The 55,718-nt window shown below is 60.1% G+C and carries 57 protein-coding genes, 1 tRNA gene and 1 riboswitch (2 of these 59 cut by a window edge); of the genes, 35 read left to right on the top strand and 23 right to left on the bottom strand.

The features are described from left to right. A protein-coding gene (locus ACR0JW_RS19865; protein ID WP_480714351.1) for an ABC transporter permease crosses the window boundary here: on the bottom strand, window positions 1–81 show its 5' end (the start). The gene continues 726 nt to the left of window position 1, outside the view; 81 of the gene's 807 nt are visible here — the first part of the coding sequence; its start codon is at window positions 79–81; its stop codon lies off the left edge, out of view. Window positions 82–204: 123 nt separating this feature from the next. Between ACR0JW_RS19865 and ACR0JW_RS19870 the strand changes: the two genes are divergently transcribed. Together ACR0JW_RS19870 and ACR0JW_RS19875 are read left to right on the top strand one after the other, a co-directional pair. Next, window positions 205–780, top strand: a complete 576-nt coding sequence (locus ACR0JW_RS19870; protein WP_170610884.1) for a GcrA family cell cycle regulator — start codon at window positions 205–207, stop codon at window positions 778–780. 5 nt (window positions 781–785) lie between these two features. Further along, a complete protein-coding gene (locus tag ACR0JW_RS19875; protein WP_480714352.1) occupies window positions 786–1,430 on the top strand; it encodes an NUDIX hydrolase in 645 nt (214 codons plus the stop codon). 19 nt (window positions 1,431–1,449) lie between these two features. On the opposite strand, the gene ACR0JW_RS19880 is transcribed toward ACR0JW_RS19875, so the two are convergent. From ACR0JW_RS19880 to ACR0JW_RS19910, 7 genes are all read right to left on the bottom strand, one after another. Next, window positions 1,450–2,580, bottom strand: coding sequence for a TonB family protein (locus ACR0JW_RS19880; protein WP_170682092.1), 1,131 nt, complete (start codon window positions 2,578–2,580; stop codon window positions 1,450–1,452). Next, a complete protein-coding gene (locus ACR0JW_RS19885) occupies window positions 2,577–2,954 on the bottom strand; it encodes an ExbD/TolR family protein (protein ID WP_170682093.1) in 378 nt (125 codons plus the stop codon). Before ACR0JW_RS19885 ends, ACR0JW_RS19880 begins: the two co-directional genes overlap by 4 nt. A 4-nt stretch (window positions 2,955–2,958) precedes the next feature. Continuing rightward, on the bottom strand, window positions 2,959–3,285 hold the full coding sequence (locus ACR0JW_RS19890) for a biopolymer transporter ExbD (RefSeq protein WP_170682094.1): 327 nt from the start codon (window positions 3,283–3,285) through the stop codon (window positions 2,959–2,961). 31 nt (window positions 3,286–3,316) lie between these two features. Further along, entirely contained in the window at window positions 3,317–3,982 is a 666-nt protein-coding gene (locus ACR0JW_RS19895) for a MotA/TolQ/ExbB proton channel family protein (protein WP_170682095.1), read from the bottom strand. Next, complete coding sequence (locus ACR0JW_RS19900) at window positions 3,979–4,413, bottom strand: hypothetical protein (RefSeq protein ID WP_170682096.1); 435 nt, start codon at window positions 4,411–4,413, stop codon at window positions 3,979–3,981. Before ACR0JW_RS19900 ends, ACR0JW_RS19895 begins: the two co-directional genes overlap by 4 nt. A gap of 197 nt (window positions 4,414–4,610) precedes the next feature. Next, the gene (locus ACR0JW_RS19905; RefSeq protein WP_170682097.1) at window positions 4,611–5,189 is read right to left on the bottom strand and encodes a PA14 domain-containing protein; all 579 of its coding nucleotides are present in this window, start codon (window positions 5,187–5,189) and stop codon (window positions 4,611–4,613) included. A gap of 116 nt (window positions 5,190–5,305) precedes the next feature. Further along, window positions 5,306–5,758 (bottom strand): Lrp/AsnC family transcriptional regulator, encoded by a 453-nt coding sequence (locus ACR0JW_RS19910; protein ID WP_170682098.1) that lies wholly within the window; start codon window positions 5,756–5,758, stop codon window positions 5,306–5,308. Between the two features lie 73 nt (window positions 5,759–5,831). Between ACR0JW_RS19910 and ACR0JW_RS19915 the strand changes: the two genes are divergently transcribed. Next, entirely contained in the window at window positions 5,832–6,428 is a 597-nt protein-coding gene (locus tag ACR0JW_RS19915) for a LysE family translocator (RefSeq protein WP_170682099.1), read from the top strand. A gap of 1 nt (window position 6,429) precedes the next feature. Here the strand turns inward: ACR0JW_RS19915 and ACR0JW_RS19920 are convergent, their stop codons facing one another. Continuing rightward, on the bottom strand, window positions 6,430–7,263 hold the full coding sequence (locus tag ACR0JW_RS19920; RefSeq protein ID WP_170682100.1) for an AraC family transcriptional regulator: 834 nt from the start codon (window positions 7,261–7,263) through the stop codon (window positions 6,430–6,432). A gap of 610 nt (window positions 7,264–7,873) precedes the next feature. Here ACR0JW_RS19920 and ACR0JW_RS19925 point away from each other — a divergent pair. Then, window positions 7,874–8,836: an acetyl-CoA carboxylase carboxyltransferase subunit alpha gene (locus ACR0JW_RS19925; RefSeq protein WP_480714353.1), complete on the top strand. Its 963-nt coding sequence runs from the start codon at window positions 7,874–7,876 to the stop codon at window positions 8,834–8,836. 4 nt (window positions 8,837–8,840) lie between these two features. On the opposite strand, the gene ACR0JW_RS19930 is transcribed toward ACR0JW_RS19925, so the two are convergent. From ACR0JW_RS19930 to ACR0JW_RS19940, 3 genes are all read right to left on the bottom strand, one after another. Next, on the bottom strand, window positions 8,841–9,971 hold the full coding sequence (locus tag ACR0JW_RS19930; protein ID WP_170824796.1) for a lytic murein transglycosylase: 1,131 nt from the start codon (window positions 9,969–9,971) through the stop codon (window positions 8,841–8,843). A 124-nt stretch (window positions 9,972–10,095) separates the two neighbouring features. Beyond that, a complete protein-coding gene (locus tag ACR0JW_RS19935) occupies window positions 10,096–10,743 on the bottom strand; it encodes a GntR family transcriptional regulator (RefSeq protein ID WP_170682103.1) in 648 nt (215 codons plus the stop codon). Window positions 10,744–10,773: 30 nt separating this feature from the next. Then, a complete protein-coding gene (locus tag ACR0JW_RS19940; RefSeq protein ID WP_170682104.1) occupies window positions 10,774–11,469 on the bottom strand; it encodes a YgjP family zinc-dependent metalloprotease in 696 nt (231 codons plus the stop codon). 100 nt (window positions 11,470–11,569) lie between these two features. On the opposite strand from ACR0JW_RS19940, the gene ACR0JW_RS19945 reads away from it, so the two are divergent. Continuing rightward, on the top strand, window positions 11,570–11,887 hold the full coding sequence (locus tag ACR0JW_RS19945) for a TIGR02300 family protein (protein WP_170609631.1): 318 nt from the start codon (window positions 11,570–11,572) through the stop codon (window positions 11,885–11,887). A gap of 145 nt (window positions 11,888–12,032) precedes the next feature. Then, a tRNA-Ala gene (locus ACR0JW_RS19950) sits at window positions 12,033–12,108 on the top strand. 142 nt (window positions 12,109–12,250) lie between these two features. Here the strand turns inward: ACR0JW_RS19950 and ACR0JW_RS19955 are convergent. The 4 genes from ACR0JW_RS19955 to ACR0JW_RS19970 all read right to left on the bottom strand — a co-directional run bounded on the left by ACR0JW_RS19955 (window position 12,251) and on the right by ACR0JW_RS19970 (window position 15,977). Further along, window positions 12,251–12,871 carry a thermonuclease family protein gene (locus tag ACR0JW_RS19955; RefSeq protein WP_170682405.1) on the bottom strand — a complete coding sequence of 207 codons (621 nt, stop codon included), beginning with the start codon at window positions 12,869–12,871 and terminating at the stop codon, window positions 12,251–12,253. Between the two features lie 485 nt (window positions 12,872–13,356). Beyond that, window positions 13,357–14,583 carry an HlyD family secretion protein gene (locus ACR0JW_RS19960; protein ID WP_170682404.1) on the bottom strand — a complete coding sequence of 409 codons (1,227 nt, stop codon included), beginning with the start codon at window positions 14,581–14,583 and terminating at the stop codon, window positions 13,357–13,359. Further along, entirely contained in the window at window positions 14,576–14,914 is a 339-nt protein-coding gene (locus ACR0JW_RS19965; protein WP_170682403.1) for a hypothetical protein, read from the bottom strand. Before ACR0JW_RS19965 ends, ACR0JW_RS19960 begins: the two co-directional genes overlap by 8 nt. A gap of 163 nt (window positions 14,915–15,077) precedes the next feature. Beyond that, window positions 15,078–15,977: a LysR family transcriptional regulator gene (locus tag ACR0JW_RS19970; protein WP_170682402.1), complete on the bottom strand. Its 900-nt coding sequence runs from the start codon at window positions 15,975–15,977 to the stop codon at window positions 15,078–15,080. Window positions 15,978–16,220: 243 nt separating this feature from the next. Between ACR0JW_RS19970 and ACR0JW_RS19975 the strand changes: the two genes are divergently transcribed. Then, window positions 16,221–16,727 (top strand): nuclear transport factor 2 family protein, encoded by a 507-nt coding sequence (locus tag ACR0JW_RS19975; RefSeq protein ID WP_170825353.1) that lies wholly within the window; start codon window positions 16,221–16,223, stop codon window positions 16,725–16,727. A 171-nt stretch (window positions 16,728–16,898) separates the two neighbouring features. On the opposite strand, the gene ACR0JW_RS19980 is transcribed toward ACR0JW_RS19975, so the two are convergent. Next, entirely contained in the window at window positions 16,899–17,234 is a 336-nt protein-coding gene (locus ACR0JW_RS19980; protein ID WP_170609619.1) for a hypothetical protein, read from the bottom strand. 486 nt (window positions 17,235–17,720) lie between these two features. Beyond that, window positions 17,721–17,928, top strand: a riboswitch (cobalamin riboswitch). Window positions 17,929–18,022: 94 nt separating this feature from the next. Here ACR0JW_RS19980 and ACR0JW_RS19985 point away from each other — a divergent pair. The 7 genes from ACR0JW_RS19985 to cobJ are packed head-to-tail and all read left to right on the top strand — an operon-like array spanning window position 18,023 to window position 26,003. Next, window positions 18,023–18,403 carry a DUF1636 family protein gene (locus ACR0JW_RS19985; protein WP_480714354.1) on the top strand — a complete coding sequence of 127 codons (381 nt, stop codon included), beginning with the start codon at window positions 18,023–18,025 and terminating at the stop codon, window positions 18,401–18,403. Next, window positions 18,400–19,455: a cobalamin biosynthesis protein CobW gene (gene cobW / locus ACR0JW_RS19990; protein ID WP_170682399.1), complete on the top strand. Its 1,056-nt coding sequence runs from the start codon at window positions 18,400–18,402 to the stop codon at window positions 19,453–19,455. The genes ACR0JW_RS19985 and cobW overlap by 4 nt, the downstream gene beginning before the upstream one ends. A 3-nt stretch (window positions 19,456–19,458) precedes the next feature. Beyond that, a complete protein-coding gene (gene cobN / locus ACR0JW_RS19995) occupies window positions 19,459–22,752 on the top strand; it encodes a cobaltochelatase subunit CobN (protein WP_170682398.1) in 3,294 nt (1,097 codons plus the stop codon). Further along, the gene (locus tag ACR0JW_RS20000) at window positions 22,749–23,876 is read left to right on the top strand and encodes a cobalamin biosynthesis protein CobG (protein ID WP_170682397.1); all 1,128 of its coding nucleotides are present in this window, start codon (window positions 22,749–22,751) and stop codon (window positions 23,874–23,876) included. The genes cobN and ACR0JW_RS20000 overlap by 4 nt, the downstream gene beginning before the upstream one ends. Continuing rightward, on the top strand, window positions 23,876–24,505 hold the full coding sequence (locus ACR0JW_RS20005) for a precorrin-8X methylmutase (RefSeq protein ID WP_170682396.1): 630 nt from the start codon (window positions 23,876–23,878) through the stop codon (window positions 24,503–24,505). Before ACR0JW_RS20000 ends, ACR0JW_RS20005 begins: the two co-directional genes overlap by 1 nt. Then, entirely contained in the window at window positions 24,502–25,230 is a 729-nt protein-coding gene (locus ACR0JW_RS20010; RefSeq protein WP_170682395.1) for a precorrin-2 C(20)-methyltransferase, read from the top strand. The genes ACR0JW_RS20005 and ACR0JW_RS20010 overlap by 4 nt, the downstream gene beginning before the upstream one ends. Beyond that, window positions 25,227–26,003, top strand: a complete 777-nt coding sequence (cobJ, locus tag ACR0JW_RS20015; protein ID WP_170682394.1) for a precorrin-3B C(17)-methyltransferase — start codon at window positions 25,227–25,229, stop codon at window positions 26,001–26,003. The genes ACR0JW_RS20010 and cobJ overlap by 4 nt, the downstream gene beginning before the upstream one ends. Here cobJ and ACR0JW_RS20020 read toward each other — a convergent pair. Further along, a complete protein-coding gene (locus ACR0JW_RS20020) occupies window positions 25,994–26,725 on the bottom strand; it encodes a cobalt-precorrin-6A reductase (protein WP_170682393.1) in 732 nt (243 codons plus the stop codon). The two genes, cobJ and ACR0JW_RS20020, sit on opposite strands and share 10 nt — an antisense overlap. Here ACR0JW_RS20020 and cbiE point away from each other — a divergent pair. The 13 genes from cbiE (at window position 26,724) to mdoH (ending at window position 41,533) form a co-directional block, all read left to right on the top strand. Continuing rightward, a complete protein-coding gene (gene cbiE, locus ACR0JW_RS20025) occupies window positions 26,724–27,923 on the top strand; it encodes a precorrin-6y C5,15-methyltransferase (decarboxylating) subunit CbiE (RefSeq protein ID WP_170682392.1) in 1,200 nt (399 codons plus the stop codon). The genes ACR0JW_RS20020 and cbiE overlap by 2 nt on opposite strands. Beyond that, window positions 27,920–28,288 (top strand): cobalamin biosynthesis protein, encoded by a 369-nt coding sequence (locus ACR0JW_RS20030; RefSeq protein WP_170682413.1) that lies wholly within the window; start codon window positions 27,920–27,922, stop codon window positions 28,286–28,288. Before cbiE ends, ACR0JW_RS20030 begins: the two co-directional genes overlap by 4 nt. After that, entirely contained in the window at window positions 28,285–29,079 is a 795-nt protein-coding gene (gene cobM, locus ACR0JW_RS20035) for a precorrin-4 C(11)-methyltransferase (RefSeq protein ID WP_170682391.1), read from the top strand. The genes ACR0JW_RS20030 and cobM overlap by 4 nt, the downstream gene beginning before the upstream one ends. Then, a complete protein-coding gene (locus ACR0JW_RS20040; protein ID WP_170682390.1) occupies window positions 29,072–30,388 on the top strand; it encodes a cobyrinic acid a,c-diamide synthase CobB in 1,317 nt (438 codons plus the stop codon). Before cobM ends, ACR0JW_RS20040 begins: the two co-directional genes overlap by 8 nt. Beyond that, complete coding sequence (gene cobA, locus ACR0JW_RS20045) at window positions 30,385–31,113, top strand: uroporphyrinogen-III C-methyltransferase (RefSeq protein WP_170825351.1); 729 nt, start codon at window positions 30,385–30,387, stop codon at window positions 31,111–31,113. The genes ACR0JW_RS20040 and cobA overlap by 4 nt, the downstream gene beginning before the upstream one ends. Then, window positions 31,106–31,849: a precorrin-6A synthase (deacetylating) gene (gene cobF / locus ACR0JW_RS20050; protein WP_170609598.1), complete on the top strand. Its 744-nt coding sequence runs from the start codon at window positions 31,106–31,108 to the stop codon at window positions 31,847–31,849. The genes cobA and cobF overlap by 8 nt, the downstream gene beginning before the upstream one ends. Window positions 31,850–32,034: 185 nt before the next feature. Next, the gene (locus ACR0JW_RS20055; RefSeq protein ID WP_170609597.1) at window positions 32,035–32,499 is read left to right on the top strand and encodes a DUF302 domain-containing protein; all 465 of its coding nucleotides are present in this window, start codon (window positions 32,035–32,037) and stop codon (window positions 32,497–32,499) included. Between the two features lie 79 nt (window positions 32,500–32,578). Further along, entirely contained in the window at window positions 32,579–34,198 is a 1,620-nt protein-coding gene (locus ACR0JW_RS20060) for a thiamine pyrophosphate-binding protein (RefSeq protein WP_170682388.1), read from the top strand. After that, window positions 34,185–35,369 carry a CoA transferase gene (locus tag ACR0JW_RS20065; protein ID WP_170682387.1) on the top strand — a complete coding sequence of 395 codons (1,185 nt, stop codon included), beginning with the start codon at window positions 34,185–34,187 and terminating at the stop codon, window positions 35,367–35,369. The genes ACR0JW_RS20060 and ACR0JW_RS20065 overlap by 14 nt, the downstream gene beginning before the upstream one ends. Before the next feature lie 180 nt (window positions 35,370–35,549). Further along, window positions 35,550–36,920, top strand: coding sequence for a tetratricopeptide repeat protein (locus ACR0JW_RS20070; RefSeq protein ID WP_480714355.1), 1,371 nt, complete (start codon window positions 35,550–35,552; stop codon window positions 36,918–36,920). Window positions 36,921–36,951: 31 nt separating this feature from the next. Beyond that, complete coding sequence (locus ACR0JW_RS20075; protein WP_170808258.1) at window positions 36,952–38,169, top strand: OpgC domain-containing protein; 1,218 nt, start codon at window positions 36,952–36,954, stop codon at window positions 38,167–38,169. Then, on the top strand, window positions 38,166–39,665 hold the full coding sequence (locus tag ACR0JW_RS20080; RefSeq protein ID WP_170682384.1) for a glucan biosynthesis protein G: 1,500 nt from the start codon (window positions 38,166–38,168) through the stop codon (window positions 39,663–39,665). Before ACR0JW_RS20075 ends, ACR0JW_RS20080 begins: the two co-directional genes overlap by 4 nt. Next, the gene (gene mdoH / locus ACR0JW_RS20085; protein ID WP_170682412.1) at window positions 39,662–41,533 is read left to right on the top strand and encodes a glucans biosynthesis glucosyltransferase MdoH; all 1,872 of its coding nucleotides are present in this window, start codon (window positions 39,662–39,664) and stop codon (window positions 41,531–41,533) included. The genes ACR0JW_RS20080 and mdoH overlap by 4 nt, the downstream gene beginning before the upstream one ends. On the opposite strand, the gene ACR0JW_RS20090 is transcribed toward mdoH, so the two are convergent. Beyond that, window positions 41,534–42,349, bottom strand: a complete 816-nt coding sequence (locus tag ACR0JW_RS20090) for an alpha/beta fold hydrolase (protein ID WP_170825347.1) — start codon at window positions 42,347–42,349, stop codon at window positions 41,534–41,536. It abuts the gene before it with no gap. Next, window positions 42,349–42,819 (bottom strand): rhodanese-like domain-containing protein, encoded by a 471-nt coding sequence (locus ACR0JW_RS20095; RefSeq protein ID WP_170682382.1) that lies wholly within the window; start codon window positions 42,817–42,819, stop codon window positions 42,349–42,351. Before ACR0JW_RS20095 ends, ACR0JW_RS20090 begins: the two co-directional genes overlap by 1 nt. A gap of 222 nt (window positions 42,820–43,041) precedes the next feature. On the opposite strand from ACR0JW_RS20095, the gene ACR0JW_RS20100 reads away from it, so the two are divergent. The 7 genes from ACR0JW_RS20100 to selD are packed head-to-tail and all read left to right on the top strand — an operon-like array spanning window position 43,042 to window position 51,125. Continuing rightward, the gene (locus ACR0JW_RS20100; RefSeq protein WP_170682381.1) at window positions 43,042–45,912 is read left to right on the top strand and encodes a monovalent cation/H+ antiporter subunit A; all 2,871 of its coding nucleotides are present in this window, start codon (window positions 43,042–43,044) and stop codon (window positions 45,910–45,912) included. Next, window positions 45,912–46,271 carry a Na+/H+ antiporter subunit C gene (locus tag ACR0JW_RS20105; protein ID WP_170609578.1) on the top strand — a complete coding sequence of 120 codons (360 nt, stop codon included), beginning with the start codon at window positions 45,912–45,914 and terminating at the stop codon, window positions 46,269–46,271. The genes ACR0JW_RS20100 and ACR0JW_RS20105 overlap by 1 nt, the downstream gene beginning before the upstream one ends. Beyond that, on the top strand, window positions 46,268–47,809 hold the full coding sequence (locus ACR0JW_RS20110; RefSeq protein WP_170682380.1) for a monovalent cation/H+ antiporter subunit D: 1,542 nt from the start codon (window positions 46,268–46,270) through the stop codon (window positions 47,807–47,809). The genes ACR0JW_RS20105 and ACR0JW_RS20110 overlap by 4 nt, the downstream gene beginning before the upstream one ends. Then, window positions 47,809–48,306: a Na+/H+ antiporter subunit E gene (locus tag ACR0JW_RS20115; RefSeq protein ID WP_170682411.1), complete on the top strand. Its 498-nt coding sequence runs from the start codon at window positions 47,809–47,811 to the stop codon at window positions 48,304–48,306. Before ACR0JW_RS20110 ends, ACR0JW_RS20115 begins: the two co-directional genes overlap by 1 nt. Beyond that, the gene (locus ACR0JW_RS20120; protein ID WP_170609575.1) at window positions 48,303–48,572 is read left to right on the top strand and encodes a K+/H+ antiporter subunit F; all 270 of its coding nucleotides are present in this window, start codon (window positions 48,303–48,305) and stop codon (window positions 48,570–48,572) included. Before ACR0JW_RS20115 ends, ACR0JW_RS20120 begins: the two co-directional genes overlap by 4 nt. Before the next feature lie 7 nt (window positions 48,573–48,579). Further along, on the top strand, window positions 48,580–48,966 hold the full coding sequence (locus ACR0JW_RS20125) for a Na+/H+ antiporter subunit G (RefSeq protein WP_170609573.1): 387 nt from the start codon (window positions 48,580–48,582) through the stop codon (window positions 48,964–48,966). A 5-nt stretch (window positions 48,967–48,971) separates the two neighbouring features. Continuing rightward, window positions 48,972–51,125 carry a selenide, water dikinase SelD gene (gene selD / locus ACR0JW_RS20130; protein WP_480714356.1) on the top strand — a complete coding sequence of 718 codons (2,154 nt, stop codon included), beginning with the start codon at window positions 48,972–48,974 and terminating at the stop codon, window positions 51,123–51,125. On the opposite strand, the gene mnmH is transcribed toward selD, so the two are convergent. Both mnmH and ACR0JW_RS20140 read right to left on the bottom strand, forming a co-directional pair. Further along, window positions 51,122–52,174 (bottom strand): tRNA 2-selenouridine(34) synthase MnmH, encoded by a 1,053-nt coding sequence (gene mnmH, locus ACR0JW_RS20135; RefSeq protein ID WP_480714357.1) that lies wholly within the window; start codon window positions 52,172–52,174, stop codon window positions 51,122–51,124. The genes selD and mnmH overlap by 4 nt on opposite strands. 41 nt (window positions 52,175–52,215) lie before the next feature. Further along, the gene (locus ACR0JW_RS20140; protein WP_480714358.1) at window positions 52,216–52,881 is read right to left on the bottom strand and encodes an SOS response-associated peptidase; all 666 of its coding nucleotides are present in this window, start codon (window positions 52,879–52,881) and stop codon (window positions 52,216–52,218) included. 54 nt (window positions 52,882–52,935) lie between these two features. Here ACR0JW_RS20140 and ACR0JW_RS20145 point away from each other — a divergent pair, with 54 nt between their 5' ends. Continuing rightward, window positions 52,936–54,588: a tetratricopeptide repeat-containing sulfotransferase family protein gene (locus ACR0JW_RS20145; protein ID WP_170682376.1), complete on the top strand. Its 1,653-nt coding sequence runs from the start codon at window positions 52,936–52,938 to the stop codon at window positions 54,586–54,588. A gap of 66 nt (window positions 54,589–54,654) precedes the next feature. Here ACR0JW_RS20145 and ACR0JW_RS20150 read toward each other — a convergent pair whose 3' ends face one another. Further along, a protein-coding gene (locus ACR0JW_RS20150) for a bifunctional metallophosphatase/5'-nucleotidase (protein WP_480714359.1) crosses the window boundary here: on the bottom strand, window positions 54,655–55,718 show its 3' portion. It continues 514 nt past the right edge of the window; 1,064 of the gene's 1,578 nt are visible here — the last part of the coding sequence; the start codon falls outside the window, past its right edge — the gene reads right to left on this strand; the stop codon is at window positions 54,655–54,657.

Genomic DNA, 55,718 nt, shown 5'->3' on the forward strand with positions numbered 1-55,718 from the left:
GCGCTGCGCCAGCGTGAAAAGGCCCATCCAGTTCACTACTCCGAAATGGCGCGTATTCTGATCTGCGGGAATTTGCATCATCTGACCTCAACCTGATTCGAAGACAGCTTGTAACTCGGGCTGCAGTGATTAAAATAGGGGGCTGATACGAATTCCCAAGGCGGCCCGAATCCGGGGCCGCTTTCCGCTTTTGAAAGGCAAATGATGTCCTGGACTGACGAGCGTGTAGAACTGCTGAAGAAGATGTGGGGCGAGGGCCAGTCGGCCAGCCAGATCGCCAAGGAACTGGGTGGCGTGACCCGCAACGCCGTGATCGGCAAGGTGCACCGTCTGGGCCTGTCGAACCGGACCACGGGCGCGGCACCGGCCAAGGCTGAACCCAAGGAAAAACCAGCCCCCGAACCCAAGGCGGAAGCCAAGCAAAAACCTGCACCTAAGACCGAACCGGCACGTCCGGCCCCTGCCCCGGCAGCCGAAGCCAAGCCCGCCATTCCGGCCCGTCGTCAGATCATCCCGGCCGGTCAGCCCCTGCCGCCGCAACCGTCGGCCAACGAGATCAGCCCCGAAGCGCTGGCCAAGGTCAACGAGGTCGAAAAGAAGGCCAAAAAGCTGACCTTGATGGAACTGACCGAGAAAACCTGCAAATGGCCGGTCGGCGACCCCGCAACCGAAGATTTCTGGTTCTGCGGTCTGCCGGTTGAACAGGGCAAACCCTATTGCGAAGCGCATGTGGGCGTGGCCTTTCAACCCATGAGCGCCCGCCGCGACCGCCGTCGCTGACCGGGATGCGCCAGGATCCGACCGCGCTGGAGGATACCTGGCTTGCGCGGGCGAAACGTCTGCTGGCGCTGTCCGAGACCGGGCAGCACTTTACCACGGACGGTTTTGACCGCGAACGCTATTGCGAGATCGCCGCTTTGGCGCGCGCCATGCTGGCTGATCTTGGCCACGTCCCGCTGTCACGGATCGAAGGGCTGATATCCGAGCATACCGGCGGTTACGCAACGCCCAGCATTGATATTCGCGGCGCAATTATTCGCGACGGTCGAATCCTTCTGGTCCGTGAACGCAGCGACGGACGATGGGCAATGCCGGGCGGGTTTGCCGATATCGGCAGTTCCCCGGCGGAAAACATTGAACGCGAAGTCTGGGAAGAAGCCGGACTGCGGGTCCGCGCACGTCAGCTTTACGCGCTGCGACACAAGGCACGCCACCCGTATCCGGCGGACATACGGGATTTCTACAAACTGTTCTTTCTGTGCGAGGAAAGCAGCGTCACAGCACCAGAACCCGGAATGGAAACAAGTGAGGTCGCGTTTTTTGCGCCCCAGGATCTTCCGGAGCTGTCTTTGGTTCGGAATCTGCGGTCAGATATCGAAGCCGCGTTCACGGCCCTTACGAACGGGTCGACTGTCACCCTGTTCGATTAACATCAACTTCCCGCCGTAATCAGTTGTTCTGGTAGAAGAATGACAGCTTGCGGCTGGTTCCGCTGGGCGGGCGTGGGAACGGCGCGGCGCGCCTGACCTGTTCGCGGGCCGCGCGTTCAACTTCGAGCGAGCCGGAACTGTCCACGATTTCGACCCAGGCCAGTGAACCGTCGGGATCGATTTGGAAAAACACCTGCGCAAAACCTCGGGCCGAAACAAACACAACCGGTGCACGATTCAGATGTACCAGAACCTGCCCGGCATAGTTGGTTACATCGGAGTTCCCAGGCCCGCGCCCGCCCGAGCGCGATCCCCCGCTGCCCTGCCTGAACCTATCGATGCCTTCGCGGCGATAAACGGTCAAAGGCGAATCGACTACCTGATCAGGAAAGCGCAAGTCGCTGAAATCCCTCGATCCCTTCAATACACCTTGCCGTTCCGTTGTTGGTCGCCGGTCCGGAAGGCGTGGCCTGATTGAGGTGGTCACGGCGAGCTCTGATTCTTCAGCTGCTCCAACTGTTTCCGCCGCATCCGGTATCGGTGACAGGGCGGCGATCTCCGGTTCCACCGCTTCCTGCACGGGTGGAACAATGGCCGTGACCGGCGGGGTGGCGGCCGCTTCTGGTACGACAGGCAGAGCGGCAAGCTGTTCGGGTTCTGCCGCTGCCTCGATTGCATCAGGATCGCCCTGAGGCGCTTCTGCCGCGGTTTCCGCCTCGACCGGATCGGAGTTGGCTTCATCGGCACTGGGTTTGTCGTCACCATCGGCTTCTTCGGCAGTAATTGAAGGCTGGACCGGTTCTGCGATCTCTGGCTGAACGATTTCGGCTTCGCCGGTGTCAGGGGACGGCACCGGCTTTGGGTCGTTTGAGGCGACCAGCGCCTCGGTGATCGGAACCGGTTCCGTTCGTTCGGGCTCGGGCGGCGTTTCCTCTGGCGGCTCGGGCGTTTCAGCAGGCTCGGGTTCGACGGGTTCCGCCACGGGCTCGACCAGATCCTCGAAGGCATTGCCCATTGCCACCCTGTCAGGCCGGGTATCCGGTGTCTCAGATCCGGGCAGCGCCGGTGTCGTCAGGGTAAGCCCCATCAAGTGAACCATCACCGAAATCGCGATCGCCACGGCGGCAATCAGGGCAGACCCGCGGATCATTCGAGCGCCTGTTCGGTCACGACAAAGACCGATGTTGCCCCCAGACGGCGCAAGGAAGTGGTGATTTCGATCAGGCGCTGACCCTGCGCGTTGCGGTCCGGAACGATCCGTACCGGACCTGCATCATGTGTTTGCATATAGGCCTCGGCGCTGGATGGAGCACCGCGAAAACTAAGTGTTCCGTCGCTGTGCAGCACCAGCGCGTCGGGTGGTTCGCGCCCGGCCAGATCGGACGTGTTCACCAGTTCAAGATCCCCGTCCATTGGTGGTGCCAGCGTGCCCGTGATCAGAAAGAAAATCAACATCAGGAAGATGACATTGATCAGCGCGATGGTGGAATCACGTTTACGGCTGGGGCGGATGTGGCGGATCATGGCCTTACTCCAGCACCAGAACCCTGAGGTCTTCACGGCCACGCAGCAGAGCCAGAATATCAACCAGATGCTGTGCTGTGGCGTCGTTGTCCATGCTGATCAGAACCTGACCCGCTTCGACCCGGGCCGCCAGTTCCTCGGGCGTGACCGGCGCGCCGTTCAGTGCTAGCCGGGTCGCCCCCAATTGCACGAAAGCGCGTTCCGACGGCGTTTCCGAGGCCGCCCCACCGCTGGTTGCACTGCTTAGTTCGATCTCGCCAAAGCGGGAAAAGGTCGAGGACAGCATGAAGAACAACAAAAGCAGGAAAATGACGTCAATGAGTGGCGTCATCGACAACGGGCGTCGGAGGAAGGGTGCGGTATTACGCATGCTCGGGCGCGACCGGGGTATGCGCTCTGCCCGTCGCGGCCTGAATGCCCTGCCCCGGAACCAGCACGGTCCGCAGTGCCTTGTCAGCGAACACACGCTCGCGTGCTGTCCGGCTTTCGAACCACGACAAAACCATCGAGGTTGGCATAGCGACCGCCAGCCCGACTGCCGTGGTGATCAGCGCAACCCAGATACCGCCAGCCAAAAGCGAGGGATCGACCGAAGCCCCGGCGGATTGCAGGCTCTGGAACGCTTCGATCATACCCAGAACGGTTCCGAACAGCCCCAGCAGCGGCGCGAGTTGCGCAACGGTATCAAGCAGGCGAAAACCCCGCTCTAACCCCGCCAGCGCCAGCCCGGCCTCGGCATCCAGCCGCTCGGACAGGCCCGGTGCATCCGGTGCGTCCATCGCCGCATTCACGAGCGGAGCAAGGTAGCTGTGGCTTTGTGTCAGACGTTCACGCGCAAGCTGCCGGTCACCCGCATCCCAGGCCGCCAGCGCCTGAGACAACACCCGATGCCGACCCACGCCGCACGCGGCAAACTGCCAGAGCTTGTACAGCGTGACGGCGAGCGTCAGCACCGACATCACGATCAGGATCGCAACCACCGGCCCACCCAGGGCCACGATCTCGCGCAGCGCAACCAGCGGGCTCATCCCAGTAGCTCCACGTCGACACGGCTGCCAAGCGTCAGCGTTTCCCGGCATATGTCGCTTTCTGCCCCGTTGACCTGACAGGAATTCGTACCGTTGAAAAGAACCTGACCGATCTTCTCGCAGGACAATCCGGAAAGGTTGAACTGGCGCACGCGCATACGGCCCTCGGGAAGGTCCCTCAGAAGCAGAAGCGTCAGGCGATCCACGCCTCCGGAGGTGTCGAAAATCACGGCTTCAAACGAAACAGCGTCAACACCTTGCCCCGTGTCATTTCGCACCACGAAAGTCATCTGGCAGGCGTCATCGATATCCTGAAGTGTGTTGAGTTCGACAAACAATTCCGCCGCAGAGGTTTCATCGGATTGCGCCAGCGCCACGGCCGGCAGCATCCCCAGAAAGAGCCCGGCTAGCGCGAGACGTCGAATTAACATGTGCGGGCTCCCGAAGGTTCAGCAGTTACTTTGTTGACCCGGGGATCGCACCCGGGGTGTGGTTTTCATACCCAAGATAGGTGCGATGAAAAAGACTTGCAGGCGGCCTTGTGAAAATTCGTGCATTTTTTGGGAAAAGCCCGACATGCCTGATCAAACAGACCTGTTGGGCCAACCGACTGTTGCCCCGCTTGGCGTCAGCGCCCGAATGCGCTGTTCGGGGTCCATTTCATTTTTTCACCCGCTTTGCCCCATTTCATCATCAAGCAGGATGTTCCGTATTTCTGGAAATACTTGATATTCAGCGGATACCACCCGGCCTTTGGCACTTCGACCTCGGTGCGCTGGTTGGCTTCGCAGCCCTGGCGTCCGTTGACATATCCGATCTGTTGACCGCCGACATAGGCGTCAATTCCATCGTTGGACCAGGTTTCCAACTCGTAAATGCCGGGCGAGTCAAAACGGATAAAACCGGTAATCTCCGCCGCCACATTATAGGCTTCGTTGAAAGTCATGACAGGATCACCATCCGATGTGTCACGGTAATCCAGTCCCCTCAAAGGCGGACCCGCCTTGGCCTTTTTCAACAGGAAACCAACTTTGGCGAGGTTCTGAATCTTGCGCGGTGGATTCCCCTCCCATGCGTATTTCACATTCAGTCCCGCCTTCGCGTTGGGCTGTGGGTTTGCGGGTTGCAGTTTCAATGGCGCGGACATGGCCGTGCTGCCGATTACTGCCGCGACTGCGGCCAGCGCACCGATCCGAAAGAGTTTCATGGTCTTCTCCCTGAGTGTGGTCTTTTGGGGTTTCTCCCCTTCCGACCTTTTTATTGCGAAGACACTAGGACGTGAAAATTCACCTCGCAAGTCGGTTGAAGTTCACAATTTCAACGTCAGGCCCTTACGTCCTTTGGTGAATCCATTACAACATAGGACGTAATTGAGGTCACATGCGGCAGGGTTCCCAGCACCTCGGTATGAAAAGTCTTGTAGGACGGCAGGTCGGCACACTCCACCCGCAGCAGATACTCGATTGTTCCGGTAATATTGTGGCATTCAACCACTTCCGGCGCACACTGCAATGCGCGCTCGAACCCTTCCTGCGCGGCTTTGGTGTGCTCGCCCAACCCTACGCCGATATAGGCCACAAACCCCACTCCCAGGGCTGCGGGGTTTAGAACCGCCCGATAACCCGTGATGACACCGGCACGTTCCAGCTCCTGCACGCGGCGCAGACAAGCAGATGGCGACAGACCAACACGGTCAGCAAGGTCCAGGTTGCTGATACGACCGTCCCGGGACAGCTCTCGCAATATTTGGCGGTTTACTTCGTCAATCTTGGTCATTGGTTGCAAAACTAGGGGAAACACGCATCAAAACGCAATTTCATTTGCCGGTTTTGCCGCAATTATTCGCTTCATGACCTATGAACTTCTACTCGCCCTGATCGCTTTTGCATTCGTTTCCTCGATCACGCCGGGGCCGAACAATCTGATGTTGATGGCATCGGGTGCCAATTTCGGGTTCCGGCGCACCGTCCCGCACATGTTGGGGGTCGGGCTGGGCTTTACCTTCATGGTTCTGCTGGTGGGAACCGGGCTGGTTCAGATCTTCGACCGTTATCCGGTAAGCTATACGATACTCAAAATCGCATCCGTGATTTATCTGCTGTACCTGGCCTGGAAGATTGCCAATGCCGCGCCGACGCAAGATCAGGCCGTGAAGGGTACACCAATGACGTTTCTTCAGGCCGCCTCGTTTCAATGGGTCAACCCCAAGGCGTGGGCCATGGCCCTGACAGCAACTGCCGCTTATACGCCGGATCAGACGCTGGGTGCGATCATGGTCGTTGCACTGGTTTTCGGAGCGGTCAACCTTCCCTCGGTCAGCGTCTGGACCGTTCTTGGACAACAGATGGCGCGCGTTTTGACAAACCCGCGCCGATTGCTTGCCTTCAACTGGACCATGGCGGTGCTGCTGGTGGCCTCGCTTTATCCGGTGCTGTGGCCGAGTTGAGCTATTTCAGTGGCAGACAGATTTCAGTCAGCAGGTCTTCTGGCGCGGTGTCGCGCGGATCGTTGAGGTAAATTTCATAGCAAGGCCGATCCGCCGGTTCCTCGCCAGATTCAGGCAGCCAGTTGCCGAACAAGCTGTGATAGGCGGCGTGAATTCCTGAATACGGGCCTTTGTAGGTCAGCACAGCGGTATTGCCGCCGGGGATTTCCAGCGCTTCCATACCATCGGGGGTCGCACCGCCGCGATGTTCGGCACCGGCATAGCTGCGCAGTTGATCTTCGGGCACGTCATCGGGACTGTCGAGGTAGACCCCGATAACAGGACCCATCTGCGGCCACAGTTGGCGGGACTCGCACAAGGCACCAAAGGCTTCAAAGCTTTTGCCGATCTCGGCATAAGCGCCTTTGTGGGGCAGCGCGACAACGCGGCGGGCGGGTTCGGTTCGTTTCGTGACGGGATGCATTGGATATTCTCCGGTTCTGAAATGTGGGTTGGCTGGCAGGCATTGCCCGGCCTTGCGAAAACCGGCGGGGCTGCTGCCATAGGCCTCGGAAAAGGCCCGCGCAAAGGATTTCAGGTTGGGATAGCCGATATCAGTGGCCACCTGCGCAACCGGCTTGTCGGATTGCACCAGCCAGCACGCCGCCCGATGCAACCTGATCCGGCGCACGGCCTGCGCGCAGGTTTCGCCCGTGATGGCCCGAAACACACGATGCCAGTGAAACCGCGACATGGCCGCGACATCGGCCAGCGTGTCCAGTGACAAATCGCCTGCCGGGTGGTCATGAATGTAGGCCAAAACGCGCAGGATGCGATCTTCGTAACTGGCTGCCATCGGTACCCTTCCTTCTTCCTGCCTAACCGGGGTCGCATATTCCGCGACCACAAATCTTGCTGAATTCTCACCAACCAATACACTGAAACGCTACGATCTTCGCTTGGACCAATCCTGAGCCCGAACGATGGCCCAAAACAATGGACTTGCATGACATGTCTCACTCACTAGGTTGTCCGCGGTTTGGCTGCTTCCGCATTTTTTGACTTCTCACAGAGAAGCCAAAAACACTCTTCTGCCGACGCAGGGCATGATCGCCGGGCATTTGGCTCAGAACGATCCCAGGTCTGAAACCCTAATTGAAGATCGGCCAAGCCTTAGTCGGAAACTGATCAGCGATCCGTTCAGTGACATTCCGGATGCGATTCATCAACATCCGGGATCCGTCGATACCACGAGCAATAGTCAGATCTGTCGAGCCAAAAACACCGGATGGAAGTGAGAACCGTGTCTAAATGCCGAAGGTGGGTGCCGATGATCTGCCATTCAGTTATGCGCCTGTGAAACAGCCATACCCGCTACGGATCAGGTTCAGGACCCGGCTTGCCTTGTGTTGCATTCCTCTGGCGGCAAGTTCATATAGCGGGGAACTTCCGCGTTGAGAGGCGTCATGACCCAGTATCTGGATTTCGAAAAACCCCTGGCCGAGATCGAAGGCAAGGCCGAGGAACTGCGCGCGCTGGCCCGTGCCAACGAAGAGATGGACGTAGCCGAAGAAGCTGCTGCGCTGGACGCCAAGGCGGCCAAACTTCTGGATGAGCTGTACGACGATCTGACTCCGTGGCGGAAATGTCAGGTGGCGCGCCACCCGGAACGCCCCCATTGCAACGATTATGTCGACGCACTGTTTACCGAGTTCACGCCCCTGGCCGGTGACCGGAACTTTGCCGACGACCTTGCCGTGATCGGCGGTCTGGCGCGGTTCGACGACCAGCCGGTGATGGTGATCGGGCACGAGAAAGGCTCGGACACCAAGTCGCGGATTGAACGCAATTTCGGCATGGCCCGCCCTGAAGGCTACCGCAAGGCCGTACGTCTGATGGAGATGGCTGGCCGTTTTGGCCTGCCGGTGATCACGCTGATCGATACCGCAGGCGCCTATCCCGGCAAAGGCGCCGAAGAACGCGGCCAGTCCGAAGCAATCGCCCGGTCGACCGAGATGTGTCTGAAAATCGGTGTACCACTGGTCTCGGTCATCATTGGCGAAGGCGGTTCGGGCGGTGCGGTTGCGTTCGCTACGGCAAACCGTGTCGCGATGCTGGAGCATTCGGTCTATTCGGTGATCTCGCCCGAAGGCTGCGCCTCGATCCTGTGGAAGGACTCCGAGAAAATGCGCGAAGCGGCAGAGGCCCTGCGCCTGACCGCGCAGGATCTGTACAAGCTTGGCGTCTGCGATCACATCATCCCCGAACCCAAGGGCGGTGCCCATCGTGATCGTCCGGCGACAGTTGAGGCAGTGCGTGCATCAATCACTGCCATGCTGGCCGAACTGGCAGGAAAAGACGCAGCGGCCCTGATTAAGGACCGCCGCCAGAAATTCCTCGACATCGGATCGAATGGGTTGGCGGCCTGAGCCGTCAGCCCCCAAGCCTGCGCAGCAAGTCTGCCGAGGGTGTCCCAGTTACGGCCAGACCACTGGCCCGCTGGTAGTTGCTGATGGCGGCTTCAGACTTCTTGCCGATCACACCATCCGCCCCTTCCGTGTCATACCCGGCCGACGTCAAACGACGCTGCAACTCCTTGCGGTCCTCGAGGGTCAGGCCGTTCTCGTCCGGCCCGAACGAGGCCTGAAACGGCGCGCCGCCGGCGATCCGGTCGGCCAGATGCCCGACACCGATCGCGTAGCTGTCCGAATTGTTGTAGCGCTTGATCACCTGAAAATTGCGGAACACCGCGATGCGCGGTCCGGGCGTCTGCGGCTGCAGCACTGCGACAGGTGTGCCTGACACCGTTCCGACCTCGCCACCCCACTTCTGGCCCCGCACCCAACCGGCGCGCGCCAGATAGGCTGCGGTCGAGGCCAGCGAGTCTGTCGGGTCGTCCGACCAGATATCCCGTCGCCCGTCACCGGTGAAATCAACCGCGTAAGCCAGATACGACGTCGGAATGAATTGCGTATGCCCCATCGCCCCGGCCCAGCTGCCGGTCATATTGTCAGGGGTCGTATCGCCGTTCTGCAGGATCTTCATCGCTGCGATCAACTGCTTTTCAAAGAACTCCCCGCGCCGTCCGTCGTAGGCCAGCGTCGACAGTGCCGATACAACGGGCACATCGCCCCGACGCGCGCCATAGCGACTTTCCAGCCCCCAGACCGCCACCACGATTTCACGGTCGACGCCGTATTGGGCTTCAATTTGCGACAAGGTTGCGCCATGGCGCTGCAGCATCTGTTTGCCGGTGCTGATCCGCTCGTCCGAGGCCGCAATGGCCAGATAATCCTCGAGCGAGCGCTTGAACTCGACCTGGTTGCGGTCGCGTTCGATCACGCCTGGCAAATATCCAGCCCCCTGAAACGCGCGATTGATTGTGGTCTGTGAAATCCCCTGAGATGCCGCGCGTCCCTTGAACCCGGCAACCCAGGCATCCCAGCCTGCATTGGGCACAGCCTGCATCCGTGTGGCCGGCGCGCGCGCAGGTGAACTGATATCGGAACAGGCGGCCAGCAGCGCCGACCCAAGCCCCATAGAAAAGGTCCGTCGATTGATCATGTCTGAAATCTGCTCTTGTTGTGGTTTTGGCCAGAGTAGCGCAGACCGCGCTTTTGAGCCAGAACGTCGCTGGCCTGCGCCTGTCGCGAATGGGGCAACCGGGGTATCGTCGGCAATAAGCCGCCTAGCTGACCAGCAACCGCAAGCCCTGCGTCACATCGGACCGTACCGCCAGCCGTAATCCTGGCTCATCACCAGCCTTGAGCGCAGCTATGATCAGCTTGTGGTAGTGCGGCGGCTCTGTGCGCCTGAGCCGCCCATAGAGCGCGCGCATTGTCGGACCCAGTTGCAACCAAACGGTTTCCGCAATTGCCAGCATCGCCGGCGCCTGCGCCCGAAGGTACAAGGTGCGGTGAAACTCAAGATTGGCGCGGATATACCCGACCGCATCCCGTTTGGTTACCATTTCCGCAACCGTCATGTTGATGCTCTGCAGCCGGTCAATCAGCGCCATGTGCGCCCGCGGCAGTGCCCGGCTTGCCAGTTCAACCTCAAGCAGGGCACGCAAGGCCGCCAGTTCCTCGATCCGGTCATTGCCGAGTTCCGGGGTCGACACGCGACCTGACGACGACAGGGTCAGTGCCCCTTCGGCCGCCAATCGGCGCACCGCCTCGCGGGCCGGCGTCATGGATACGCCAAACTCTTTGCCGATCCCGCGCAGGGTCAACGCCTGCCCCGGGGCAATATCCCCATGCATAATACGGGACCTGAGCGTCCGATAGACGCGGTCGTGCGTTGCAGTCTGGGACTCGGTGGAACGTGCGGTCAACATACGCCCATGTGATCACAAATATCAGCCGGGTCAACTCGTCCCGGCTTCAAATCGGTACTGATGCAGCCGCGCCCCGTTGTCGCGCAACCACCGCCGCTGATCCTTGCAGGGTCCGAAAATCCGCTCGACCTGCGCCCAGAAGGCCGGAGAGTGGTTCATCTCAACCAGATGAGCCACCTCGTGGGCCGCGACATAATGCAGAATTTCTGAAGGTGCCAGAATCAGGCGCCACGAGAACATTAGCGCACCTGCGGAACTGCACGATCCCCAGCGCGACCGCGTATCCCGAAGGGTCAGGCTTTTGTACGGACGGCCCAAAATGGCGGCATAGTCATCGCAAGCTTCTGTCAACCGGTCGCGTGCGAGTTCCTTTAGGAATCGGGCCAGTCGTCGCCCCTCGGCCCCCGAAGGAACCGCGATCTGGTCGCCATGCAACAGGATCCTTCGCCCCGTCGCAGCAACGATTTTTCGCTCGGACCCTTCGATTGGAAGGAAACCGCCGATTTCCACCGGCGTCCGACCGGGCTGGTTCTGCAGATGCTGCCGGATCCAGTTTTCCTTTGTGCGGGCGAAACTCAGCGCTTCGGCCTCGGGCACGCCTTGCGGGAAAGTCAGCGTGACCCGCCCGTCCAGTTGGGAAATCCGCAGACTGATCCGCCGTGCCCGCGCCGACTTGCGCAATGTCAAAGGCACCGGAGGCGTCCCGGGCAATGCATGTTTCCCCATATCCCAACTTCTCCTGCGCAAAGGCTTTGACAGTGCCCGCCGCATGTGGCACGTGACCTGAATCGTTGATACGACTCACCTGATATCAAGGGGATTTGACATGCCCAAGGAAGAATGGGGCGTAAAGCGCGTTTGCCCGACCACTGGCAAGCGGTTTTATGACCTGAACAAGGACCCGATCGTAAGCCCCTACACCGGCGAGATCGTGGTTATGGAAACCGGCAAAAGCCGGATGATCGCCGCCGACGCCGAGGATGCTGCATCCGCCAAGGCGCGTGAATCGCAGTCTGACGATGACATCGCTCTGGACGATGACGTCGATGTCGATCTGGACGATGATCTGCTGGATGATGACGATGACAATGACAACGTGTCGCTGGACGACATCACTGACATGTCATCGGAAGACGAAAACTGATTTCGTCCCGAGGCGGCCCCCGGCCGCCTCGTTTCATTTTCCGGATCAGCAAGACGGCAAAAATTTTGCAAAACCGATTTTTTGGACTTGCACTATCCGGCACCGTCTCATAAACGTCCGTCCACCGCACAGGCGGTACCTGCATGGGGCCTTAGCTCAGTTGGGAGAGCGCTTGCATGGCATGCAAGAGGTCAGGGGTTCGACTCCCCTAGGCTCCACCAAACCTTCTTGAAGACACTTCGGTTATCCCTCGTTTCACCCCCCCAGACCCGCACAGAAGTTAGACGCTGATGGCGCTCAATTCGCGGCGCGTACCGGTGGCTGTGCAAATTCGGGCCGCATGGGCGATGCATTCTATTTCAGCTAGTTGTTCAGTTTCCGGGCAGCCTGCTTTGCTTCATATCGCTCCCATAGCCCCATGTGTCCATTTTGCCGCGCGTTTGCGAGCCAGAGCTTTTTTTGAGCATCAGGCATTTCCAAAGATCGATATTTCCCGCCCGAGTACTTTCCCCAGTCTATCGCAAGCCCAAGTTTGACCATTTCTGCCGATAAATCGCGACCGTCCTCCAAAAAGCATCTGGCGACAGTTCGCCCGTGGGTGTCCTGCTCGGTTACTTCCGCCCTGATTTTTTGTCCTTTGCAGAGGGACACCAGCGCCCACTTCGCTTTCTTTCCATATGGGTGGCTCATCTCTGGTGCATCTACACCAAACAAACGGATCTGGGTTTTTTTGATCACCAGAGTGTCGCCATCAACTACATACGCGGAACCAGTCAATACCGATACCTCTGGACGCGGGACCGTATGGCTTGGGTCGAAACGCGGCAGCTGCGAAGAGCTTTGCTGCGGGCCGGTGGTTATCTTGGGCTTTTCGCCCACTCGAGGCTGCCAGGGGCGCGCAATCGTGTTGTCAGGCTTGTTGCTGCGAAGCGCCAAAAAAACTGCACCTGCCAGAACCAGGCCCAATACTATCAAGATTTCCACGAAACAGGTCTCCCATAGCTTGTCAGAAAAAATGGCTTCACTAGAATTGGATCAACTCAAGCACACGCCGGGGTTGAATTTCTAGAGTATGTCATATTCACCCAATAAGATGTGACCTCATTGCCTCTCCAAAAAGGTCACTGGGTGCGCTTTGTGACGGTTCATCTCCGCTTCTTCATAAGGCCAAATAACTTGCTGGGTTTCAGTTAGTTCCTGATTTCCACGTCTTCTTGGGCGCTAAAACAAGATGGCAGGAAATCCAAAAAGAATGGCGACTTCGCATAAGCAGTCGCTTCGATGCGGTTCGATGTGCGTTCCGGCGTGAAGAATTCAGCGGATTTATTAGTAGCAAAGGGTCGCGTTATGAGTGTGGAGCCAAAGTTGAGATGACAGATAGATCGCGACCCAAAAAGACTGAGAGTAACGTGTTATTGGTGCTGGCATTGCCGCCCATGGCAAAGCCCTCCCTCTCAACGAGATCAGCCTTAATTGAAAACCAACGCCTTGACGGGCAGCAAAATTGTCTGTGCGCGCAAAACAATCGCGTTTGCGATACCCATCCCGTCCACAATCCGTGCAAGAAAAGCCGAAAAGCCAGTTATTTCACCGGCATCAATTTCCTTCGCCCGGCTTGTATAGGCAACGCCGACGCATGAACTTCCCGGGGGGATATCTTCCAGATGTTTCGGGAAGATTGGCGCAAGAAAGGCCGTCACAGTGCCGGGTCGCGCCCGATCCTGCTGATCCAGCAGCGCGTCCCCCGGCCTGAATTGCCCCGCAGCAATCGCGTCTTGCACCTCGTCCACGACCATCGGGATTATGGTCAAGGGTTTGGATGCGCAGGTGATTTCCACCAGCATGCCGGGTTTGAGCACGCTGGCCGAAATCTGACCGAAAGCCGCTATTAAACGCCCTTGTCCTGAGACGTCTGGCACCAGAATACCGGCGGGACGCAGAATTGGGTTAACAATGTCGCCCGGCTTCAGGAGGAATTGGGTTACAACCCCGTCCACCTCAGCGAATACGGTTGATTTCGAGATCTCGTTTTCGGCCTCCCGAAGCACGGCGCGCGCGCTTTCAAGCTGCGCAGGAAGAAGTGAGGTTTGGCGGAGTTTGGCACCATCGAGTGCCGCAAGTGCGGCTGCGCGGCGGCTCTCCGCCCCGGACACTGCCGTCTGCAACCGCTCCAGCTCCTGCTCGCTCACAACCGTATCGTTCCGCTCGGCTAGCTCAAGGCGTCGATCCAGATCGCTTGTTGCCTGCGCAAGATCTGCTTCCGCTGCCTCAACACCAGCAGCGGCTGCCGCGATTTCTGTTGCGGTCAGGCCCAAAGCGGCCTCGATCTCTTCTATACGGCGTTGAGCGGTATCTGTTGCTGCTTCCTGTCGGGTCGTGTCCAACCGGAAAATGGCGTCACCGGCGCTAACCGCATCATTGTTTGCGACATAGACCTCTGAGACGCGGCCACCGCGATCTGACAGTATGGTAACCGTGCGAAATGCGGCGGACACGTTCCGCGTTGAGGGGTGAAAATAGAAGATCACTGTGATCAGCGTAACGGCCAGTATTGCGCAGGCGGTCAAACCCCACCGCAATTCATACCAGACGTTGAACAGAGTTATTTCATGGCCCCATCTCTTGCCCTGCTTGTAGCGGCGGTACAGGTAATCCGGGACAATCGTGATCAATGCAGAGAATACCAACTCAAGCATCGTGGTTCTCCGAAAGGTCCACTTCGGTCCTGAGCGGCAATATCTCGTGCATAGGCACAGCTGCAATCAGAATGGCCGCGATCCAGAACGCATTGTTCAGCGTGAACAGCGAGATCAACCCAAGCACACCAACCAGTTGCATTTGAACCTTGTGCGCGCCTGCCGCCATGCGGTCGGGGATGGCTTGCACGGTAAAATACAATGCGCCGAAACCCAGCAGGACAACGACAAGAAGAAACCCAACAACGATCAAAAAGCCGTCTGTTTCCCCCGGAGGTGTCACCCAAAACGGGAGCCGCGCCATCGCCTCATCAGAGATAGAGCTGTTCACGTGAACCTCCTGTTTCCAAATGATCCCCGGCAAGGATAAGCGATTGAAATCAAAAAAACCAATCCTGCACGAGGCAACTCTGATCAGCCCCCGGCCCGATAGCGTGAACATAATGACGGGCCAGTGCCCGATATGACGTTGGACGGAATCCAGTTCGAGGTTCTCAAGCCTCCTGAGAAAGTGGTGCGCACGTCACTTCAAGCCATTTCAAGAAAGCACCTACCTGATCGGAAATGCGCCCCTTTCGGTAGACCGCAAAGTAGCAGGCCACCCATTTCGGCGGCACGTCGATAGCTTCCAGTCTGCCTTTATCCAGGTACTTTTTGGCGGTCACTAGAGGGCTTAGATGCAATCCGTAGCCTTGCAAGGCGGCGTCCAGCTCGAACTTCGATCCCCCCGGATCAACAAGCTGAAGGTCGTCGACGCGCAGGCCGAAGTCCCGGACGACACCTTCAAAGACTTGGGAACCGATGCTCTTGTCCTGTATCCACGGCACATCGGTCAGGTTTTTCGCACCCAACCTGACAAGCTCTGGTGTGCCGCATAATACGAACGGCGACTTTAGAAGCAGTTTCTGGGCCGCGCCGCTCCAAACATGGTTTGGCGGGCCTCCGCGTATCGCAATGTCAAAGGCTTCGATATCGACGTCCCAAGAATTTCCTTCCGCAGCGAATGACACTTGGATGCCGGGGTGTTCCGCCCAGAAGCCGCCAAGACGTGGCATGATGACCGCGTCGACAAATCGGACAGTCGTAGACACACTCACACCGCGAGCGGCCTCCTGAACCGTCACATCATCAATGCCTTTTGCGATCTGTTCGAATGCGTCGTTGAGCGTGCTGGCCAGCGTCCGACCGGCCTCGGTCAAAGCAAGTCCGCGGCCCTCTCGGCGCACAAGTGGAATCCCCAGATCAGCCTCAAGCTTTCGCACCTGTTGGGCAATTGCGGCAGTGGTTACGTTCAGTGAACGTGCCGCGGCAGAATAGCCGCCTAAACGGCCGGTCGCCTCAAACGCCCGAAGGGTCGTAAGCGGCGGCAACTTATGCCAGTCAATAAGATTCATTCAGTAGACATACTTAATGATTGCTATTTTTTTTGCCTCGCAAGGTACACCAAATGTGACTATTGTCGAGAAATACACCTGATGGGAATTGAACAATCCGTGGTGTAGCTATCTGAAATTGCGATTGCCCTAAAAGCCTGTCGAAATGCGTTGCAATGCGATCGTCCTGCAATGCGTTTTGCGTTGACAGTTGGGTTTGAACAACCGGCAAGGACCAATCGCCGCAAATGCTTGGAGGCCGATATGACTATCAGGATGACCATGCTTTTTACTGGAATAGGGTTGGCTATCGCGGCACCGGCGCTGCCCGACACCAAAGCCGAGACTCCGCAAGCCGCACACACTGCGTATCTTGCAGCGATCAACTCGAACAAACTGGATCAATTCCTTGAGACGGTCACTGATGACGTGGTGTTCATCGCACCCGGCGCGCCTGTCATGGAAGGCAAAGCCAAGGTCGGGCCATGGGCGCGCGGGTATTTCGACGCCGTCCACACCCGTTGGAAAAAGCAATCGCTGGAATTTGTTGTGGCGGCGGACTGGGCGTTTGAGCGTTATGAGTTTACCGCCACCGATGTTCCGCGTGACCCGGGCCCTGCCACTGTTTCCACCGGCCATGGCATCAATATTTACCATCTTGAAGATGACGGAACATGGCGCGTGGCGCGGGATATCTGGTCCAACGCGAATACCTTCAGCGCCGGCAGATCAATCGCGTCGGCGTGTTCGGGGCGTGCCAAACCTTGCTGATCAAAAGATTCGATTGGTTGGCACGCCGCCCAAATGGCTTGGACACATACCGGATCGGCCGCTTATTACCGGGTTCCGTCCTCGGCCAACTACATTGGCCTCCGGACGGAACCTGAAAAGTACTTTTCTCGGCAACCGAAAGGCCCAACCCGCAGATCGGGCATGAGCAAATTACTGGGCCACAACTTCCTTGCAGCTGCCTTTGCCCCATCCGGATTTGCTGCCCGAAGCCGAATAGTCAAACGTGCCAGTCTTGAGATTCACGTTGTAATTCAGGGTAAAGCCGTCACCGATATACAGGTAAGTCAGGGTGTCGAGGCCGGGATACACCTCAGCCTTATTGTCGATATCACCAATGGTAATATGCCCTTTGTTCTGGCCCTCGTATTTGACCAGCGTGGCCGCCATTTCCGGATATTTTGCATCCGCCGCTTCACACTCGAACACCCGGTCTTCCGCAACTGCAGCGACGGGTAAGTACACAAGAAAAGCTGCTAACTTTTTCATTTTTTGTTTCCTGGCATATTCTGTTCGCCGACGCCCGCTAAGGGCAGTTTGAGGCATAATTTTGCAAAAAATCTGGCTACTCTGTGCACGGCAAGACGGCCATCAGATTTGATCTCGAAGCGGTCGTTTTTGCCGGGTCTTGCGCGAATACTGAAATGGAGTATCCCGAGCCGGTCGGAACGGCAGTTACTTAATCAACGAAACCCCAATCCCTCGGTTTAGCGATGCTCGGAGATGACGGTCGATTGGTCGCCGCAACGTCCACACACGGCCTGCCCCAGTGGCTCTGAAGCCGAATCTGCCCCGCCCGTCCGGGTCCCGCCGACCCCTTCCAAAGCCAGCGAAGATCAGACGGACCCCCTCAATCACGCAGGTTTTCCGGCGCAGCAAGCGCCCGGCGATGCCGCTGAGTGACCACCTCAGGTCGCTTTTTCCTTCCGGCGGCAAAGCCGCGCATCCTGAAGCTTGACAAGTCCCCCGCCTGTGCCGCATGTCCGACCCGTTGGTGTCCATCCCTGGATGGATGAAAAGGGAATGCGTCAGCGGTTTTTCCGTCAAACGCAGCCGCCCCCGCGACCGTGACCGGAGAGGGTGCCCATAGCCACTGGCCGAAAGGCCGGGAAGGCGGGACATCTGCCAGAGCAAGCCTCTGACATCCGCAAGCCGGGAGACCTGCCAGCACCCGAAGAAGAAACCGGGCGGGGTGTTCCGGTGTCGGGTCCATGTGCAGACGCGTGGCCCGCATGAAACCCCGTCCCCCGCGAAGAGGATTTGGGGGGATGAGAGACATGACCGAGACCGCACCAGTCGAGTTGCTGGTCTGTACCACGTGCCGCCGTGGACTGCCCGTCGAGGATGATGAAAAACGCCCCGGCACATTGCTGCACAAAGCGCTGCAACAGGCCGACCTGCCCGAAGGCATCACGCTGAAACCCGTCGAATGCCTGTCGAACTGCGATCAGGGCTGCTCGATCGTGCTGCGCGGTGGACCGGGTCGCTGGACCTTTGTCTATGAGAACCTGAACGAAGCCGAACACGTTGACGTCATTGTCGACGGTGCGACCAAATATCTGGCGACCGAGGACGGCTTGATCAAATGGCGTGAGCGCCCCGAACATTTCCGCAAAAACTGCGCCTCCCGCATTCCCCCGATTGGAGCCCTGAAATGAGCACTCTTGAGAAATTACCCGTCACTGTGATCACCGGCTTTCTGGGCTCGGGGAAGACAACGCTGGTCAAGCACCTGATGCAGAACCCGCAGGGCAAACGTCTGGCGGTCGTGGTCAATGAATTCGGCGACGTGGGCGTCGATGGCGATATTCTGAAATCCTGCGCCATTCCCGATTGTCCGGCAGAGAACATCATGGAACTGGCAAACGGCTGCATCTGCTGCACCGTGGCCGATGATTTCATACCGACCATCGAAGCGCTGATGGCGCTGGACCCGCGCCCCGATCACATTCTGATCGAAACCTCCGGCCTCGCCCTGCCCAAGCCGCTGCTGAAAGCCTTTGACTGGCCCGATATCCGCTCGAAAATCACTGTGGACGGCGTGATCGCTCTGGCCGATGCCGAGGCGGTCGCGGCAGGTCGCTTCGCTCCGAATGTCGAGGCGGTGGATGCCCAGCGCCTGGCCGATGACTCGATCGACCACGAAACGCCTCTTTCCGAGGTGTTCGAGGATCAGATATCCTGCGCCGATATCATCCTGCTGACCAAGCCCGATCTGGCAGGGCCAGAGGGTGTTGCCAAAGCCAAAGAGGTCATCGCAGCCGAGGCCCCGCGCCCGCTGCCCGTCGTAGAGGTTGCCGAAGGCGTCGTAGACGTCCGCGTCGTGCTCGGTCTGGAAGCCGCAGCCGAGGATGACATGGACGCGCGTCCGTCGCATCACGACGGTCACCACGACCACGAACATGACGATTTCGAAAGCATCATCGTCGAACTGCCGGAGCAAAGTGACCCACTCGATCTGGTTGCCAAGATCGAACGTCTGGCCAGGGAAATGAACATCCTGCGCGTCAAGGGGTATGCGGCAGTTTCCGGCAAACCGATGCGTCTGCTGGTTCAGGCTGTCGGTGCCCGGGTGCGTCATCAGTACGACCGCCCCTGGGAACCCGGCGAGGAGCGCCGCTCGCGTCTTGTGGTCATTGCCGAGCACGACGACATCAAAGAGGCCGAAATCCGAGACATCCTCGTGGGTGTGACCGAGGCCGCCGAGTAAGCCATGCACGTCGTCTTCCGCGAAAGCCACGGGCTTGAAGAAACCGAGACCCCGACCGATCTGGGTCAGAGCCCGGCGGATCTGGTGATGTTGTCCTTTTCGGACAGCGATCTCGGTGCTTTCGCGGCAGGCTGGCATCGCGGCGGTGGGCCGGAAGGGCGAATGCCGACGATGCGGTTGGCCAATCTGACGGCGCTGAAACACCCTCTGTCCGTTGACACATATGTGGAACAGACGCTTGACGGCGCAAAAGGTATCCTGATCCGCCTGATTGGTGGGGTGCCTTACTGGTCATACGGGCTGCAACAGGTTCTTGCGTTGGCGCAGGCCAAAGGCATCGCGCTGGCGGTTCTGCCTGCCGACGGGCGTGAGGATACCCGGCTGGACGACTATTCCACCCTGCCCGTCTCGACCCTGCGGCGACTGGCGCATCTGTGCGACACCGGCGGCGAGGTCGCGGCGCAGGCCGCTTTGGCGCAGATGGCCTTGGCGGCGGGACTTTACGCCGGGCCGGTGATGGGGGCCAAAACCCTTCCGGAATGCGGTGTTTGGTGCCCTGACCGCGGCGTAACCCCGGTCGAAACCGCATTTACGAACGATGCGAAACGCATCATCGTCACTTTCTATCGCGCCTACCTGACCTCCGCCGACACCGCCCCGGTCGCCGCCCTGATCCACAGCCTGCGTGCGCGTGGGTTCGAGGCAATGGGCATGTTCGCCCCTTCCCTCAAGGCACCTGCCGCCGCCGATTGGTTGCGCCGAAACACCGTTGCACTGGAACCTTCTGCGATCATCAATGCCACATCCTTCTCCGGCAAAGGCGCGTCGGGAACCTCTCCGCTTGACGCGGCGGGTGTGCCGGTTTTCCAGGTCGCTCTGGCAACTTCACGCCGCAAAGCGTGGGCCGAGGCCGAACGCGGTCTTTCCCCCGCCGACCTTGCCATGCACGTCGTGCTGCCCGAAGTGGATGGGCGGATCTCGGCGGGCATCGCCTCATTCAAGGAACCGGGCAAACGCGATCCGCACCTGGAATATTCCCGCTTTGCCCACCGCGCTGAACCTGAACGGATCGAAGCGATCATTGATCGTGTAACCGGCTGGCTGAATCTGAACGACCGACCCAAAGCGGAACAGGTGCCGGTTCTGGTTCTGTCCACCTACCCCGGCAAGGACTGGCAGATGGCCCATGCCGTGGGCCTTGACGCGCTGGCCTCGGCCGAAGCGATGCTGTCAGATTTGCAATGCGCCGGGTACGACACAGCCCCTGCCGAACCGATCGCCGACACATTGCTGGGCGCCCGGATTTCCTGGTCGCTCGAAGATTACCAGGCCGCGCTTGCACACTTGCCGGATCAACTGAATACGGACCTGAAAACAGTCTGGGGCAAGCCCGAGGATGATCCGATCTTTGTTGATGGCGCGTTCCATTTCACCGCGCTGCACCGGGGCAAGGCGCTGGTCGCGCTGCAACCCGAACGTGGCACGCCTGAACTGCGCGATGACGACTATCACGACCTTTCGCGCACACCGCGTCACAGCTATGTCGCGTTTTACCTTTGGCTGCGCAAAAGCCTGCACGCCGACGCACTGATCCACATTGGCGCCCATGGCACTCTGGAATGGCTGCCGGGAAAATCCGTTGCCCTGTCCGCCGAGTGCTGGCCCGAGGCGCTGATCCGTGATTTGCCGGTGATCTACCCCTTCATTGTCAACGACCCAGGCGAAGCCGCACAGGCCAAGCGCCGGATCGGGGCCGTAACATTGGGCCATATCCCGCCCCCGATGAAGGAGAGCGGCACGCCGGACAGAATGGTGCGGCTTGAATCGCTGCTGGACGAATTCTCGAACGCAGACGGGCTTGACCCCAAACGACGCGACCGCTTGCAGGAAGATATCCGGGAAGAAGCTCAGGCCATCGGGCTGGAAAGCGACCTTGGCCTTAACCAGGCCACCTGTATCGCCGAGGCAATCACCCGCATCGACCGCTTTGTCTGCGACATCAAGGAAAGCCAGTTTGGCGACGGGCTGCATATTTTTGGCCGCGTGCCTGAAGTGACGGGCAATTTCGACCCCGCGCCATCTGCACACGCCGAACGCACTGCCTTGCTGGACGCGCTGGCCGGAAAGCGGATCGAGGCTGGCCCGTCCGGCTCGCCCTATCGCGGACGATCGGATGTGCTGCCCACTGGGCGGAACCTCTACACCACTGATCCCCGGTCGGTCCCGACCCGCGCGGCTTACACACAAGGCGTGAAACTGGCCGAGGAACTGGTTCGGCGGCACCTGCAGGAGGAAGGCGATTATCCGAAAGGCCTGATCGTCGATCTATGGGGGTCTGCCACCATGCGCACGGCAGGCGAGGAATTCGCGATGGCGCTGCACCTTCTGGGCGTGAAACCGGTCTGGGACAAGGGATCAGAGCGGGTATCAGGCATCGAAGTGCTTCCAATCACCGACCTCAGCCGTCCACGTCTGGACGTGACCCTGCGTGTTTCGGGCCTGTTCCGGGATGTATTCCCAACGCTTTCCGCCCTATTTGGCCAGGCCGTTCGGGCGCTGTTGCAGCGGGACGAAGCGCCGGACTGGAACCCCTTCGCGGGGCAGACCGCGAACCCGCGGGTCTATGGCCCGGCTCCGGGCAGCTATGGTCTGAACATCACACACTTGTCGGAAACCTACACCGACGAGGCCCGCACACAGGCGGGTGAGGCATGGCTAGAGGCCAGTTCTTTCGCACTGGAAGGCGAACACGTCGCAAAGGATATCGACGGCATTACCCGACAAGTCGCCAATGCGGACAGCTTCGTGCACCTTCAGGACCTGACCGAAACCGACCTGCTGCTGGCCAACGACTATGCCACGCACGAGGCCGGTTTCGCGGCGGCCAAGAAGATTACCGGCGGCGAGGTGCAACTTTACCATCTCGACAACACCAATCCGGATAAACCCCGCGCCCGCACCCTGCCGGAAGAGATCAGCCGCGTCGTCCATGCCCGGGCCGCCAATCCCGGCTGGATCGCGGGGATGCAGCGCCACGGTTTCCGCGGGGCGGCAGAGATCGCGGCGACGCTGGATCACATGGCTTCTTTTGCCCACCTGTCCGGTACGGTCGCGCCACATCTTTTTGACCTTTACCATGACGCGACACTGGGCGATGCCGACGTGGACGCGTTCCTGCAACAGGCCAACCCGCAAGCGCATCAGGCCATGCAGGACCGGTTCCGCGCGCTGCTGGAGGCCGGGCTTTGGAACACGCGCCGGAACTCGATCCGGGCCGATCTGGAGGGTCTGAGATGAGCGCACCGATCGTGCAAGGCTGGTGCCCCGGGGCGCATCGACCGATGATGTCCGGCGACGGGCTGGTCGTTCGTGTGCGCCCTCGGCTGGCGCGGCTGGATGCCAAACAGGCATTGGGCCTGTGCGAACTGGCAACGCAGTTCGGCAATGGCACCATCGACCTGACCAACCGGGCCAACCTGCAATTGCGCAGCGTGAGCGAGGCTGATCACCAGCCTCTGCTTCAAAAACTCTCTGCACTGGACTTGCTGGATGCAGAACCCGGCATTGAAGTGCGGCGCAACATACTCGTCTCGCCGCTGTATCAAACCGGAGATCTGACCAGCCGTCTGACTACGGAGTTGATTGACCGGCTGGGTCAATTGCCCGACTTGCCCGCCAAGTTCGGCTTTGCCATCGACACCGGCCCGAACCGTCTGCTTGCAGCGGATTCAGCGGATATCCGGCTGGAGACCGGTCCTGACGGCCTGATCCTGCGCGCGGACGGGTCTGACACCGGGCGACGTGTCACCGAAGCCGAAGCGATCGACCAATTGATCGCGTTGACAGGATGGTTCTCAGGGAACTTCACCCCGGAAAATCGCCGCATGGCGCGGGTCGTGGCAGCACTAGGCCTGCCGCAGGAGTGGCAGGGCAGCAACCCTGCCCCGACTGGCGATCCGCTTCAGCCTGGCACTCACGATCTGGGTACATTCTATGGCGCGGCGTTCGGGCAACTGCCCGCCCAGCCTCTTGCCGAACTGATCGCGGTGACTGGCGCGACTGCTCTGCGTGTCACACCCTGGCGGCTGATCCTGCTGGAAGGCGGGGCGTCGAAACCTGCTGCAGAATTTGTCACCGATGACGCCGACCCACTGATGACCACAGATGCCTGCCCCGGTGCGCCGTTCTGCCCTCAGGCGCAGGCAGAAACCCGCGACATTGCCCGTGCCCTGGCCCCCCGCGTGGCCGGCACACTGCACGTGTCCGGCTGCGCCAAGGGATGTGCCCGCATGGGCCCGGCCGACGTCACTTTGGTTGGCCGGAACGGCCGATTTGATCTTGTAAATCAGGGCCGCGCGGGGGATGAGCCCAGCCAGCGCGGGCTGAACCCCGAAACACTCATGACTATGGACCTGACCTGATGCCCTATGAATACGAAACCGATGGTGCGGCGATCTACAAGGAAAGCTTTGCCACCATCCGCTCTGAGGCAGATCTGGCCCGGTTCGACGCCGACGAGGAACAGGTCGCCGTTCGCATGATCCATGCCGCCGGAATGGTGGGCCTGGAAGAGTTCGTGCATTTCTCGCCGGGATTCGTGACCGCGGCCCGCACGGCGCTGGAAAGCGGCGCCCCAATCCTGTGTGACGCGCGCATGGTCAGCGAAGGCGTGACCCGTTTTCGCCTGCCCGCCGACAACCAGGTGATCTGCACCCTGCATGACGAACGCGTGCGCCCGCTGGCCGCCAAGATGAGCAACACCCGGTCCGCCGCCGCGCTGGAGTTGTGGCGCCCGCATCTGGAAGGCGCTCTGGTCGCTATCGGCAACGCGCCTACCGCCCTGTTCCATCTGCTCAACATGCTGGAAGACCCCGGCTGCCCCCGTCCCGCCGCCATCATCGGCTGCCCCGTGGGGTTCGTCGGCGCGATGGAATCCAAGGACGCCCTGTGGGAAGCACAGCCCGTGCCGTCCTGCATTGTCAAAGGCAGGCTGGGCGGCAGCGCCATTACCGTGGCCGCGATCAACGCCATCGCAAGCCGGGCGGAATGAAGATGGGCACCATATACGGTGTGGGCCTTGGCCCCGGCGATCCCGACCTGATGAGCGTTCGGGCGGATCGCCTGCTGCGCAACGCAAAACACGTCGCCTTTTTTCGCAAGCCGGGCCGCAGCGGTCAGGCCCGCAAGATCGTAAACGGGATGATCCCGGAAGGGGCAGTTGAATTCCCGATGGAATACCCCGTCACCACGGAAATTCCCGTCACGGACCCGCGCTACAACGAATTGCTGTCTGAGTTCTACGAAGACTGCACCGCGCATCTAAAGGCGCTGTCTGAAAACGGCGAAGACGTGGTGGTTCTGTGCGAAGGTGACCCGTTCTTTTACGGCTCGTTCATGCATCTATACAGCCGGTTGCGCGACAACGCTCCGGTCGAGGTGGTGCCTGCCATAACCGGCATGTCGGGCGCGTGGACCGCAACCGGCGATCCGATCACCTGGGGCGATGACGTGCTGACAGTACTGGTCGGCACCCTGCCCGAGGACGATCTGGCCCGGCGCATGGCCCAGACGGATGCGCTGGTGGTGATGAAAATCGGCCGCAATATCGACAAGGTCAAACGCGCACTGCAGACAGCCGGGCTTTATGACCGTGCCTGGATCGTTGAATACGCGCAAATGCCGAACCAGACAGTGACGAAGCTGTCCGAAGCGTGCGGCAAGATCACGCCCTATTTCTCGATCATCGTTGTCCATGGCCAGGGTCGTCGTCCATGAGCGGCTGGGTCAAAATCGCGGGGCTGGGCCCCGGCAATGAGGATCTGGTCACGCCCGAGGTTTCGGCGGCATTGGCCCAAGCGACCGACGTTGTCGGGTACATTCCCTACGTCGCCCGGGTGGCAGAGCGCACCGGCCTGACGCTGCACGCAAGCGACAACCGGGTCGAGATCGACAGGTCGCAGCACGCGTTGCAGATGGCGTCAGAGGGCAAGCGCGTGGTAGTTGTGTCTTCGGGCGATCCGGGTGTCTTTGCCATGGCCGCCGCCGTGTTCGAGGCATTGGAAAACGGCCCCTCGGAATGGCGTGAAATTCCGATTGACGTGCTGCCCGGAATTACGGCGATGCTGGCCGCTTCGGCCCGCGCCGGTGCGCCGCTGGGTCATGATTTCTGTGCCATCAACCTCAGCGACAATCTCAAGCCGTGGCCTTTGATCGAAAAACGTCTGCGACTGGCCGCGCAAGGGGACTTCGCGATGGCGTTTTACAACCCTCGCTCCAAGTCCCGTCCAGAAGGCTTTGTAAAGACACTGGAAATCCTGCGCGAGGAATGTGAGCCCGAGCGGCTGATCCTGTTCGCCCGAGCGGTTACGCGGCCCGACGAGGCCATTCGCATCTCGACCCTTGCCGAGGCGACACCTGACATGGCCGACATGCAGACCGTGGTGATTGTCGGATCTTCGCTGACCCGTGTGATTGACAGGGACCGCGGTCCAATAGTCTACACGCCCAGGTTTACTCGGGCCAGCGATCAGGCCAGGGATCAGGAATGACCCAGCCAGTCCAGAACGTCTGCAACATTCGACAATTCGGTTCGCTGCGGCAGGACCGGACGGTCGATCATCAGCACCGGCAGGCCCAGCGCCCGCGCGGCGTCCAGTTTGGCCCGTGCGCCGGTTCCGCCCGCGTTCTTGGACACCACCAGTTCTGTGCCGTGCTGCGCCATCAGCGCCCGGTCATCTTCAACAGTAAACGGTCCGCGGGAAACGACGACGTCGCAATCCGGCAGCGGCAGGGTGTCAGGCTTATCCACCAGCCGCAACAGGTAATGATGCTGGGGCTGGGCGGCAAAATCCCCGAGATGCATCCGGCCTACCGCAAGAAAAACGCGCTGAGACGCCCCGGACAGGGCATCCACCGCAGCGGCGATGTCCGCCACGTGTGTCCAGCAATCTCCGTTCTGCGGGGTCCAGGCTGGCCTGGTCAGCGCGGCCAGCGGAATACCTGTTTCATCACATCCCTGAACCGCATTCCGGCTCATCTGCGCGGCAAAGGGATGGGTGGCATCAACCACATGGCTGACACCGTGATCACGAATGTAACGCGCCAGCCCTTCCGCCCCGCCAAACCCGCCCACCCGGACCGGCAATGGCTGCGGTCGCGGATTGTCCACCCGGCCTGCGTAGGAGTAGGTTGCAGCTATGCCCCGGTCGGCAACCGCCTTGGCCAACGCGTTGGCCTCGGTCGTGCCGCCAAGGATCAGGAGGTGGGACATGCATGAAGCTCCGTGGCTGACCGTTCTTGGACTGGGCGAAGATGGACTGGATGGCCTGTCGCCGGCAAGCCGTCAAGTGCTGGACCGCGCCGAAGTCGTCATGGGGCCACCGCGCCATCTGGCGCTGGTTCCCGAAAACGGGGCCGAGCGGATCGCGTGGCCCGTGCCATTTGCCGATGGTTTGCCCATTCTGACCGGGCTGCGCGGTCGCGCCACCGTGGTACTGGCCTCGGGTGATCCGTTCTGGTTCGGTGCCGGGTCGGTGATCGCGCGCAATTTCGATCCTGGTGAGTGGTTGGCCCTGCCGGGTCAGTCGACCTTTTCTCTGGCCGCCGCGCGGCTGGGCTGGCCCTTGGAAAGCACTTTGACCTTCGGGTTGCATGCCGCCCCTCTGACCCGGCTGCGCCCACATCTGTCCCCGGGATTGCGGGCAATCCTGCTGCTGCGCAATGGCGCGGCGGTGGCCGAATTGGCCAATTACCTGACCGAGACCGGCTTTGCCGACACGCAACTGCACGTGATGGAGGCGCTTGGCGGCCCGCGTGAACGGGCCCGCAGTGTCTCGCTGACCGAGGCGCTTCTGGGAACCTTCGAGCACCCGGTTTGCGTCGGACTTGACGTCGCGGGTGCGGGCCGCGCCCTGCCCAAAGCCTCGGGCAAGCCGGATGAGATATTCGAAACCGACGGGCAGATCACCAAGCGCCCCATCCGCGCGCTGACCCTGTCTGCGCTGGCCCCACAACGCGGCGAACATCTGTGGGATATCGGAGGCGGCACAGGCTCGATCAGTATCGAGTGGCTGATGTGCGACCCGAGCCTGACGGCGACCACGATCGAGCCTCGCGCCGACCGGGCCGAGCGTATCCGCCGGAATGCCGATACACTGGGGCAGGATCGGCTGAACGTGGTTCACGGTACGGCCCCCGGTGCGCTGGATGGTTTGACCCCGCCTGATGTTGTTTTCATTGGCGGCGGGCTGAGCGTTGACCTGCTGGAATGGCTGCGGAGCAATTTGCCCCAAGGTACGCGATTGGTGGCCAATGCGGTCACACTGGAAAGCGAGACATTGCTGGCCCAATGGCACGAGGAACTCGGCGGCGACCTGTTGCGCATTGACCTGTCTCATGCGGCACCGCTTGGCCCGCGTCGCGGCTGGAAGGCCGCATATCCGGTCGTGCAATGGAGCGTGACACTATGATCGTCGCGGGCCTGGGCTTTTCGTCCTCCGCCACGGCGGACAGTTTGCAGGCGGCGTTCAAGGCTGCCGCATCCGGGCATCGTGTGGATGCGCTGGCCACTGTTGCCGACAAGCAAGGCCACCCTGCCCTGACTGATTTTGCCCAAAAGCTGGCCTTGCCCGTGCATTTCATCGCGCCCGCCGATCTGGCCGGGCAGCGGACCCTCACCTGCTCGAACCGCAGCCGGGCCACGTATGGCACCGGCAGCGTGGCCGAAGCATCCGCCCTTGCCGCCGCCGGTTCCGGCGCGCGGCTTCTCTCACCCAGACTGATTTCGGACGACCGGCTTGCGACCTGCGCCGTCGCCATCGGAGGACAAACATGACCGTTCATTTCATTGGCGCCGGACCGGGCGCCGCCGACCTGCTGACGCTGCGCGGGCGCGATATCATCGCGTCCTGCCCGGTATGCCTGTACGCCGGATCACTGGTGCCCGAAGAAATTCTGGGTCATTGCCCCGAAGGCGCGAAGATCGTGAACACCGCACCGATGGATCTGGATCAGATCATGGCGGAGATCGAGACCGCGCATCAGGCTGGTCACGACGTGGCGCGGCTGCATTCCGGCGACCTGTCGGTCTGGTCGGCAATGGGCGAACAAATCCGGCGCCTGAAACAGATGGGCATCCCGGTCAGCGTCACCCCCGGCGTTCCGTCCTTTGCCGCAGCCGCCGCGGCGCTTGGCACGGAACTGACACTGCCCGGACTGGCGCAATCTGTAGTTTTGACCCGCACGCCGGGCCGTGCATCGTCCATGCCCGAAGGCGAGACGCTGGAAAACTTTGCCCGCACCGGCGCAACACTTGCCATCCACCTGTCGATTGGCAATCTGGACAAGGTGATCGCCGACCTTACACCGGCCTATGGCGCGAATTGTCCGGTCGCCGTCGTTTATCGCGCGAGCTGGCCGGATGAGAGGATCATCCGCGCGACGTTGAACACATTGAAAGAGTCGCTGGACGAGAGCATTTCGCGTACCGCGCTGATCCTTGTCGGTCCTGCATTGGCGGGTGAAGGGTTTGACGAAAGTTGCCTGTATTCAAAGACCTATGATCGTCGCTACCGCCCGCAAAGTGCGGAAAGCCCCTGGTCGAGCTGGAGCCACGGCGATGACTAACCCCCCGGGATTGCTGATTTCCGCCCCTTCTTCGGGAACCGGCAAGACAACAGTCATGCTGGGCCTTTTGCGTGCGCTGGCCGAAGATGGTTTGTCAGTTCAGCCGTTCAAAAGCGGGCCGGATTATATCGACCCGGCGTTTCATCGGGCGGCAGCCGGGCGGGCCTCGTTCAATCTGGACAGTTGGGCGATGGGCGACCCCTTGCTGAACGCGATCTCAGCCCAGGCCGAAGGCGCGGATATCGTTGTGGCCGAAGGCTCGATGGGCCTGTTCGATGGCGTCGCAAAACCCGGAGAACTCGGGCACGGGTCCAGCGCTGAGACAGCGCAGCGCATGGGCTGGCCCGTTGTACTGGTGCTGGATGTAGGCGGTCAGGCGCAATCTGCGGCGGCGACGGCACTTGGGTTCCGAATGTACAATCCGGACCTGCCCTTTGCCGGAGTAATCCTGAACCGCTGTGCCAGCCCACGGCATGAACGCCTGACCCGTCTGGGGATGGAACGCGCGGGTCTGCCGGTGCTGGGCGTCCTGCCGCGGCGCGGCGATCTGACCCTGCCTGAACGCCATCTTGGCCTGATTCAGGCGGTCGAACACCCGGATCTGGAAAATGCCATTGCCGGGTATGCAGCATTCCTGCGCGAACATGTGGACCTTGAGGCGATCAAGGCTGCAGCTTCCTCAGGCCCGAAAGGGCCATCGTCAGCCGCGCTGCCGCGCCCTCCGGCGCAACGGATCGCATTGGCACAGGATGCGGCGTTTTCGTTCACCTACCCGCATCTGCTGGAAGGGTGGCGCGCAGCAGGGGCTGAAGTTCTGCCGTTTTCGCCATTGGCGAACGAAGCTCCGGCCGCGGATGCTGATCTTGTGTGGCTGCCCGGCGGGTATCCGGAATTGCACGCCGGAACGCTGGCGGCGGCCGATACGTTCCTGTCCGGGCTGCGCAAACATGCCGATACAAAGCCCGTTCACGGGGAATGTGGGGGCTACATGGCCTTGGGCGAGGGGTTGATCGACAAGGACGGCACCCGGCACCGGATGGCCGGATTGCTGGGTCTGGTGACATCTTACGAAAAACGCAAATTCAATCTGGGCTATCGTCGGGCGGAATTGCTGTCGCCGATGCCGGGACTTGCCGCCGGTACGGCATTGCGTGGGCATGAGTTTCATTATTCGTCGATTGTCGAACAGCCAGACCCCCCTTTGGCGCGCGTGTTTGACGCAGAAGGCACCGAAGGACCGCAGACCGGATCGGTACGCGGACACGTGACAGGCACCTTCTTTCATCTGATAGCCGAGGCCTCGGCATGAGCGGTTTTGTTTCCTTCATCGGCTCTGGCCCCGGCGATCCCGAGTTGCTGACGCTCAAGGCGGTGAAGCGGTTGCAAAAGGCGGACGCGGTGCTGTTTGACGATCTCAGCAGTGGCCCAATCCTGTCCCATGCGCGCGATGATGCCGATCTGGTCGGAGTAGGCAAACGGGCCGGTCGCCCGTCGCCGAAACAGGATCATGTCAGCCGATTGCTGGTGGACTATGCCCGTACTGGCCAGCATGTCGTGCGCCTGAAATCCGGTGATGGCGGCTTGTTCGGTCGTCTGGAAGAAGAGCTTGTCGCGTTGCGGGACGCTGGTATCGACTATGAAATCATTCCCGGCATTCCGTCAGCCGTTGCGGCCGCGGCGGCAGCGGGCATCCCGTTGACCCGTCGTCTGACCGCCCGCCGCGTGCAATTTGTGACCGGACACGATGTCAGCGGCCAGTTACCGGAAGATCTGAATCTGCCCGCACTCGCGGACCCTTCCGCGACAACAGTGGTTTTCATGGGCAAACGCACCTTCCCCTTGCTAGTCGAGGCACTTCGCTCCCATGGCTTGCCGCTGGATACTCCGGCATTGATGGCCGAGTCCGTCTCGACCCCCGACCAGAAGCTTCGCCGTGCCACCATCGGCGCTTTGGCGGAACAGTTGCAATCCGAAATCGGCACAGCCCCGGCCCTGATCCTGTATGGCCCGCTGGCGGAGTTTGACAATGTATGAGCTGTCCCTGATCGGCATTGGCACGGGCAACCCGGATCACGTGACTTTTCAGGGGGCAAAGGCAATCCGTGAGGCCGATCTGATCCTGATCCCGCGCAAGGGCGAGAACAAGGCCGATCTGGCAGGACTGCGTGAAGAGATCATCGCGCAGGTGACAGATACCCCGCCCCGGATCGCTTATTTCGACATTCCCGAACGCCGGGCCGAGGACGGCTATCTGCGCGGTGTTGATGAGTGGCACGACGCCATCGCCCTGCGTTGGCAGGAGGCGATGGAGGCTGATCCAGAGACCCGGAATGTGGCGCTATTGATCTGGGGTGATCCGTCGCTTTACGACAGTTCTTTGCGAATTGCCGCGCGACTGACCCCCCAGCCACAGAAAAGGGTAATCCCCGGCATCACCGCGTTGCAAGCTCTGACCGCAGCGCACGGAATTCCGGTCAACGATATTGGCGCGCCTTATGTTGTCACGACTGGCCGAAGGCTTCGCGAACAGGGCTGGCCCGAAGCCGCGACCAAGGTGGCGGTCATGCTGGATGGTGAATGCTCGTTCCAGTCTCTGGAGATGAAGGATTATGACATCTGGTGGGGCGCGTTCGTCGGCATGAAGGAAGAGCTGCTGATCCATGGCCAACTTTCCGAGGTGGCGCAGGAGATTCTGGAGACCCGCGCCCGCGCACGAGCCGAGCATGGCTGGATCATGGATATCTATCTGCTGAAAAGGCGCGCGGTCTGACGCAAAGTGGCATAGCAGGTGAGTTTGTTGATCAGGCGGGACGCTTCGATGCGAAAAGCCTCATGGCTCAATCGAACGTCTGATGGACGGTGCACTCCTCCGACGGGCCACCCCACAAGAATGTGAATGCGCCAGTACTGAATTTCTGGCATCACAGGGTCAGTCACACCAAATGAGGCAATGTGATGAGATTGCTCCGGGTCCTGTTCTGTCTGCTGGCCTATCCCGTTTGGGCTGATGATCCCGACATCCCCGAAGGCTGGGCGGTTTACGTGACCGACAAGTCATATGAGGACCTGGTGGACGCCACCAAAACAGCGGTAAAGGCAAACGGGCTGATCGTGGTGACGCAAGCCGGGCCAACAAAGGCCGCCGCTGCGCGCGGGATCACCATTCCCGGCAACCAGGTGATCGGCGCATTCAACAACGATTATGCGGTGCGCGTGCTGGAAACATCGACCAACGCGATGATCGAGGCGCCGATCAGGTTTTACGTGACCGAAAACGAAGACGGAACTGCCACCCTGTCCTATAAAACGCCCGGATTTGTGTTTGCTCCCTATGCCTCAGAAGGTGGCGCAAAGCTGAGCGAAATTGCCCGGGAACTGGACGAAAAGTTTCAGGCCGTGGCCGAAGCGGCAGTCAAATAGTCACACTGCCGTGATCTGCCTTGCGTCCGACGGCGTCCTCCGCAATCTGCTGTGCAACTTGTGTATCGGAGCATGACGGATGCAGGACCTTTCACCCCGCGCGGCGGATATTCTGGCCCAACGCCTGTACGAGGCCGGTTGTCGCCATGCTTTCGGTATGCCCGGAGGAGAAGTTCTGACACTGGTCGACGCGCTGGAGAAGGCTGGTATAACCTTTCATCTGGCCAAACACGAAAACTCGGCCGGTTTTATGGCCGAGGCGGTACATCATCGCGATGGTGCGCCTGCGATTCTGGTGGCGACATTGGGCCCCGGTGCGATGAACGGGATCAACGTGGTGGCGAACGCACTGCAGGACCGGGTTCCCATGATCGTGCTGACCGGCTGCGTCGACGCGGACGAAGCGCTGACCTATACGCATCAGGTTATGGACCACTCCCGGGTCTACCGCTCGATCACGAAGGGCACGTTTGTAATGACCGCCGAGGGCGCGGATATCGTCGCAGACAAGGCCGTGTCGCTCGCCAATCAGCCACGTCCTGGCCCCGTGCATATCGACGTGCCGATCTCGGTTGCCGATACGCGTGTCAGCAACACGAAACGGCGCCGGCTGACCAAGCCCGCCGCCGTTGCCCCCGAAGGGAACTGCCTTGAAAAGGCCCGGCGCTGGGTCGCCGACGCCGAGCGTCCGCTGGCCATCATCGGGCTTGATGTCCTCTATGACGACTCGCGCTGTGTAGTGCGGGCCTTTCTTGAGCACTTCCGAATTCCTTTTGTAACCACCTACAAGGCCAAGGGTGTGGTGCCCGAGGATCATCCCCTGTGTCTGGGCGCTGCAGGGCTGTCCCCGCTGGCGGACAAGCATCTGGTGCCATTGGTGGAGCAGGCCGATCTGGTCCTGTGCCTGGGTTATGACCCAATCGAAATGCGCCCCGGCTGGCGCGAGATCTGGGACCCCGAGGAAAAGCGCGTGATCGACATCTCGGCGGTCGTCAACGATCACTACATGCATCAGGCCGGGCTCAATCTGGTTGCCGACACAGCGGCCACGCTGGAGGCCATCGCCAAGGGCAATCCCGCGCGCGCGACGTGGCCTGGTGGTGAGCCCGAACAAGTGAAAGCGGCACTGGCGCAAGCGTTCCCGATGGATGACGACTGGGGACCCGCCGCAGTGATCGCGGAATCCCGCGCAGCGCTTCCACCTGAAACCCTGGCGACGGCCGACAGCGGCGCGCATCGCATCCTGCTCAGCCAGATGTGGGAATGTTCTGAGCCGCGCGGGCTGATACAATCCTCGGCCCTGTGCACCATGGGCTGCGCCGTGCCGATGGCCATAGGCCTGAAACTGGCAGAACCGGACCATCCCGTGATCAGCTTTTCCGGCGACGCCGGTTTCCTGATGGTCGCCGGTGAGCTTTCGACGGCTGCTGAAATGGGTGGCAATCCGATCTTTCTGGTCTTTGTCGATGCCAGCCTTGCGCTGATTGAGCTAAAGCAGCGCCAGCGTCAGATGGGCAACCGGGGCGTTGACTTCGACCGCCACGATTTTGCCGCCATGGGGCGCGCCTTTGGCGGCAATGGCCACACTGTTCGCAATCGCGCCGAATTGCGCGCGGCACTGGATGCCGCCGTAAAAGCCGACACATTCACGGTCATCGCCGCTGAGATTGAGCGCGGAGGTTACGATGGCCGCATCTGAAGGGCCGCTGAAAGGCGTCAAGGTTCTGGATCTCAGCCGTATTCTGGCCGGGCCGACCTGCACGCAATTGCTGGGCGACTTGGGCGCCAGTGTCATCAAGATCGAAAACCCGGCAACGGGTGGCGACGACACACGGCAGTGGGGCCCGCCATATGTCGAGGATGCGGACGGAAACCGCTCGGACCTGAGTGCTTATTTCATGGCAGCCAACCGCAACAAGAAATCAGTGGCGATCGATATCACGACCGCCAAGGGTCAGGCCGAAATCAAGCGACTGGCTTCGTACGCGGATATTTTGATCGAGAACTTCAAACCCGGCGGGCTGGCCAAATACGGGCTGGACTATGTATCTCTGTCACAGGAGCTTCCGGGGCTCGTGTACTGCTCGATCTCGGGCTATGGGCAAACCGGACCTAATGCGAGCAAACCCGGCTATGATCTGATGGCGCAGGGCTATGGCGGGATCATGTCGCTGACCGGCGACCCCGAAGGCGCGCCGATGAAAGTGGGTGTCGGCATTGCCGACGTGATGTGCGGCATGTACGCCACCGTCGGCATACTGGCGGCTTTACGGCACCGCGACCAGACCGGCGAAGGACAGCAGATCGATCTGGCGCTGGTCGACGCGCAGATCGCATGGCTGATCAACGAAGGTGTGAATTACCTGACATCCGGCAACGTTCCGCAACGGCGAGGCAACGGGCATCCCAATATCGTGCCCTACGACGTCTATGAAACGTCAGACGGCCACGTCATTCTGGCAGTCGGCAATGACACACAGTTTCAAAGATTCTGCCGTTTCATCAACCGCGAAGACCTTGCCGACGATCCCCGTTTTGCAACAAACCCGGCCCGCCTTGAAAACCGCGATGCCCTGAACGCAGTGCTGCGGCCTGCCCTGAAAGGCATGGACACCGCAACGGTGATCGCGGGTCTGGAAGACCAGAAAGTTCCCGTTGGTCCGGTACAAACATTGGATCAGGTTTTTGCCACCGATCAGGCGGCGGCCCGCAACATGCAGATCGCCATGCAAGCGCAGCCCGCGCCGGTGCAACTGATCGGAAATCCGCTCAATTTATCGCGCACGCCGGTCACCTATCGTGCGGCTCCGCCAACATTTGGCGCCGATACCCAGGCCGTTCTGAGCGCCGAAAATCCCTTCGACGATTGAAACACAGTGCCCGTTTCGGCGGCATGTTGCTGAAACATGCCCTTGAATCGGCGGTTTTTTTCGCGTTTTACACACACAGCCTTTCACCAATTCGAGAGCAGGGTCGATACTGTTACGTCCCGTCGGCACACTCTGATAAATCGAACAGTGTCAAATATCGCAATCAGATTGGACCCAAGTATGAAACAAGACGTTTTTGGACAAATGAACACTTTGACCCAGCCGGCAAGCGTCGAAGCGTGGAATGGTGTTCTGCTTGGGTTCATGGCGCATTCAGCGGTCACGCCCCAACACTTGGGCAAAGTGCTGGAGCTTGAGCCGGACTTTGCGCTGGGTCATGCCATCAAAGGTTTGTTCATGGCGTTGCTGGGCCGGCGTGAAATGATGCCTGTCGCAGTCGAAGCGCTGACGGCTGCAAATGCCGCAATGGCGCGGCAGCCGATCTCGGCCCGCGAACGTCTTTATGTCGATGCACTGGCGCTTTATCTGGCCGGTCAGTTGGAGCAGGCGGTTCAGAAGTTCGAAGCGGTGCTGCGCGACCATCCGCAGGATACGCTGGCCATGAAACTCAGCCACGCAACCCGATTTGTGCTGGGCGATGCCCCGGGCATGCGCCGGTCGATCGAACGCATCCTGCCCGCTTATGCGCCGGATCATCCAGGGCGCGGATACCTGCTGGGCTGCCACTCGTTCGCGCTTGAGGAAACCGGTGCCTATGAAAAGGCTGAAATCGCGGGCCGTCAGGCACTGTGGATGGTCTCGGACGACGCATGGGGTCTGCATGCGGTCGCGCATGTGCATGAGATGACCGGTAACGCGCAGTTGGGTCTGGACTGGCTGGCCGGTCGCGAAAACGCCTGGTCGCACTGCAACAACTTCCGCTATCACGTGTGGTGGCACAAGGCGCTGATGCATCTTGATCTGGGTCAGATCGATCAGGTGATGGAGCTGTATGATCACCACATCCGCCAAGACAAGACCGACGATTACCGCGACATCTCGAACGGAACCTCGTTGCTGATGCGGTTGGAGCTTGAGGGCGTAAATGTCGGAAATCGTTGGGAAGAACTGGCCGATTTGTCCGCCGCGCGAACCGAAGATGGCTGTTTGATTTTCGCGGACCTGCATTATCTTCTGGCGCTGACCGGCGACAATCGCGCAGACGCCACGGCAAAAATGTTGAACCGCATCCAGCAAGACGCAAAACGCGCCAAGGATGACACTACCCGCCGCATGGCCGATCCCGGCGTAGCCGCGGCACTTGGTCTTGAGGCATTTGCCAAAGGACAGCATGGCACCGCCTTTGACCATCTGTGTGCCGCGCGCGGATCAATGCAACTGGCAGGTGGCAGCCATGCGCAACGTGATGTTTTTGAACGTATTACAATCGATTCCGGCCTGCGCGCCGGACGTCTGGATGAGGTTGAGCACATTCTTGACGACCGTCGTGCCAAGCGGGCCGGAGGCGAGGACAACTATGCCCTCGCGCGTCGGGCACTGATCGCAGCGGCACGCGACAGCGGTGACATGCAAAGCGTGCCCGCCGAATAACAACAAAAAGACCAGGAAGGACAGAGAACGTATGGCGACTGTTTCGCCCGCTACTGATTTTGCATCGGTTGCAGCTTCGGCTGCGACCCCTGCCAGCACGCGCGATCCGCGGCTGGATTTCTATCGCGGCATCGCGATGTTCATCATTCTGATCGCGCATATCCCGAACGATCCGTGGGCCAAATGGATTCCGGCACGCTTCGGCTTCTCGGATGCGACAGAGATTTTTGTGTTCTGTTCCGGCATGGCCTCGGCGATTGCCTTTGGCGGGGCCTTTCTGCGCAAAGGCTGGTGGCTGGGCACCGCCCGGGTCGCCTTCCGCATCTGGCAGGTCTATTGGGCACATATCGGCCTGTTTTTCTTTGTCGCCATGACCATGGCCGCACTGGACCAAACCGGCACGTTCGAGAAAACCTATGTCTCGTCTCTGAACCTGCAGCATTTCTTCAACGATCCTGCGCCGCAGATGGTCGGGATTTTCACACTCACCTATGTACCGAACTATTTCGACATCCTGCCGATGTATCTGGTGGTTCTTGCGATGATGCCCTTGTTCATGGGCCTGTCCCGGATCGGTTTCTGGGCGGTTGCGGCAACCTCGATCGCGATCTGGCTTGTCGCCCAGTTCGGAGTGCTGGCCCTGCCCGCCGAGCCGTGGTCGGACCGCCAGTGGTTCTTCAACCCATTTGGCTGGCAATTGCTGTTCTTTACCGGTTTTGCATTCATGCGCGGCTGGATTCCCGCGCCGCCTGTGTCGAAAACACTGATCTGGATCGCGGCGCTGTTCCTGATCTTGTCCGCGCCCTTCGGCTCGTGGAAGGTGTTCCTTTGGGTGAATTCCGCAGCACCGGAACTGGGCGCGCTGATCCGCAAGGCCTGGCCCCTGACCGAGGAATTGCGGAGCAAAACCGAATTCGGACTGTTCCGTTATCTCCATTTCCTGTCACTGGCCTATCTGGGCTGGGTCGCCGCCGGGGAACACGGGCATCGCCTGATCGCCTCGGGACACGGCGTGGCGGCACGGATCTGGCAATGGCTGCTGACCGTCATCACCAAGGTGGGTCAGCAATCGCTGGCAGTGTTCGTATTTTCGATGGCAGCGGCACGACTTATCGGCGTTGGGCTGGACCAGACCGGGCGGGATTCCGCCGCTGTCTTTGCCGCCAACATAATTGGCTTTGCCATGATCATCGGTGTGGCCTATCTGGCCGCATGGTTCAAATCGCAACCATGGAAATCTAAGAAATGATTCTTACACGCCGCGCATTTCTGACCTTATCGACGGCACTGGCATTTGCCCCATCCGCGTTTGCGACTGGCGGTGAGGTTCCGTTTGACCGCAATGATGTGATTAAGCTTGCCCGCGATCTGGCCAGGCGCCCCTATGCGGAACGCGAGATGGTGCCGCAGGACTGGCAGGACCTGACATATCAGCAGTATCGCTCAATCCGGTTCCGGCTGGACCGGGCGCTGTGGTACGAGACCGAGACACCCTTCAACGTCGATTTCTTTACCCCGGGCCTTTATTTTCCGCGTACTGTTCAGGTCTCGACCGTTGAAAACGGCATGACGACGCCGGTCGCGTTCGATCTGGCGATGTTCGACAAATCCGAAGACGTGCCACACCTGCCCGTGGACGACACTCTGGGCTTCTCCGGTCTGCGCTTGCGCACCGAGATGCACCGCCCCGGTAAAACCGATGAGTTCTGCGTTTGGCAAGGTGCCAGCTATTTCCGCGCCATTGGCCTGCATGAGGTTTATGGGTTATCGGCGCGGGGGCTGGCGCTGAAGACCGGCGACCCGGATGGCGAGGAATTCCCCGAATTCATCCGTTTCTGGCTGGAGCGCCCCGCGCCGGGCCAACGCAACATAATCGTCCATGCGCTGATGGACAGCCCCAGCGTGACAGGCGCGTACCGCTTTGATGTCACCGCAGGCGCGGATTGCGTGATGGAGGTCGAGGCGACCCTCTTCCCGCGCGAGGACCTGACCCATGTGGGCATCGCGCCCGGAACCTCGATGTTCCTGTTCGATCAGACCAATCACAGCCGCTTCGACGATTTCCGGCCCGCCGTACATGACAGCGACGGGCTGCTGGTGCGCAACGGCGCGGGTGAAGTGCTGTGGCGGCCGCTGGCGAACCCGACGCGGTTGCAGATTTCCTCCTTCGTCGACACCAACCCGGTCGGCTTTGGCCTGATGCAACGGAAGCGTGAGTTCTCGGATTACGCTGATCTTGAAGCGAACTATCACAAACGCCCCGGCCTGTGGGTCGAACCCAAAGGCGACTGGGGCAAAGGCTCGGTTACGCTGGTCGAAATTCCTGCCGATCAGGAGATCTACGACAACATCGTTGCCTATTGGCGACCGGCTGCCCCGTATGCTGCGGGCAGCCAGATCGATACATCCTACCGCCTGATCTGGGGCGACAATCCACAGCGTACGCCGATGGCCCGGGTAATCAACACGGCGATGGGCGAAAATACGTTCGGCGAAGGACGTCTGGCCGTCATCGACTTTGAGGCCAGCGACTTGTTCGACGACCCCGAGGCGATTTCGATCTTTGTGGATTCGCCTCATGCCGAAACCTCGGACGGTGTGTTGCAACGCAACCCCGATACCGGCGGGATGCGGTTGGCATTTTCATTTGAACCCGCCGAACGGGATCATGTCGAACTGCGCGCGCAGTTGCTTGTCGGAAAACAACCGGCCTCCGAGGTCTGGCTGTACAGATGGACCACATGAACCGCGATCTGCATATCATGCCCCTCGAGGCGCCTCTGGCCATGCCGGCGCAGGATTTCAGCGCCGGGTTCCGTGACGCACAGGTTCCGTCCCGGACGGACAATCCGTCTGCCGGGTTCTGGCGCGCCTTGGCTTTTTCACCCGCGATGGCCGCAACGCTGGGCCTGTTGTGGGTGATGTCCGACTGGTTCGGGGCCGAAGGGATCAACCTGATCGAGGGCATTCTGCTGACGCTGATCTCGTTCAATTTCTTCTGGATTTCGTTCACGGTCTGCACAGTTCTTCTGGGCATGGCGTCGCTTGCGCGGCAGGAGCAGCCCAAACACCAGACCCGCCCGACCCCGCTGCGCGTCGCGTTGTTGATGCCGGTTTATAACGAAGTGCCGTGGTTCGTTCTGGGCAATGCCCGGACAATGCTGGAAGAATTGCGTGCGCGCGGCGGCCAGCATCACTATGCCATGTTCATCCTGTCCGACACGCGCGACCCCGAGATTGCCGCGCAGGAACAGGCCAGCGTCGAGGCGCTGCGAACCTCGCTCGCACCCGGGCTGGAGTTGTATTACCGCCGCCGCGAACAGAATACCGACCGCAAGGTCGGCAACATCGCCGACTGGGTCAGCCGTTGGGGCGCGGACTGGGATGCGATGCTGGTGCTGGATGCCGACAGCCTGATGACCGGCCGCGCCATCGCCCGCCTGACGGATTCGCTGGCGCGTGATCCGGGCGCGGGCCTGATCCAGAGTTATCCGCAACTTATCGGTGCGCAGTCGGTCTTTGCCCGGATGCAGCAATTCGCCAACGGAGTTTATGGCATTGCCTTTGCCGAAGGACTGGCCCGCTGGTGCGGGCAGGAAGGCAACTACTGGGGCCACAATGCCATCATTCGTACCCGTGCCTTTGCCTGCTGCGCCGGGCTGCCCAAACTGCGATCTTTCAGCGGGCAGGACCAACTGATCATGAGCCACGACTTTGTCGAGGCCGGGTTGCTGCGCCGCGCCGGCTGGGGTGTGCGATTCCTGCCGCGTATTCGCGGATCGTATGAAGAGACACCGCCCACCCTGATTGACCACGCCATGCGCGACCGCCGCTGGTGTCAGGGCAACCTGCAGCACCTGAAACTGCTGGGCTCCGCCGGATTCCGCGCGGTGTCCCGCTTCCACATGTTTCATGGTGCGGTCGGCTATCTGATGTCACCGCTGTGGTTCGCGCTGCTGGTCATGTGGGCGCTGATCGGTCAGGGCGAGGATGCGTCGGTTCTACATTATTTCAGCCCAGACAACCCGCTATTTCCGCAATGGCCGGAAATGACTGAAACCCGCCACGTGCTGATCATTCTGGTCATGTATGCAATGTTGCTGGCGCCCAAGGTACTGGGCGTCGTGGCCCTGCCCCTTAGCGGTGTTCGCTATTCCGATTTCGGTGGCGGGCGGCGGTTTTTCATCTCGTTTCTGTCCGAGGTGATCCTGTCGATCCTCTATGCCCCGATCCTGATGGTACAACAGATGATCGCAGTCTTCCGAACAGCGTTGGGCATCCAAAAAGGTTGGTCCCCGCAAGCCCGCGACGGCGGTAGCTATAGCCTGCGCACCCTTGTTCTGTGCCACGCTCTGGAAACGATCAGCGGTATCGCACTGAGCGTTGGGATTCTGGCCGGGCTGGTATCGGTCTGGCTGGCCCCGATCGCCATCAGCCTGGCCCTGGCTATACCGCTGTCCGCGCTTAGCGGCGTGTCCGCAGGAACGGCCCGGCGCATGGTCGGTATGCGCGAGGACTTCGCCGAACCCGCAATCACCCGTTCGGCCCGCCGCCACCGTGACGAACTGAAACGCCTGATTGAGGGCAAGGGTACGATGACCCCGGCGGAATGATCAGCTTCCGGGCAGGCCTTCGTACCAGTCCACCATCATGTCCGCCCACCCTTTGGGAACACCGTGACCACCAGGAAACAGCGCAAACTCCAGCGCGCTGTTTTCGGCGCAGCCTGTCCAGTTTCGGCGCATGAAATTGCCCGTGATCGAAAACCCGGATGGTTTGGTATCCGGGCATTCATTGGCTTCACGCCAGATTTCAAACCCTGCAAAGATATCCCCCTGATGGAACCGGCCCCCACCCAGTATGCGCCCCTCCAACGGGACTACATTGTCTGCCCAACCATGGGTGTGAAACAGCTTGACCGGCCCGGCGCAGCTTTCGGGATTTGGCCGCCAAAAGCCTCCTGACACGGGCACATAGGCCGAAAACGTCTCTGGTGCATCGCAGGCCAGATAGTTCACCATGAACCCGCCTGCGGAAAACCCGCCCAGCACAACCCGGTCGCTGTCGATGCCAAATCGGTCGGCTGCGTCCTGCACCACTTCGGTCAGAAAGGCGGTCTCGTCCCGCCCCTCCCAGCCGGGATAGAAGTTCCAGCTTTTGCGCCCGTTTCGCATTGCCCCTTCGGGTGCCATCACGGCATAGCCACGCGCGAGCAGCGGATCGACCATAATGCGGTTCTTCATCGTACCGCTGCCGCTGCCGCCATAGCCATGCAGGAACACGACCAGCGGCGGGTTTTCGGCCTTTGGCAATTCGATGTGGTATTCGCCGGACGTGGTCTCGCACGTACCTTCAGATTCGGCACAAGTGGCCAAAGCCGTTTGTCCGGCGAATGAAAGGCTCAGCGCCAGCCAGAATTTCGCTTTCATCAAATGTCCTCTTTGTAAGCTTCGACCGGCAGCCCTGCGCGCAGCCAACCCGGTCCGGCGGCCGAGCCCAGCATGCCTTCGGGGACGTCGATAATATTGGTAAAACCGGCAGCCGTCAGTTGATTGCTCAGCCGTGCCGACCGGACGCCACGAGCGCAGATCAGTGCAACAGGCGCAGACCGATCGCCATTTGCAAGCTGCGTGAGCGCCTGCAAGAAGTCCTCGCGGCGCATATCAAGCGGATGCGCGCCCCTGCCAATCCCGGTTGCGCGCCATTCCCGGGGGGTGCGGATATCCACCAGCAGGATGTCCCCCGAAACTGCCTTCTGATACGCGCCGGCGGCCTGAATCCGTCCACCGGAATAATTCTGTGGAATCAGACGGTACTGCCGTATCGCAAAGCCGGCGGCGATGGCGGCACCAACACCCAAAACTACCCGCCTTCGCGTTAGGTTCACTTTTTCTGCCACGCCGCGCTCCCATGCCGACAAATCGGTTTTATCACAGGGCGAAGCACATTGCCGCGTCGAATTGGCATCGGCCGGATCAAGTTCGCGTCATTTTCGCCCCAAAGGAAAATCCGCGCGCCCTTCACGCCGAAACGGGCGCATAATCTTGCAATCGCTGGACAGTCAGAGAATTATCCTTACAAAATCAATACCACTTTGACCGCCCAGACCGGAGTATCGCACTTGTCCCTATTCCTTATCGCGGCCCTTCCCTTCCTCGGAGCTGTGTTCCCAGCCCTTCTGATCCGGGCGGGACGAAACGCGGCGGCCTCGGCTGCCGGACTGACCACTTTTCTGGCACTGATGGGGCTGCTGATCCACATTCCGTCCGTCATGCGCGGCGAGGTGGTGACGGCCAGGTTCGACTGGATACCGGGGCTGGGACTGAACGCGAATTTCATGCTGGACGGGCTGGGGTTTCTGTTTGCCCTGCTGATCCTGGGGATCGGTTTGCTGATCATCCTCTATGCGCGGTTCTACCTGTCCCGCGAAGACCCGATGGGGCAGTTCTATACCTATCTTCTTCTGTTCCAGGGCGCGATGGTGGGCATCGTTCTGTCCGACAACATTCTGCTTTTGTTGATTTTCTGGGAACTCACGTCGCTCAGTTCATTCCTGCTGATCGGATACTGGCGGCACCTGCCCGAGGGGCGTCAGGGCGCGCGCATGGCGCTGGCTGTCACCGGATCAGGCGGGCTGGCGATGATCGCCGGGATGCTGATCCTTGGTAATATCGTGGGGTCCTACGACCTGAGCGTTATCCTCCAGAACAAGGAGCTGATCCAGTCGTCGCCCTACTACATGCCCGCGCTGATCCTGATCCTGCTGGGCTGTTTCACCAAGTCAGCGCAGTTCCCGTTCCATTTCTGGCTGCCGCACGCGATGGCCGCACCAACACCGGTTTCGGCCTACCTGCACTCAGCCACGATGGTAAAGGCCGGGCTGTTCCTGATGGCGCGGATGTGGCCGGTTCTGGCCGGGACCGAGGCCTGGTTCTACATAGTGGCAACAACCGGTCTGGTAACGATGTTGATCGGTGCCTGCATTGCGCTGTTCAAGGATGACCTCAAGGCCTTGCTGGCGTTTTCGACCGTGTCGCATCTGGGTCTTGTGACCATGCTGCTGGGCTTTGGCACTAAGATTGCCGCCGTGGCCGCCATCTTCCACATCATCAACCATGCAACGTTCAAGGCCGCCCTGTTCATGACCGCAGGGATCGTCGACCACGAGACCGGAACCCGTGACGTCCAACGGCTGGGCGGGTTGCGGCACCTGATGCCGATCACCTTCACCATCGGGACGATTGCAGCCCTGTCGATGGCTGGCCTGCCACCGCTGAACGGGTTCCTTTCCAAGGAAATGATGCTTGAGGAAACAGCCCATACAACATGGCTGAACTCGCATTATCTGGTGCCCGGTCTGGCCCTGTTGGCGGCGCTTTTCTCAGCGGCCTATTCCTTCCGCTTTGTGGGCCACGTTTTTCTTGGCCCCGAGCGGGACGATTACCCGGCACATCCGCATGATCCGCCCGTCGGGCTGTGGTTGGCCCCCGCATTTCTTGTGGTTCTGGTTGTGCTGATCGGTCTGTATTCCGCCGCCATCGTTGGCCCGCTGGTCGCCGTTGTCTCCAGCGCGGTGATCGGCGGAGAGAAGCTGCCCTACTATTCGCTCAAACTGTGGCATGGCTTTACTCCGGCGCTTTACATGTCCATCGTGGCAACGCTGGGAGGTTTTTTCCTGGTGTCGCTGCACAAGCGCGGAGAACAGGTCTGGAATGCGCTGCCCCGGCCCGAGGCAAAAGACATCTTCGACGCAGTGATCGGCGCGCTGACAAAGCTCAGCCAGTGGGTCACGGACGAACTGCACAATGGCGTCATCTCGCGTTATGCCATCATCATGATCGCCTTTACCGTGGGGATGGGTTTTTACGCCTATTCGACCGGCACAATCGGGCTTGAGACCCGGGTGCCGCTGCCCGCACCAATCATACCGATTATCGGCTGGATCTGTCTGGTGGGAGCAACGCTCGCGATCATGTGGTTCCACCGCAACCGCCTGTTGTCACTGGTGCTGATCGGTGTTGTGGGTCTGATCGTGTCAATGGCGTTCAACTACCTGTCCGCCCCGGATCTGGCGCTGACGCAAATCTCGGTCGAAGTGGTGACAATGATCCTGCTATTGCTGTCGCTGAACTTTCTGCCAACCGAAACCCCACGGGACAGCAGCGCCCAGCGCCGCTGGCGGGATGCGGCGATCTCTGTCGTGGCCGGGATCGGCAGCGGCGCCTTGATCTATGCGCTGATGCTGCGCGATTTCGCTTTTCCGACGATATCGGATTTCCATCTGGCGAACTCGTACAAGGGCGGCGGCGGCACCAACGTGGTCAACGTCATTCTCGTCGACTTCCGGGGCTTTGATACCTTTGGCGAGATCATCGTTCTGGGCATTGCCGCGCTGATCATCTTTGCCCTGACCGAGGCGGTTCTGAGCACAAATGTCCGGGCCTATCTTCTGAACCGCAAACCGCACTGGCCGCAATCGGGCGACTCGCACCCGCTTATGATGGTGGTTGCAACCCGCGTGATGATGCCGATTGCCCTGATGGTGGGCGCCTACATCTTTTTCCGCGGCCACAACCAGCCCGGCGGCGGCTTTATCGCGGGTCTGATCGTCGCGATCGCCTACCTGATGCAATACATGGCCAGCGGATACACCTGGGCCATTGAACGGCAGAGGTTCTTTTACCACGGAACAATCGGCTGGGGCGTTCTGATAGCCGCTGCGACCGGACTGGGCGCGTGGTTCAATGAAAGGCCGTTCCTGACCAGCGATTTCGGCTACATTCACTGGCCGCCGCTGGAAGAGTTCGAATGGGCCACTGCCATCCTGTTCGACACCGGCGTATTCCTCGCCGTTCTGGGTGCTGTCATGCTGGCGCTGGACAGCCTGTCACGGTTTGCATGGCAACCGGGCATGGCGCAGGAGTTCCCGATGGATATCAACCCGCTTCGGGATGATCCGCCAGAAGAAGACCAAGAGAAGGAGCAGGCCTGATGGAAGCGCTCGTAGCCTCTGCCGTAGGCGTCATGACCGCAGCCGGGATCTTCCTGATCCTTCGTCGCAGGACTTTCCCCGTCATTCTGGGCCTGTCTTTGCTGACCTATGCAGTCAATGTGTTCCTGTTTGCCACCGGGCGGCTGGCGCTGAACGCGCCGGCGGTTCTGAACAAGTACAAGGACGTGCCCTACACCGATCCGCTGCCGCAGGCACTCGTGCTGACGGCCATCGTGATCTCGTTCGGTATGACGGCGGTGATCGTGATGATCGCCCTGTCCGCCTATCTGTCGTCCATGGATGACCACATCGACATGAGCGCGCAGGACAGCGTGGACGGCGCAGGAGAAGACGCATGAATCACTGGATCGTTGCGCCGATCGTCCTGCCCGCGATCCTGGCCCCCTTCATCATCATGGTACTGCGATTCCATCTGGACCTGCAGCGCATCTTTTCGGTCGCCGGTGTCGTAGGCCTGCTGGGTATCGCCCTGACCATCACCGCAAAAGCGTCGGGCGGCGACATTCAGGTCTATGAACTGGGCAACTGGCCCGCGCCATTCGGGATCGTGCTGGTGCTGGACAAACTGTCGGCCATGATGGTGCTGCTGACGGCATTGCTGGCCCTTCCCATCGTTCTGTATTCCATTGCCTCCGGCTGGGACGACAGGGGAAAGCACTTTCACGCCCTGCTCCACTTCCAGCTTATGGGTGTTTGTGGCGCCTTTCTGACCGGAGACGCGTTCAACCTGTTCGTTTTCTTCGAAGTTCTGCTGATCGCCTCTTACGGCCTGATGACGCACGGAGGTGGTTCTGTACGGCTGAAAGCCGGGGTTCAGTACGTCACCTACAACCTGCTTGGCTCGACCCTGTTCCTGTTTGCACTTGGCACCATCTATTCCGTGACCGGCACTTTGAACATGGCCGATCTGGCGCTGCGCGTGGCCGAAATTCCACCTGAAGATACAGCTTTGCTGCGGGTCGGCGCGGTACTGCTGCTGCTGGTCTTCTGCATCAAGGCCGCCGTTCTGCCGCTGCATTTCTGGTTGCCCGCCAGCTATGCCAACGCGCCTTTGCCTGTGGCCGCGCTGTTTGCGATCATGACCAAGGTGGGCGCATACTCGATCCTGCGGGTCTATACCCTGGATTTTGGTCCCGACGTCGCAGTGACAGAAGGCCTGGTCGGAGCTTGGCTGCAACCAGCTGCATTGGTCACTCTGGCGGTCGGAGCAATCGGCATTCTGGGAGCACAGCACATCGCGCGCCTGGTCGCATTCTGCGCGATTGCGTCGATGGGCACTTTGCTGATTGCGATTTCGCTGTTCTCGCCCGGCGCAACCGCTGCCGCGCTGTATTACATTTTCCACTCGACACTGGCGACGGCGCTTATGTTCCTTGTGGCCGACCTTGTGATGCAGCGGCGCGGCGGCGCCATTGAGCCCGGCACTCCGATGCCGCAAAGCGGGTTGATTTCGGCGCTGTTCTTCGTGGGCGCAATTGCGCTGGCCGGTATGCCGCCACTGTCCGGTTTTGTCGGTAAACTGCTGGTACTGGACGCCGCGCGGGATGCCCCGGACGCCAACGCAATCTGGGCGGTGATCCTGATCGGGTCTTTTGTGACAATCGTTGGACTGGCCCGGGCCGGGTCGCTGATCTTCTGGAAAAGCCACGACGCACAGCACAACACAGCAGAGTCCGAAAATGAAGATGAAGACGTCGTTCTGCCTGCGCCCGAACCTCAACCGGCGCTGGCATTCACGGCGGTATTCGGACTGGTCCTTGGCCTGATGCTGTTGACCTTGTTCGCTGGCCCGGCGCTGACCTACGCTGAAGGCACGGCAGGACAATTGTTCTCGCCCGAAAATTACATCTCGGCCGTCATGGGAGGTGAAGAATGATCAAACTGCTACACCGGATATTTCCGCACCCGCATCTGACCATTCTGCTGACGTTTGTGTGGATGTTGCTTGCCAACCAACCCTCGCTGAATTCGCTGGTGTTTGGTCTGATTCTGGGGATCATCATCCCGTTCATCACGCAGCCCTACTGGCCGGACCGTCCCATACTGCGCAACTGGCCGATGATCGTGGAATACATGCTTGTCGTTCTATGGGACATTGTGATGGCCAACATCGCGGTCGCCCGGATCATCCTGTTCAAGCGCGACAGTGATCGGCAACCAAACTGGGTCTGTATTCCGCTTGAACTGCGCACACCCGAGGCGATTACCGTGCTGGCCGGAACGATCACCATGACGCCGGGCACCGTCAGCTGCGATCTGTCTGCGCAGGGGCACAACCTTTTGGTCCATTGCCTTGACGCCCCGAACCCTGACGAGGTTCGGGACCAGATCAAGCAACGCTATGAACGTCGCCTCAAGGAGATTTTCGAATGATCACCTATGCCATCTACTTTACTTTTGCCTGTTTTGGCGCGGCGATCATGATGTGTCTGTGGCGGATCGTAACGGCCGACGGTGTCGGCACGCGGGTACTGGCGCTGGATACCATGGTCATCAACACCATCGCGTTGATGATCCTTTACGGTCTCAGGCTGGGAACCGAGATCTTCTTTGAATCCGCCATGATCATCGCCATGCTGGGCTTTGTTTCAACGGTGGCTTACGCACGCTTCATGCTGCGTGGCAACATTATCGAGTGAGTGCGACATGGGTTTCATTTTCGAATTTCTCATCGCTTTCTTCCTGATCGTCTCGGGCATATTTGGTTTCGTGGGATCGTTTGGCATGATCAAGCTGAAGGATCCGATGTCCCGGCTGCACGCGCCGACAAAGGCCACAACTCTGGGCGTTGGGGGCGTTCTGCTGGCGTCGATCTTTCATTCCGTCCTACTGGAGGATCACGCGTCGCTGCACGAGCTGCTGATAACGCTGTTTTTGTTCCTGACCGCGCCGATCACGGCCCTGTTCATTGCCAAATGGCACATTCATCGCCACGAATCGCCCGGCGATCTGCCGGATGCAGGCGAAGATGAGCTTTGGGCCACCCACGCGGTCGAGCAGGTCGAAGACGTCCCGGATCACACAGCGAACTGACCCTGATGCATACACCTTCGTTGCCTTTGACCCGCGATCTGGTTCTGATCGGCGGGGGCCACACGCACGCGCTTGTCCTGCGCAAATGGGGAATGAACCCCTTGCCCGGCGCACGACTGACGATCATCAATCCTGGCCCGACCGCGCCTTACTCCGGCATGTTGCCGGGCTATGTGGCCGGGCATTACAGGCGGGACGAGCTGGACATCGATCTGGTAAAGCTGGCGCGATTTGCCGGGGCGCGCATCATTCTGGGCGCGGTAAACGGCCTGGATCCAGCAAGCCGGGTTGTTCACGTATCAGGACACCTGCCTGTTTCGTTTGATGTTGCTTCGGTCAATGTGGGCATAACTTCTGACATGCCCGCCGTGCCCGGATTTGCAGAACATGCGGTGCCGGCGAAGCCTCTGGGCCTATTTGCAGCACGCTGGGCCGACTACCTGAAGACGCCCGGGCCCGCGTCAGTCGCGGTCATTGGCGGCGGTGTTGCCGGGGGCGAACTGGTCATGGCGATGGCGCATGCGTTGCGGGCGCAGAACCGCGACGCCCGGGTCGCGCTGATCGACAACGCTACGGCTTTGACGGCCACAGGCCCAAAGGCTGGGGAAACCATCCGACAGGCGATGGAAAGCCTGGGGATCGCGATCTTCGAAAACTCCTCCATTCGCCAGATCGGCAAGGATTATGTTGAACTGGAGGATGGCCGCCACATCCCAGCCGCGTTCGTGACCGGAGCCGCTGGTGCGCGACCCTATGACTGGATCGCTGAAACAGGGTTAGAGATGCAGGGTGGCTACATCCGTGTCGACGCGCATCTGCAGTCCAGCCACCCCTTGATCTTTGCCGCCGGCGATTGCGCGCACCTGTCCGACAACCCGCGCCCCAAGGCCGGCGTCTATGCGGTCCGTGAAGCGCCGGTTTTGTTTGACAATCTGCGCGCGGCATTGGGAGCGGGACGGATGCGGCGGTACGTGCCGCAGAAAGATTATCTGAAACTGATTTCGCTGGGCAGGAAGTCCGCCCTTGCGGAAAAGTTGGGAACGTCATTCAGCGGTCCGTTGATGTGGAAATGGAAAAACCACATCGACCAGAAATTCATGAACAGATTTCGTGACCTGCCGCAGATGGCAATACCGAAACTGCCCGGGCATCATGCGGACGGTTTGCGCGAAGCATTGGGTGACAAACCGATGTGCGGCGGTTGCGGTGCCAAAGTTGGGCGTGGTGCCTTGCAGCAAGCCTTGCAGACGTTGCCTGCGCCCGAACGCTCGGATGTCACCCCCCTGCCCGGCGATGATGCGGCCCTGCTGACAACGGGTGGGGCGCGTCAGGTCATCACGTCGGATCACTTGCGCAGCTTCGCCGCAGACCCCGTGTTGATGACACGCATCGCGGCCGTGCACGCGCTTAGTGATATCTGGGCGATGGGTGCGGCGCCGCAGGCGGCGACTGCAACTGTGATCCTGCCCCGCATGTCCGCCACGTTGCAGCGCCGCACGATGACCGAAATCATGACAACCGCCAGCGACGTTCTGCGGCAGGCTGGTGCCGAGATTGTTGGCGGCCACAGCTCTATGGGCGATGAGATGACCATCGGCTTCACCATCACCGGTCTTTGCGCCCAGGAACCTATTACTCTGGCCGGTGGTCTGCCGAGGGATGCGTTGATCCTGACCAAACCCATTGGCAGCGGTGTATTGATGGCCGCTGAAATGGCTGGTCAGGCCGATGGCGCGTGGGTCGCGGCCGCATTTCGCCACATGACCCACCCACAGGGAACAGCAGCCGAAATCCTCAGGCACGCGCATGCAATGACGGATGTCACGGGTTTTGGTCTGGCCGGCCACCTGAAGGGAATGTGCGAGGCTTCGGGTTGCGGTGCAGCACTGGATCTTGAGGCCGTGCCTGCAATGGTCGGCGCTGAACAGTTGTATTCGAACGGCATCCGGTCGAGCATTTTCGCTGACAACAGGGCAATTGCTCCGGAACTGCCTGCGGAAGGTAAAGCAGGCTTGTTATTCGACCCCCAAACCGCCGGAGGATTGCTGGCTGCGGTCGCCCCGGATCAGGCTCAGGACCTGTGCGCGTCGCTTCGTGATGCGGGATATCCCGCAGCTATTGTCGGTCGGTTAACCAAGGCTCCGGGCTTGCGTCTTTAAAGCCGGGCTAGAACCTGTTCGATCCGGGCGGCGATATCGGCAAGACCGTCGGTATCCAGCCGGTCGGCCTGAAGCTCCGCAATGACCTGAGCGCCCCTACCTTTCTGCGACTTGGCGTAGGCCGGATCATAGTGCTGATCCATCAGCGCCCGCGTCAGACCACGTTTATCTCCGGCCGCCATCAGGGACAGCCAGTTATCGACGACGTCATGGCCGCGATGAAAGCGCAGCGGTGACAGCCGGTCACGCAACCGCTCGTGATCTGAAAGAATGTCATCATAGGCAGCGACCAGATAGTCTGCCCGCGCCGCAAGCGGGACATCAATGCGGACACGCGGAGCCGCTCGCAGCCCGTTCCAAAGGCTGGGCGGCAGGATCAGACTTCCGATTTTGGACGACTCTGCCTCGACGACCACTGGCCGACTGGCGTCCATCCGGCAAAGCACGGCGGACAATGCGGATTCAAACCCTTTCTGGCTGGGTTGTCCTCCGGGCATTTCACCCAGCAACGAGCCGCGATGATTGGCCAGCGCCTCAAGGTCCAGAACCTGCACGCCTCGCTTTGCAAGATGCGCCAGCAATTCGGTTTTTGCCGTTCCTGTATATCCGTCCAGCGCCACAATGCGGTGCGGCAGGACGTCATCGTACAGATAGCGGCTCACCAGCCGGCGGTAGGCGCGGTAGCCACCTTCAACCACGTCGGCACGCCAGCCGATTTGCTGCAGCATCCAGGTGAACGACCCTGACCGCTGCCCTCCGCGCCAACAGTAGACCAGAGGCCGCCATCCTCCCTCGTGATGGCTGAGGCTGTTTTCGATATGCGCGGCGGCATTGCGAAACACCAGAGCCGCGCCCAGCTTGCGGGCCAGGAACGGGCTTTCCTGAACGTAGATCGTGCCGACTTTCGCCCGTTCTTCATTGTCCAGAACCGGCAGGTTGATGGCACCCGGCAAATGATCCTCGGCGTATTCCGCAGGGCTTCGCACGTCGATCACGGTATCGAAGCCGTGTGTGTAGAGGTCAGGCAGGGTGGTGAATTTCAGAACCATATCTGGGGTCTATCTTGGGCTTGGCTGAAAGAAAAGCCAGCTCACTCCTCGATTGGTTCGATCAGTTCTGCGCCGCTGGCCCGGTTCGAGTTCACCGCAGGATCAACCCGATGATAGGTCAACACATCTTCCGCACCGGGACGCATCAGCCGGGCCTCCCCTTGACCCGCTTCACCCAGCCAAAGCGCCCAGTCGTCGGGTTCAAGGATCAATGGCATCCGGTGATGGACCTTGCCCAGATTTCCGTTGGCCGCAGTGGTGACGATGGCGCAGGTGCTTTGGCGTTCACCGTCAGGACCCCAGTCCTGCCAGACACCACCGAAGGCAATCGGTTCGTTGTTGCGGCGCGAGATATACCAGGGCAACCGCTGTCCTTGGGCGGATTTGGTCCATTCATAGAACCCTGTCGCCAGAATCAGGCAACGCCGCTCGCGGCAGGCCGCGCGGAACGCGGGTTTCTGGGCCAGTGTTTCAGCGCGGGCATTGATCAGCAACGGGCCATCATTTTGCGCCTTGTACCAATGCGGCAGAAACCCCCAACGCATAGGATCAAGCTGGCGGCCACCTTCACCGGTCCGCACGACATGCACCTGATTGGTCGGGCACACATTGAAATTGGGAGCGCCCGGAAGGCTGTTCGCCGGGCGCGCAGAAAACAGCTGCGCCATTGCGTCGTTGGGAAGAGTTATTGCAAACCGTCCGCACATAGGTAATGAACCACTGACATTTTTTTCTCCAGGCTCAAGTTCACACGAGGTCACATGGCAAATCAAACAGCTAAATCCCTTAAGGGCAAAGCGCTTGGTGATCTCGAGGCAGGTAAGTTGCCGCAGGCACTTAAAAAAGCGCAGTTGGGGATCAAGAAGTTTCCAAAGGATACGGACTTTCAAGCCATTGCGGGTTTTGTTTTCACCGAATTGAAACAGTACAAGAAGTCCATTCCGCATTTCGTCGAAGCTGCGCGTCGCAAACCCGATGACCCTCAGTTTGCTGAAAACCTTGCAAACGCTCTGATGCAGACGGGCCAGATCCCGCGTGCGCTGGCTTATGCCGAGAAAATGCTGGAGCAGTTTCCCAACAACGCAGAGCTTGTTCGCGTTGTGGATGAGATCCAACTCAAAGGATCCAACTGGCGCGAGATTGTTGAGCATGCGACCGAAAAACTCAAAAAATCTCCGGACGATGTCACGCTGTTGACGACCCGAGCCCGCGCTTACGACAGAATTGGGTTCAGCGACAATTGCAGGCAGGACGCCTATCGCGCTTATGAACTGGCGCCAGACGACAACGCAGTCGCATTCCAAAAAGCCTCGATTCTTCATCAGGAAGGCAAGAAAAAAGATGCCGCCGAGATTCTCGACCGGATCATCACCAATGATCCCGCTCATGTGGCGTCACTATTGCAATTGTCCAACATGGCCGACGAGGACCGCGCGCGCGACCTGGAACCGCTTGTAGCTGCTGCCATCGACAACAGTGATCATCCGGTCTCGCAACTTGAGTTCGCAAAGGCGCAAATCACATCCGTTCTGCATGGGCTGACTGCCGCAATGCCCGGGTTTGCGCGGGCCAACGAATTGCAACACGAGTTGAATCCGTACAAATTCGGCGACGAAAGCCAGAAACTTCGGCGCATTGTGCAGTTGTTCCCCGAAATTGACACTCCGATCTCCTCCGAGGTGATCGATGGGCCGATCCCGATTTTTGTCATCGGCCAACCTCGCTCCGGGACGACACTCATGGAAATGATGCTGAGCTCGATTCCGGACGTCGCAGGGTGTGGGGAACTGACTGTAGGGCCGGACTTGTCCTACGACTTTATCCATGAAGGCAAAGCCTATGACGCGAAAGACGCTGAGGAGTTTGCCCGAGATTTCCGCCGCCTGATGCCACCAGTCCCGGAGACATCAATCGCGTTTGTCGACAAGTTGCCTCATAACTACCAGCAGGTAGGATTCTTACTTTCCGCATTCCCGAATGCGAAAGTTATAAATATGATGCGCGATCCGCGCGATGTCGGTTTGTCGAAATGGATCAGGCGCTTCCCGGCACCGGGTATGAGATATGCGTCCAATCTGGAAGCAATCGGGCATTCCGCGAACATGTACCGCAAGTACATCGCCCATTGGGAAACCATCTTCGGCGACCGGATTCTGACCTTACCGTATGAAAAGCTCGTCGCTGACCCCGAAACCTATAGCCGGCAGGTTGCGGACTTCCTTGGCCTCGAATGGCACGAGACGATGATGCACCCGGAAAAGAACAAAAAGCAGGTGCGCACAGCCAGCATCGATCAGGTTCGAAAGAAGATTTCGACCAAATCAATCGGCGGCTGGCGTCAGGTCGCAGACTACATCCAGCCGATGCTGAACGGTTTCGATCCCGAGCTTTGGCCGGAATACGACCTTAGCTGACACAAATCACACCGAACAGAAAAGGCCGCATCGGGGATGCGGCCTTTGTCGTTGTCGCCGGGATGCTTACTTCTGCTTGATGCGCCCGTCCAGATAAGGCTGATAAGGCGCATTCGCGGCCAGATATTCAGCGGTGACATCCGCCAGATCCGGCCCGAAGTCATACGCTTTCTTGTCGTCGCCTTCGAACATGGAATAGCCGTCACCGCCGTTACGGACATAGTTGTTGGTCACGACCAGATATGTCGCCGCCGGGTCAATCGGCACGAATCCATCGCCCTCGGCCACCATCACCTCGGTTACGCGCCCCTCGTTCGGGGCAACCGACGGATCCCATGTGAAGGCCAGACCGGCCACCTGCGGGAAGCGGCCTTTGACTTCTTCAACCTGGCTCACGCCGTTTTCCAGGGCGTCGATGACCCCCTGACCGCTGATCTGGAAGGTCGACAATGTGTTCTGGAACGGCAACACCGTCAGAACCTCGCCCATGGTCACTTCGCCCGGATCGATCGAGGCCCGCAAGCCACCGGAATTGGCGATGGCGATCTGAACGCCCTGATCCGCCACACGGGCCAGCATTGCATCGGCAACCAGATTGCCCATCTGGCATTCCTGCACGCGGCAGATCGCGCGGTCGCCTTCAATCGCATAGGCAGCATTGGCCACAACCTTGTTGCGGATTTCATCCAGAGGAACCGCCAGTTCGGCGATCCGGTCCAGCGCGGACTGATCCTCGGTCACGGTGTTGTCCATGATCAGCGGCTCACCAACGGCCTCGATCACATTTCCGTCGTCGTCGAATGTCACATTCAACTCGCCCAGGAATTTACCATAGGCGTAGGCCTGAACGATCTGAACGTCATTCACGACGGTCGGGTAAGGCCCGACGGCCTTGTCAGACACGTTCGACAGGTACGTATTGGAATGCCCCCCTACGATCACGTCAACGCCGGTGGTTTCCTGCGCCACGCGCTGGTCCACACCATAGCCCGAGTGGCTTAGAACAACGATCTTGTTGACGCCTTCGCCGGTCAGCTTGTCCACTTCTCCCTGCACGGCCGGAACCGGGTCGGAAAATGTAACGTTTGGCCCGGGTGAGGCCAGTTCGTCCGTATCCTGAGGCGTCAGGC

The organism is Ruegeria sp. BG6 (assembly GCF_056538465.1).

Coding starts and splice junctions, on each gene's coding strand:
- ACR0JW_RS19870 (WP_170610884.1), top strand. CDS start 205: ATGTCCTGGACTGACGAGCGTGTAGAACTGCTGAAGAAGATGTGGGGC.
- ACR0JW_RS19875 (WP_480714352.1), top strand. CDS start 786: ATGCGCCAGGATCCGACCGCGCTGGAGGATACCTGGCTTGCGCGGGCG.
- ACR0JW_RS19880 (WP_170682092.1), bottom strand. CDS start 2,580: ATGATCCGCGGGTCTGCCCTGATTGCCGCCGTGGCGATCGCGATTTCG.
- ACR0JW_RS19885 (WP_170682093.1), bottom strand. CDS start 2,954: ATGATCCGCCACATCCGCCCCAGCCGTAAACGTGATTCCACCATCGCG.
- ACR0JW_RS19890 (WP_170682094.1), bottom strand. CDS start 3,285: ATGACGCCACTCATTGACGTCATTTTCCTGCTTTTGTTGTTCTTCATG.
- ACR0JW_RS19895 (WP_170682095.1), bottom strand. CDS start 3,982: ATGAGCCCGCTGGTTGCGCTGCGCGAGATCGTGGCCCTGGGTGGGCCG.
- ACR0JW_RS19900 (WP_170682096.1), bottom strand. CDS start 4,413: ATGTTAATTCGACGTCTCGCGCTAGCCGGGCTCTTTCTGGGGATGCTG.
- ACR0JW_RS19905 (WP_170682097.1), bottom strand. CDS start 5,189: ATGAAACTCTTTCGGATCGGTGCGCTGGCCGCAGTCGCGGCAGTAATC.
- ACR0JW_RS19910 (WP_170682098.1), bottom strand. CDS start 5,758: ATGACCAAGATTGACGAAGTAAACCGCCAAATATTGCGAGAGCTGTCC.
- ACR0JW_RS19915 (WP_170682099.1), top strand. CDS start 5,832: ATGACCTATGAACTTCTACTCGCCCTGATCGCTTTTGCATTCGTTTCC.
- ACR0JW_RS19920 (WP_170682100.1), bottom strand. CDS start 7,263: ATGGCAGCCAGTTACGAAGATCGCATCCTGCGCGTTTTGGCCTACATT.
- ACR0JW_RS19925 (WP_480714353.1), top strand. CDS start 7,874: ATGACCCAGTATCTGGATTTCGAAAAACCCCTGGCCGAGATCGAAGGC.
- ACR0JW_RS19930 (WP_170824796.1), bottom strand. CDS start 9,971: ATGATCAATCGACGGACCTTTTCTATGGGGCTTGGGTCGGCGCTGCTG.
- ACR0JW_RS19935 (WP_170682103.1), bottom strand. CDS start 10,743: ATGTTGACCGCACGTTCCACCGAGTCCCAGACTGCAACGCACGACCGC.
- ACR0JW_RS19940 (WP_170682104.1), bottom strand. CDS start 11,469: ATGGGGAAACATGCATTGCCCGGGACGCCTCCGGTGCCTTTGACATTG.
- ACR0JW_RS19945 (WP_170609631.1), top strand. CDS start 11,570: ATGCCCAAGGAAGAATGGGGCGTAAAGCGCGTTTGCCCGACCACTGGC.
- ACR0JW_RS19960 (WP_170682404.1), bottom strand. CDS start 14,583: ATGCTTGAGTTGGTATTCTCTGCATTGATCACGATTGTCCCGGATTAC.
- ACR0JW_RS19970 (WP_170682402.1), bottom strand. CDS start 15,977: ATGAATCTTATTGACTGGCATAAGTTGCCGCCGCTTACGACCCTTCGG.
- ACR0JW_RS19975 (WP_170825353.1), top strand. CDS start 16,221: ATGACTATCAGGATGACCATGCTTTTTACTGGAATAGGGTTGGCTATC.
- ACR0JW_RS19980 (WP_170609619.1), bottom strand. CDS start 17,234: ATGAAAAAGTTAGCAGCTTTTCTTGTGTACTTACCCGTCGCTGCAGTT.
- ACR0JW_RS19985 (WP_480714354.1), top strand. CDS start 18,023: ATGACCGAGACCGCACCAGTCGAGTTGCTGGTCTGTACCACGTGCCGC.
- cobW (WP_170682399.1), top strand. CDS start 18,400: ATGAGCACTCTTGAGAAATTACCCGTCACTGTGATCACCGGCTTTCTG.
- cobN (WP_170682398.1), top strand. CDS start 19,459: ATGCACGTCGTCTTCCGCGAAAGCCACGGGCTTGAAGAAACCGAGACC.
- ACR0JW_RS20000 (WP_170682397.1), top strand. CDS start 22,749: ATGAGCGCACCGATCGTGCAAGGCTGGTGCCCCGGGGCGCATCGACCG.
- ACR0JW_RS20005 (WP_170682396.1), top strand. CDS start 23,876: ATGCCCTATGAATACGAAACCGATGGTGCGGCGATCTACAAGGAAAGC.
- ACR0JW_RS20010 (WP_170682395.1), top strand. CDS start 24,502: ATGAAGATGGGCACCATATACGGTGTGGGCCTTGGCCCCGGCGATCCC.
- cobJ (WP_170682394.1), top strand. CDS start 25,227: ATGAGCGGCTGGGTCAAAATCGCGGGGCTGGGCCCCGGCAATGAGGAT.
- cbiE (WP_170682392.1), top strand. CDS start 26,724: ATGCATGAAGCTCCGTGGCTGACCGTTCTTGGACTGGGCGAAGATGGA.
- ACR0JW_RS20020 (WP_170682393.1), bottom strand. CDS start 26,725: ATGTCCCACCTCCTGATCCTTGGCGGCACGACCGAGGCCAACGCGTTG.
- ACR0JW_RS20030 (WP_170682413.1), top strand. CDS start 27,920: ATGATCGTCGCGGGCCTGGGCTTTTCGTCCTCCGCCACGGCGGACAGT.
- cobM (WP_170682391.1), top strand. CDS start 28,285: ATGACCGTTCATTTCATTGGCGCCGGACCGGGCGCCGCCGACCTGCTG.
- ACR0JW_RS20040 (WP_170682390.1), top strand. CDS start 29,072: ATGACTAACCCCCCGGGATTGCTGATTTCCGCCCCTTCTTCGGGAACC.
- cobA (WP_170825351.1), top strand. CDS start 30,385: ATGAGCGGTTTTGTTTCCTTCATCGGCTCTGGCCCCGGCGATCCCGAG.
- cobF (WP_170609598.1), top strand. CDS start 31,106: ATGTATGAGCTGTCCCTGATCGGCATTGGCACGGGCAACCCGGATCAC.
- ACR0JW_RS20055 (WP_170609597.1), top strand. CDS start 32,035: ATGAGATTGCTCCGGGTCCTGTTCTGTCTGCTGGCCTATCCCGTTTGG.
- ACR0JW_RS20060 (WP_170682388.1), top strand. CDS start 32,579: ATGCAGGACCTTTCACCCCGCGCGGCGGATATTCTGGCCCAACGCCTG.
- ACR0JW_RS20065 (WP_170682387.1), top strand. CDS start 34,185: ATGGCCGCATCTGAAGGGCCGCTGAAAGGCGTCAAGGTTCTGGATCTC.
- ACR0JW_RS20070 (WP_480714355.1), top strand. CDS start 35,550: ATGAAACAAGACGTTTTTGGACAAATGAACACTTTGACCCAGCCGGCA.
- ACR0JW_RS20075 (WP_170808258.1), top strand. CDS start 36,952: ATGGCGACTGTTTCGCCCGCTACTGATTTTGCATCGGTTGCAGCTTCG.
- ACR0JW_RS20080 (WP_170682384.1), top strand. CDS start 38,166: ATGATTCTTACACGCCGCGCATTTCTGACCTTATCGACGGCACTGGCA.
- mdoH (WP_170682412.1), top strand. CDS start 39,662: ATGAACCGCGATCTGCATATCATGCCCCTCGAGGCGCCTCTGGCCATG.
- ACR0JW_RS20090 (WP_170825347.1), bottom strand. CDS start 42,349: ATGAAAGCGAAATTCTGGCTGGCGCTGAGCCTTTCATTCGCCGGACAA.
- ACR0JW_RS20105 (WP_170609578.1), top strand. CDS start 45,912: ATGGAAGCGCTCGTAGCCTCTGCCGTAGGCGTCATGACCGCAGCCGGG.
- ACR0JW_RS20110 (WP_170682380.1), top strand. CDS start 46,268: ATGAATCACTGGATCGTTGCGCCGATCGTCCTGCCCGCGATCCTGGCC.
- ACR0JW_RS20120 (WP_170609575.1), top strand. CDS start 48,303: ATGATCACCTATGCCATCTACTTTACTTTTGCCTGTTTTGGCGCGGCG.
- ACR0JW_RS20125 (WP_170609573.1), top strand. CDS start 48,580: ATGGGTTTCATTTTCGAATTTCTCATCGCTTTCTTCCTGATCGTCTCG.
- selD (WP_480714356.1), top strand. CDS start 48,972: ATGCATACACCTTCGTTGCCTTTGACCCGCGATCTGGTTCTGATCGGC.
- mnmH (WP_480714357.1), bottom strand. CDS start 52,174: ATGGTTCTGAAATTCACCACCCTGCCTGACCTCTACACACACGGCTTC.
- ACR0JW_RS20140 (WP_480714358.1), bottom strand. CDS start 52,881: ATGTGCGGACGGTTTGCAATAACTCTTCCCAACGACGCAATGGCGCAG.
- ACR0JW_RS20145 (WP_170682376.1), top strand. CDS start 52,936: ATGGCAAATCAAACAGCTAAATCCCTTAAGGGCAAAGCGCTTGGTGAT.